Source organism: Sulfitobacter sp. 1A15258, from assembly GCF_043557045.1.
GTDB classification, from domain to species: Bacteria; Pseudomonadota; Alphaproteobacteria; order Rhodobacterales; family Rhodobacteraceae; genus Sulfitobacter; species Sulfitobacter faviae.
On record NZ_JBIFFK010000010.1, the window covers coordinates 1 to 55,595 of the forward strand.

Annotated in this window: 53 protein-coding genes and 5 pseudogenes (1 of these 58 running past the window's edge); 28 read left to right on the forward strand and 30 right to left on the reverse strand. The window is 59.7% G+C overall.

Annotation, left to right across the window (positions count from 1 at the left end):
* Positions 1-232: 232 nt before the first annotated feature.
* A complete protein-coding gene (gene galE / locus ACGYK9_RS16735) occupies positions 233-1,207 on the reverse strand; it encodes a UDP-glucose 4-epimerase GalE (RefSeq protein WP_394414016.1) in 975 nt (324 codons plus the stop codon).
* Positions 1,208-1,337: 130 nt separating this feature from the next.
* A complete protein-coding gene (locus ACGYK9_RS16740) occupies positions 1,338-2,258 on the reverse strand; it encodes a LysR family transcriptional regulator (protein ID WP_394414013.1) in 921 nt (306 codons plus the stop codon).
* Between the two features lie 121 nt (positions 2,259-2,379).
* On the opposite strand from ACGYK9_RS16740, the gene ACGYK9_RS16745 reads away from it, so the two are divergent.
* The 4 genes from ACGYK9_RS16745 to argE all read left to right on the forward strand — a co-directional run bounded on the left by ACGYK9_RS16745 (position 2,380) and on the right by argE (position 6,641).
* On the forward strand, positions 2,380-3,351 hold the full coding sequence (locus ACGYK9_RS16745) for a Bug family tripartite tricarboxylate transporter substrate binding protein (protein ID WP_394422612.1): 972 nt from the start codon (positions 2,380-2,382) through the stop codon (positions 3,349-3,351).
* A 102-nt stretch (positions 3,352-3,453) separates the two neighbouring features.
* Positions 3,454-3,948, forward strand: a complete 495-nt coding sequence (locus ACGYK9_RS16750) for a tripartite tricarboxylate transporter TctB family protein (protein ID WP_394414007.1) — start codon at positions 3,454-3,456, stop codon at positions 3,946-3,948.
* 12 nt (positions 3,949-3,960) lie between these two features.
* Positions 3,961-5,448 carry a tripartite tricarboxylate transporter permease gene (locus ACGYK9_RS16755; protein WP_394414004.1) on the forward strand — a complete coding sequence of 496 codons (1,488 nt, stop codon included), beginning with the start codon at positions 3,961-3,963 and terminating at the stop codon, positions 5,446-5,448.
* Positions 5,445-6,641: an acetylornithine deacetylase gene (gene argE, locus ACGYK9_RS16760; RefSeq protein WP_394414001.1), complete on the forward strand. Its 1,197-nt coding sequence runs from the start codon at positions 5,445-5,447 to the stop codon at positions 6,639-6,641. The genes ACGYK9_RS16755 and argE overlap by 4 nt, the downstream gene beginning before the upstream one ends.
* Positions 6,642-6,716: 75 nt before the next feature.
* On the opposite strand, the gene ACGYK9_RS16765 is transcribed toward argE, so the two are convergent.
* The 4 genes from ACGYK9_RS16765 to ACGYK9_RS16780 all read right to left on the reverse strand — a co-directional run bounded on the left by ACGYK9_RS16765 (position 6,717) and on the right by ACGYK9_RS16780 (position 11,077).
* On the reverse strand, positions 6,717-7,445 hold the full coding sequence (locus ACGYK9_RS16765) for a hypothetical protein (RefSeq protein WP_394422614.1): 729 nt from the start codon (positions 7,443-7,445) through the stop codon (positions 6,717-6,719).
* A 79-nt stretch (positions 7,446-7,524) separates the two neighbouring features.
* Positions 7,525-9,090 carry an acyl-CoA synthetase gene (locus tag ACGYK9_RS16770; RefSeq protein ID WP_394413995.1) on the reverse strand — a complete coding sequence of 522 codons (1,566 nt, stop codon included), beginning with the start codon at positions 9,088-9,090 and terminating at the stop codon, positions 7,525-7,527.
* On the reverse strand, positions 9,090-10,259 hold the full coding sequence (locus ACGYK9_RS16775; protein ID WP_394414069.1) for an acetyl-CoA acetyltransferase: 1,170 nt from the start codon (positions 10,257-10,259) through the stop codon (positions 9,090-9,092). Before ACGYK9_RS16775 ends, ACGYK9_RS16770 begins: the two co-directional genes overlap by 1 nt.
* Complete coding sequence (locus tag ACGYK9_RS16780) at positions 10,259-11,077, reverse strand: IclR family transcriptional regulator (protein WP_394413992.1); 819 nt, start codon at positions 11,075-11,077, stop codon at positions 10,259-10,261. The genes ACGYK9_RS16775 and ACGYK9_RS16780 overlap by 1 nt, the downstream gene beginning before the upstream one ends.
* A gap of 135 nt (positions 11,078-11,212) precedes the next feature.
* Between ACGYK9_RS16780 and ACGYK9_RS16785 the strand changes: the two genes are divergently transcribed.
* From ACGYK9_RS16785 to rfbA, 9 genes and pseudogenes are all read left to right on the forward strand, one after another.
* Positions 11,213-12,217, forward strand: coding sequence for a DctP family TRAP transporter solute-binding subunit (locus tag ACGYK9_RS16785; protein WP_394413989.1), 1,005 nt, complete (start codon positions 11,213-11,215; stop codon positions 12,215-12,217).
* Between the two features lie 53 nt (positions 12,218-12,270).
* Positions 12,271-12,750, forward strand: a complete 480-nt coding sequence (locus ACGYK9_RS16790) for a TRAP transporter small permease (protein ID WP_394413985.1) — start codon at positions 12,271-12,273, stop codon at positions 12,748-12,750.
* Between the two features lie 4 nt (positions 12,751-12,754).
* On the forward strand, positions 12,755-14,071 hold the full coding sequence (locus ACGYK9_RS16795; protein ID WP_394413982.1) for a TRAP transporter large permease: 1,317 nt from the start codon (positions 12,755-12,757) through the stop codon (positions 14,069-14,071).
* Positions 14,068-14,820, forward strand: a complete 753-nt coding sequence (locus ACGYK9_RS16800) for an SDR family NAD(P)-dependent oxidoreductase (protein WP_394413979.1) — start codon at positions 14,068-14,070, stop codon at positions 14,818-14,820. Before ACGYK9_RS16795 ends, ACGYK9_RS16800 begins: the two co-directional genes overlap by 4 nt.
* 58 nt (positions 14,821-14,878) lie before the next feature.
* Positions 14,879-15,880, forward strand: a pseudogene (locus ACGYK9_RS16805) (IS110 family transposase).
* Between the two features lie 358 nt (positions 15,881-16,238).
* Positions 16,239-16,805, forward strand: coding sequence for a dTDP-4-dehydrorhamnose 3,5-epimerase (rfbC, locus tag ACGYK9_RS16810; RefSeq protein WP_394413976.1), 567 nt, complete (start codon positions 16,239-16,241; stop codon positions 16,803-16,805).
* Positions 16,802-17,842, forward strand: coding sequence for a dTDP-glucose 4,6-dehydratase (gene rfbB, locus ACGYK9_RS16815; RefSeq protein WP_394413973.1), 1,041 nt, complete (start codon positions 16,802-16,804; stop codon positions 17,840-17,842). The genes rfbC and rfbB overlap by 4 nt, the downstream gene beginning before the upstream one ends.
* 4 nt (positions 17,843-17,846) lie before the next feature.
* Positions 17,847-18,698, forward strand: coding sequence for a dTDP-4-dehydrorhamnose reductase (gene rfbD / locus ACGYK9_RS16820; protein ID WP_394413970.1), 852 nt, complete (start codon positions 17,847-17,849; stop codon positions 18,696-18,698).
* Entirely contained in the window at positions 18,695-19,564 is an 870-nt protein-coding gene (rfbA, locus tag ACGYK9_RS16825; protein ID WP_394413967.1) for a glucose-1-phosphate thymidylyltransferase RfbA, read from the forward strand. Before rfbD ends, rfbA begins: the two co-directional genes overlap by 4 nt.
* Positions 19,565-19,876: 312 nt before the next feature.
* Here rfbA and ACGYK9_RS16830 read toward each other — a convergent pair whose 3' ends face one another.
* The 12 genes from ACGYK9_RS16830 to ACGYK9_RS16885 form a co-directional block, all read right to left on the reverse strand.
* Positions 19,877-20,647, reverse strand: a complete 771-nt coding sequence (locus ACGYK9_RS16830) for an SDR family oxidoreductase (protein WP_394413964.1) — start codon at positions 20,645-20,647, stop codon at positions 19,877-19,879.
* A complete protein-coding gene (locus ACGYK9_RS16835; protein WP_394413961.1) occupies positions 20,647-21,570 on the reverse strand; it encodes a dihydrodipicolinate synthase family protein in 924 nt (307 codons plus the stop codon). Before ACGYK9_RS16835 ends, ACGYK9_RS16830 begins: the two co-directional genes overlap by 1 nt.
* An 8-nt stretch (positions 21,571-21,578) precedes the next feature.
* Positions 21,579-22,238, reverse strand: coding sequence for an aspartate/glutamate racemase family protein (locus tag ACGYK9_RS16840; protein WP_394413958.1), 660 nt, complete (start codon positions 22,236-22,238; stop codon positions 21,579-21,581).
* Complete coding sequence (locus ACGYK9_RS16845; RefSeq protein ID WP_394413955.1) at positions 22,235-23,692, reverse strand: amidohydrolase family protein; 1,458 nt, start codon at positions 23,690-23,692, stop codon at positions 22,235-22,237. The genes ACGYK9_RS16840 and ACGYK9_RS16845 overlap by 4 nt, the downstream gene beginning before the upstream one ends.
* Positions 23,682-25,124 (reverse strand): ABC transporter substrate-binding protein, encoded by a 1,443-nt coding sequence (locus ACGYK9_RS16850; RefSeq protein WP_394413952.1) that lies wholly within the window; start codon positions 25,122-25,124, stop codon positions 23,682-23,684. The genes ACGYK9_RS16845 and ACGYK9_RS16850 overlap by 11 nt, the downstream gene beginning before the upstream one ends.
* Complete coding sequence (locus tag ACGYK9_RS16855; RefSeq protein ID WP_394413949.1) at positions 25,121-26,155, reverse strand: ABC transporter ATP-binding protein; 1,035 nt, start codon at positions 26,153-26,155, stop codon at positions 25,121-25,123. The genes ACGYK9_RS16850 and ACGYK9_RS16855 overlap by 4 nt, the downstream gene beginning before the upstream one ends.
* Positions 26,152-27,147 carry an ABC transporter ATP-binding protein gene (locus ACGYK9_RS16860; protein WP_394413946.1) on the reverse strand — a complete coding sequence of 332 codons (996 nt, stop codon included), beginning with the start codon at positions 27,145-27,147 and terminating at the stop codon, positions 26,152-26,154. The genes ACGYK9_RS16855 and ACGYK9_RS16860 overlap by 4 nt, the downstream gene beginning before the upstream one ends.
* Positions 27,147-28,019 carry an ABC transporter permease gene (locus tag ACGYK9_RS16865; RefSeq protein WP_168612353.1) on the reverse strand — a complete coding sequence of 291 codons (873 nt, stop codon included), beginning with the start codon at positions 28,017-28,019 and terminating at the stop codon, positions 27,147-27,149. Before ACGYK9_RS16865 ends, ACGYK9_RS16860 begins: the two co-directional genes overlap by 1 nt.
* 10 nt (positions 28,020-28,029) lie before the next feature.
* Positions 28,030-28,995 (reverse strand): ABC transporter permease, encoded by a 966-nt coding sequence (locus ACGYK9_RS16870; RefSeq protein WP_394413943.1) that lies wholly within the window; start codon positions 28,993-28,995, stop codon positions 28,030-28,032.
* A 70-nt stretch (positions 28,996-29,065) separates the two neighbouring features.
* Positions 29,066-30,625, reverse strand: coding sequence for an ABC transporter substrate-binding protein (locus ACGYK9_RS16875; protein WP_394413940.1), 1,560 nt, complete (start codon positions 30,623-30,625; stop codon positions 29,066-29,068).
* Between the two features lie 78 nt (positions 30,626-30,703).
* Positions 30,704-31,096, reverse strand: a complete 393-nt coding sequence (locus ACGYK9_RS16880; RefSeq protein WP_168612356.1) for a VOC family protein — start codon at positions 31,094-31,096, stop codon at positions 30,704-30,706.
* Positions 31,097-31,189: 93 nt separating this feature from the next.
* Positions 31,190-31,837 (reverse strand): GntR family transcriptional regulator, encoded by a 648-nt coding sequence (locus ACGYK9_RS16885; protein ID WP_394413937.1) that lies wholly within the window; start codon positions 31,835-31,837, stop codon positions 31,190-31,192.
* Between the two features lie 79 nt (positions 31,838-31,916).
* On the opposite strand from ACGYK9_RS16885, the gene hydA reads away from it, so the two are divergent.
* A complete protein-coding gene (hydA, locus tag ACGYK9_RS16890) occupies positions 31,917-33,353 on the forward strand; it encodes a dihydropyrimidinase (protein WP_394413934.1) in 1,437 nt (478 codons plus the stop codon).
* A 42-nt stretch (positions 33,354-33,395) separates the two neighbouring features.
* Here hydA and ACGYK9_RS16895 read toward each other — a convergent pair whose 3' ends face one another.
* From ACGYK9_RS16895 to ACGYK9_RS16905, 3 genes are read right to left on the reverse strand one after another with little or no spacing between them, the layout of a single operon-like run.
* The gene (locus ACGYK9_RS16895; protein WP_394413931.1) at positions 33,396-34,508 is read right to left on the reverse strand and encodes a C4-dicarboxylate TRAP transporter substrate-binding protein; all 1,113 of its coding nucleotides are present in this window, start codon (positions 34,506-34,508) and stop codon (positions 33,396-33,398) included.
* A gap of 28 nt (positions 34,509-34,536) precedes the next feature.
* Positions 34,537-35,847, reverse strand: a complete 1,311-nt coding sequence (locus ACGYK9_RS16900; protein ID WP_394393805.1) for a TRAP transporter large permease — start codon at positions 35,845-35,847, stop codon at positions 34,537-34,539.
* On the reverse strand, positions 35,844-36,356 hold the full coding sequence (locus ACGYK9_RS16905) for a TRAP transporter small permease subunit (RefSeq protein ID WP_394413928.1): 513 nt from the start codon (positions 36,354-36,356) through the stop codon (positions 35,844-35,846). Before ACGYK9_RS16905 ends, ACGYK9_RS16900 begins: the two co-directional genes overlap by 4 nt.
* Before the next feature lie 131 nt (positions 36,357-36,487).
* Between ACGYK9_RS16905 and ACGYK9_RS16910 the strand changes: the two genes are divergently transcribed.
* Together ACGYK9_RS16910 and ACGYK9_RS16915 are read left to right on the forward strand one after the other, a co-directional pair.
* Entirely contained in the window at positions 36,488-37,384 is an 897-nt protein-coding gene (locus ACGYK9_RS16910) for a LysR family transcriptional regulator (protein WP_394413925.1), read from the forward strand.
* A gap of 71 nt (positions 37,385-37,455) precedes the next feature.
* The gene (locus tag ACGYK9_RS16915) at positions 37,456-38,214 is read left to right on the forward strand and encodes an alpha/beta hydrolase (RefSeq protein WP_394413922.1); all 759 of its coding nucleotides are present in this window, start codon (positions 37,456-37,458) and stop codon (positions 38,212-38,214) included.
* Positions 38,215-38,261: 47 nt separating this feature from the next.
* On the opposite strand, the gene ACGYK9_RS16920 is transcribed toward ACGYK9_RS16915, so the two are convergent.
* From ACGYK9_RS16920 to ACGYK9_RS16940, 5 genes are all read right to left on the reverse strand, one after another.
* A complete protein-coding gene (locus ACGYK9_RS16920) occupies positions 38,262-38,558 on the reverse strand; it encodes a CcdB family protein (protein ID WP_394413919.1) in 297 nt (98 codons plus the stop codon).
* Positions 38,558-38,800, reverse strand: coding sequence for a type II toxin-antitoxin system CcdA family antitoxin (locus ACGYK9_RS16925; protein WP_209219515.1), 243 nt, complete (start codon positions 38,798-38,800; stop codon positions 38,558-38,560). Before ACGYK9_RS16925 ends, ACGYK9_RS16920 begins: the two co-directional genes overlap by 1 nt.
* Positions 38,801-40,043: 1,243 nt before the next feature.
* Positions 40,044-40,556: a hypothetical protein gene (locus ACGYK9_RS16930; protein WP_394413915.1), complete on the reverse strand. Its 513-nt coding sequence runs from the start codon at positions 40,554-40,556 to the stop codon at positions 40,044-40,046.
* Positions 40,549-41,079, reverse strand: a complete 531-nt coding sequence (locus ACGYK9_RS16935) for a hypothetical protein (RefSeq protein ID WP_394413912.1) — start codon at positions 41,077-41,079, stop codon at positions 40,549-40,551. Before ACGYK9_RS16935 ends, ACGYK9_RS16930 begins: the two co-directional genes overlap by 8 nt.
* A gap of 327 nt (positions 41,080-41,406) precedes the next feature.
* A complete protein-coding gene (locus ACGYK9_RS16940) occupies positions 41,407-41,655 on the reverse strand; it encodes a helix-turn-helix domain-containing protein (protein ID WP_271694085.1) in 249 nt (82 codons plus the stop codon).
* Positions 41,656-41,713: 58 nt separating this feature from the next.
* Between ACGYK9_RS16940 and ACGYK9_RS16945 the strand changes: the two genes are divergently transcribed.
* On the forward strand, positions 41,714-42,604 hold the full coding sequence (locus ACGYK9_RS16945) for a tyrosine-type recombinase/integrase (protein ID WP_394413908.1): 891 nt from the start codon (positions 41,714-41,716) through the stop codon (positions 42,602-42,604).
* 36 nt (positions 42,605-42,640) lie between these two features.
* On the opposite strand, the gene ACGYK9_RS16950 is transcribed toward ACGYK9_RS16945, so the two are convergent.
* Positions 42,641-43,231: a terminase small subunit gene (locus tag ACGYK9_RS16950; RefSeq protein WP_394413905.1), complete on the reverse strand. Its 591-nt coding sequence runs from the start codon at positions 43,229-43,231 to the stop codon at positions 42,641-42,643.
* A gap of 587 nt (positions 43,232-43,818) precedes the next feature.
* Between ACGYK9_RS16950 and ACGYK9_RS16955 the strand changes: the two genes are divergently transcribed.
* The 5 genes and pseudogenes from ACGYK9_RS16955 to tnpC (ACGYK9_RS16975) form a co-directional block, all read left to right on the forward strand.
* Entirely contained in the window at positions 43,819-44,004 is a 186-nt protein-coding gene (locus ACGYK9_RS16955; protein WP_394413902.1) for a hypothetical protein, read from the forward strand.
* 536 nt (positions 44,005-44,540) lie between these two features.
* Complete coding sequence (locus tag ACGYK9_RS16960) at positions 44,541-46,511, forward strand: polysaccharide biosynthesis protein (protein ID WP_394413899.1); 1,971 nt, start codon at positions 44,541-44,543, stop codon at positions 46,509-46,511.
* 23 nt (positions 46,512-46,534) lie between these two features.
* Positions 46,535-46,903 (forward strand): IS66-like element accessory protein TnpA, encoded by a 369-nt coding sequence (gene tnpA / locus ACGYK9_RS16965; protein WP_394413896.1) that lies wholly within the window; start codon positions 46,535-46,537, stop codon positions 46,901-46,903.
* Positions 46,900-47,247: an IS66 family insertion sequence element accessory protein TnpB gene (gene tnpB, locus ACGYK9_RS16970; RefSeq protein WP_394379688.1), complete on the forward strand. Its 348-nt coding sequence runs from the start codon at positions 46,900-46,902 to the stop codon at positions 47,245-47,247. Before tnpA ends, tnpB (ACGYK9_RS16970) begins: the two co-directional genes overlap by 4 nt.
* Before the next feature lie 62 nt (positions 47,248-47,309).
* A pseudogene (gene tnpC / locus ACGYK9_RS16975) lies at positions 47,310-48,737 on the forward strand (IS66 family transposase); the annotation flags it as partial.
* Positions 48,738-49,026: 289 nt separating this feature from the next.
* Here the strand turns inward: tnpC (ACGYK9_RS16975) and ACGYK9_RS16980 are convergent.
* Positions 49,027-50,148: an IS110 family transposase gene (locus tag ACGYK9_RS16980; protein ID WP_394413893.1), complete on the reverse strand. Its 1,122-nt coding sequence runs from the start codon at positions 50,146-50,148 to the stop codon at positions 49,027-49,029.
* Between the two features lie 51 nt (positions 50,149-50,199).
* On the opposite strand from ACGYK9_RS16980, the pseudogene ACGYK9_RS16985 reads away from it, so the two are divergent.
* A pseudogene (locus ACGYK9_RS16985) lies at positions 50,200-50,421 on the forward strand (transposase domain-containing protein); the annotation flags it as partial.
* Positions 50,422-50,608: 187 nt separating this feature from the next.
* Here the strand turns inward: ACGYK9_RS16985 and ACGYK9_RS16990 are convergent.
* Positions 50,609-50,995, reverse strand: a complete 387-nt coding sequence (locus ACGYK9_RS16990; protein ID WP_394413890.1) for a transposase — start codon at positions 50,993-50,995, stop codon at positions 50,609-50,611.
* Between the two features lie 79 nt (positions 50,996-51,074).
* Between ACGYK9_RS16990 and ACGYK9_RS16995 the strand changes: the two are divergent.
* From ACGYK9_RS16995 to ACGYK9_RS17015, 5 genes and pseudogenes are all read left to right on the forward strand, one after another.
* A pseudogene (locus ACGYK9_RS16995) lies at positions 51,075-51,203 on the forward strand (DDE-type integrase/transposase/recombinase); the annotation flags it as partial.
* A 47-nt stretch (positions 51,204-51,250) separates the two neighbouring features.
* Positions 51,251-51,646, forward strand: coding sequence for a transposase (locus ACGYK9_RS17000; RefSeq protein ID WP_243264857.1), 396 nt, complete (start codon positions 51,251-51,253; stop codon positions 51,644-51,646).
* Positions 51,643-51,996, forward strand: coding sequence for an IS66 family insertion sequence element accessory protein TnpB (tnpB, locus tag ACGYK9_RS17005; protein ID WP_394422617.1), 354 nt, complete (start codon positions 51,643-51,645; stop codon positions 51,994-51,996). The genes ACGYK9_RS17000 and tnpB (ACGYK9_RS17005) overlap by 4 nt, the downstream gene beginning before the upstream one ends.
* A gap of 54 nt (positions 51,997-52,050) precedes the next feature.
* The gene (gene tnpC, locus ACGYK9_RS17010) at positions 52,051-53,577 is read left to right on the forward strand and encodes an IS66 family transposase (RefSeq protein WP_394413884.1); all 1,527 of its coding nucleotides are present in this window, start codon (positions 52,051-52,053) and stop codon (positions 53,575-53,577) included.
* Between the two features lie 20 nt (positions 53,578-53,597).
* Positions 53,598-53,966 (forward strand): annotated as a pseudogene (locus tag ACGYK9_RS17015) (DDE-type integrase/transposase/recombinase); the annotation flags it as partial.
* 995 nt (positions 53,967-54,961) lie between these two features.
* Here the strand turns inward: ACGYK9_RS17015 and ACGYK9_RS17020 are convergent.
* Positions 54,962-55,595: the 3' portion of a DegT/DnrJ/EryC1/StrS family aminotransferase gene (locus ACGYK9_RS17020; RefSeq protein ID WP_394413881.1), read on the reverse strand. Its footprint extends 500 nt past the window's final position; 634 of the gene's 1,134 nt are visible here — the last part of the coding sequence; the start codon falls outside the window, past its right edge; it ends in the stop codon at positions 54,962-54,964.

Sequence of the window (55,595 nt, forward strand, 5' to 3'; positions counted from 1 at the left end):
CTCACGCACAACGCTTCCGCCAGCCGATCCGGCTCCACATTCAACGCCCGGCTCAGCCTTATAATGATAATTATGTATCATCAGCCCAGAACTTGTTTATCCTGAACTATCGAACACCCTAGTTTTAGCAAGCATCTTGCAGGAGAGCCCGACACGTAGGATACTTAAATCTGATATGGGCCCAAAACGACCATGACCAGCGCGCCAGATCGTTGCGCCAAAAGAAAAAATTTCAAAACCCGTCTGACGCATGCCAACGATGCGCATCCCGCAACATCTGCGGCATGGTGGAGCGCGATGGTGTCCAGCCCAATTGCGTTCTGGCCTTATCCGACCCGCAAATCAGTTTCACTGCATCCCCGGCGCGGCGCGGGCCTTCTTCCATCGGCACGGGTCCATTGGTGACAGCTGCAGCCGCAGCAACCACCTCGCGGACCGAGAACCCGTCGCCGGTGCCTAGGCAGAAGACTTCCGAAGGCTTGCCCGCTTCCAGCCATTTCAACCCCGCCACATGGGCGTCGACCAGATCGCTGACATGCACATAGTCGCGGATGCAGGTGCCGTCTTCGGTATCGTAGTCGGTGCCAAAAATGGTCAGCGCCCCGCGTGTTCCGGCCACCGCTTGGAGGATCAGCGGTACCAAATGGGTCTCCGGATCATGGGCCTCGCCTACCTCTGCTTCGGGGTCCGCGCCGGCCACGTTGAAGTAGCGGAAGATCACATGGTTCAATCCTTGGGGCGCGAAATCGCGCAGCATCTGTTCGATCGCCAGCTTCGAGCCACCATAGGCGTTGATCGGGCGCTGGTCGGTCTCTTCGTTCAACACCACCCCATCTTGATCGCCATAGGTGGCGCAGGTCGAAGAAAAGATGAACTTGTCGATCCCAGCTGCCCGCGTCGCCTCGATCAAGTTCAGTCCGCCCAACACGTTCTCACGCCAATAGCGGGCCGGGTCTTGCATGGACTCGCCGACTTGGCTCAACGCAGCAAAATGCATGACCGCAATGGGGGCATGTTCTGCCAGTGCCGCATCAATCGCCGCGCGGTCCAACAGATCACCTTCGACAAGCGGGCCAAACTTTACCGCCGCCCGATGGCCGGTGCTGAGATTGTCGAACACCACCGGCGTATATCCCGCCTGTGCCAGCGCCTTGCAGGCATGGGCCCCAATATATCCGGCCCCGCCGGTCACCAATACTTTCGCCATCGGTCGTCCTTTCGTTTGAGGTCATTTGTCACGGTTCCATCGGGCTGCGCAAGAGACGCGCGGTAGGCTGGCTTCGCGCGCGGCTCAAGACGTCGCGAGGCCGATAGCATCCGGGCCACCAGTGCCGAAACTACAGCGTTTCGCTCACCACCCCGGACCGTTTCAGACTCTCGATCTCATCCGCGACCACTGCCGCGAAAGCCTGCCCCACCGTGCTCAAGGGCCGCCCGTGGGGCACGAATTGCGCGATGTCCCATGTGATCGACGGGATCAGCCGGTGGACCGAGACCCGTTCCAAATCAAGCAGTTGATGCGCTACGGGGTCGATGATTGCGATGCCCTCCCCGCGCTCTACAAGGCGGACAATGCCGTGGATGGTCCGAAGCTCGGCGGCGATCGTGCGGTTGACCTGAATGGTCTCCATCATCAGGTCGATCCGCCGCCGCAGAGGGCTGCCTTGGGACAGGTCGATAAACATCTCCTTGCGTAGCCGTGGGAGGGGAATTTCCTCAATCTCCTCAAGCGGGTGCCCCTTCGGCAGAATGCATGTCGCCTCGCAATGCGCCAAGGACAGGGCCTCTCCGCCAAAGGCCTCGGCGTTGAGCGTGATGCCAAAGGCCAAATCGCAACGGTTCTCGCTGATCATCTGAAGCATTTCGGCCATGCCGACATCGGCGATTTGCACCGTCGCTTGGGGATGCTCTTTGCGAAATTGTGCAAGCGCGTCCAACAGAAAGGTGTCGCAAAAGACGGGCTGCGCTGCGATGACAAGATGCCCGACCTGACCGCTGGCCATCGCCTTGGCTTCCTGCTCAAGATTTCGCAGCCCCGAGAGATAGTGGACCACGTTCTGATGAAAGCTGAATGCTTCGGCCGTCGGCGCAAGGCGATTTCGCTTGCGCTGGAAAAGTTCGAAACCGGCTTTTTCTTCGAGCGAAGACAGCAATCGGCTCACCATCGGCTGGCTCAATTCCAAATGTTCCGCGGCAAGCTTCATGCCGCCCAACCGCATATAGGCGTCAAAGGCCTTTAGTTCTCGTGTCTTGAACATGCTGCCTCCCCTCAGTATGCAATTTATGCAACTATGGCGCATCTCTTGTCAAATTCAGCATACTGTGGATGGTGGCCGCCATCCAAAAGCTCCGGCTTGCCGGACAACATCTGAGGTACTCATGAAAAACATAATCGGAACGATTGCACTTTCGCTCATGGCAGTCGGTGGACCGGCGCTCGCCCAATCTTATCCAGAAAAATCCGTGACGCTGGTGGTCCCCTATGGCCCGGGCGGCGCTTCGGATCTGGCGGGCCGGGCTTTGGCGGAAACGGCACAGCCCTTTCTGGAACAGCCGGTCACGGTTATGAACAAACCCGGCGCAGGCGGCATGAACGGCGCGCGTTTCGTGTCCGAAGCCGATGCGGACGGCTATACGCTACTGCTCGCGCGGGTCGGCATGGCCCTGTCGCCTGCCGTGACACCGGGCGCAGCGGTGCCGTGGGATGCCTATACATTTGTCAGCGCGCTCGAAGCGACGCCGATGATCTTGGCCGTGCGCGGCGATGCGCCCTATGACAACGTCGACGAGTTGATCGCGGCGGTCAAAGACAGCAATGGCGCGATGACCTATGCGGCCTCGGGCGCGACGGCGATCGATGGCTTCACCACCCAAGCCCTGCTGGCCGACAATGACCTCGACCCGCTGACCACAGCGACCCTCGTGCCTTACAAAGGCGGCGGTGCGCTTGCGACAGCCCTGCTGGGCGGCCATGTCGATTTCGTCGCGATGGCTGCGGCATCCTTGATGCCTCATATTGAAAGCGGCGACATGAAGGCCCTGATGGTCTTTGCGCCCAAGCGGATGGAGAGCCTGCCCGAGGTCGCGACAGCGAGCGAATTGGGCTATGAGAAAGCGGGCCAAATCACCGGTTGGAGCGCGCTTTACGCTCCTAAAGACCTGCCCGAAAACGTGATCGCCAAATGGCAGGACGTGCTGGGCCAAGTCGCCACGGACGAGAAATGGCTCGAACTGGCCGACCGTCGCGGCTCGATCTCCACCATCGGCACGGTGGAGATGCCCGACTACGCGAAAAGCCAGCACGAGCTGTTCAACGGTCTTGCCAAAGACTTCGGCTATTTGCCCCAGTAAGCTATCGCGGGCGGGCGCACCCGCGCCCGCCTGCCCCTCCCCCAGCCGGCCCCTGCGGCCTGCCCGATCTCACTCGAGGTCCCTGTTTTCATGAGGATTGCCATGACGAAGCCCGTTTTGCGGGGGGTGCTGGTCGTCGCGTTTTTCGCACTCTGCGCCTTCTATCTTGTCCCTGTCTATGTGCCTCGCCCGGCCTTCATTCCCGGCTTCGCCCCGCCGCCTGACATGTGGCCGCGGACCGTGTCGCTGATCGGCATCCTGCTCGGCCTTCTTGTGTTGGCCCTTGCCTTCCGCGGCGGCGCACCGGCTGAGGAAACGATCCAGACCGACGGAAGCTCTCCCAAGCGGATGGCATTGCGTTTCGCAGGTGTGGTGATCGCGTTCGGCCTGTTCCTGCTGGCGCTTCCTTACGTCGGTTTCCTGATCGCGATCATACTGCTGACCTTCACCATGGTCCTGATGACTGGCGAACGGAGCTACCGGTTCTGGATCGCGCTGATCTCGGTCGGTGCGCCAGTGCTGCTTCTTTTGTTCTTCAATTCCGCCTTGGGCACGCAATTCCCCAAAGGCGCATTGCTCAAGACACTCGGCTTCTGATCGGAGATACTGATGCTAAACGACGTTCTCTCTGCACTCTCGGCAGTTGCCACCTTGCAGAACTTTCTGATCATGACCGCCGGTATCTGGGGCGGCGTGATCGTCGGGGCCATTCCCGGCATGACGGGCACCATGGCGGTAACCTTGGCGCTGCCTTTTACGTTTTACATGGCCCCGGTGCCGTCGATCCTGCTCCTCGTCGCGCTTTACAAAGGGTCGACCTATGGCGGCTCGGTCTCCGCGATCCTGATCAAGACCCCTGGCACCGCTTCGGCGGCCTGCACGGCGCTGGATGGCTACCCCCTGGCCCAACAAGGCAAAGGCGGCAAAGCGCTGAACATGGCGCTTTATTCTTCGGTGATCGGCGACTTTCTGTCTAATATCTCTCTGATCTTCTTTGCCGCCCCCCTCGCCCTGCTGGCACTTCACATCGGCCCGCCTGAGTTCTTCATGCTGATGGTATTTGCGCTGACCACCGTCGCGGGGGTCTCCGGCAACTCTCTTCTGCTGGGCATGGTCTCTGCCGCGCTTGGCTTGCTGCTGGCGACCGTGGGCGAAGACCTCTATGGCTCCTTCCGCTTTGCCTTCGTGCCGGATATGCAGGCTGGCCTGTCGATCGCGCCGGTCCTGATCGGCCTCTTTGCGCTGCCCGAACTGATCAAGCTGGTGGTCCTCCGCGCGGCCAACAAGGATGAGGCCGCCCCCTTGGGTGCCCAGCATGTGACCCGCGACGAGTTCATGGGATCGCTGCGCAGCATTTTCAAAGGCTCCGTCATCGGGTCCATCCTCGGCGCGATCCCCGGAATCGGCCCCTCCTCTGCCGCCTTCTTCTCTTATGGCGAAGCGCAGCGCAGCTCTAAGAACGGCGCGAACTTCGGCAAGGGGGAGCTTGAGGGCATCGCCGCCTCGGAATCCGCCAATAACGGGGCTTGCGGTGCCACCATGATCCCGCTGCTTGCCTTGGGCGTGCCCGGCGATGTGATCACGGGCGTGATGCTGGGGGCCTTTATGATCCAAGGTCTGACCCCCGGCCCGCTGCTGTTTCAGACGAACATGCATGAAATTTACATGCTCTTCATCGGCATGCTGGTCTCTTCGGTGCTGTTGTTCTTTGCGGGCAAGGTGACCATGCGGATGTTCACCAAAGTGGCGCTGATCCCGCAGACTCTGCTGACCCCCTTGGTGCTGCTGCTCTGCATCTTCGGGATCTACTCCATCGCCTCCAGCACCTTTGACGTGGCCGTGTTGCTTGTGATGGGGCTGGTGGGCTTTGGGATGTTCTTGCTGAACATCCCCGCGGCCCCCTTCCTGATCGCCTTCATCCTCGGCCCGATGATCGAAGAAAACCTGCGCCGCGCGCTGGCGATTTCGCGGGGCGATCCTGCGGTACTGCTGTCGTCGCCCATCACATGGGTCTTCGCGGTGCTGATCATTCTCGTGCTTGGCCTGACGGTCCGCCGCGAGTTCCTAAAATCCAAAGAAAGACGCGTTCAGCAATGATTGACCTCAGCGAAACACCATTTTCGTTTGACGACCTGACCGGTGACGCCGCCAAACATTTGGCGCGGCTGATCTCCTTCGATACGGTCTCCTGCAACTCCAACCGCGCGCTTATCGACCATATGGCGGAGTACTTTGGCGATCTGGGCGCGCGGATCACCATCCTGCCGGACGAGACCGGCGCCAAGGCCAATCTGATCGCAGCCTTCGGCCCCGAGGATAAGCCGGGCATCGTCTGGTCCGGGCATACGGATGTCGTTCCCGCGGATGAGCCGGAATGGGAAACCGACCCGTTTCAGGCCGAGATCAGGGGTGGCAAACTCTTCGGGCGCGGCGCTTGCGACATGAAGGGCTTCGCGGCCTGCGTCATGGCCGTTGCCCCGCAACTGGCTCAAGCCGCTTTAACGCGCCCCGTTTACCTCTGCTTTTCCTATGACGAAGAGGTCGGCTGTCTGGGCGCCCCCGCGATTGCGGAGCATCTCGCGCAGCTGCCCTTGTCGCCTGAGTTTGCAATCATCGGCGAGCCGTCGATGATGAAGCTGATCACCGGGCAGAAAGGCAAGATTGCCATGCGCGCCCATGCCACGGGCACCGCGGGCCATTCGTCTTTCGCGCCCGAGCATGTCAACGCGATCGAATTTGCCTCCAAAGCGGTGGCGCGGATTTCTGAACGCGGCAAACGCTATGAGCAAGACGGCCGCTTTGACCACGATTTCACCGTGCCGCATGCTACGATGTTGGTGACGATGATGCAGGGCGGTGTCGCCACGAATGTCACCCCGGACAGTTGCACACTGACCTTCGAGCTCCGCTCGATCAGCGGCATGGAGCCTGAGCGAGATATGCAACTGCTCTTGGATGAGATCTCGCGTGAGGTCACCTCACCCATGGAAGAGAAGATCCCCGGCACCGGTATCCGGTTTGAGACGATCTTCTCCTATCCCGCCATGGGTGACGCGCGCGAAACAGAAGGGTTTCAACGCTATGCCGAGCTTCTGCCCGCATGGGGCGGCAAGGTGTCTTATGGTTCCGAAGGCGGTGTATTCGAGCAGATCGGCGGGATCCCTTCGGTGATTGTCGGGCCGGGATCGATCGAACAGGCGCATAAACCCAATGAGTTCGTCGATCTCGACCAGCTTGAGAAATGTGTTCAGTTCCTCGGCAGCATCATCGATTTCCTCGCGCCGGAATAACCGCTTCGCACGATTGAGCTTTCCCTGCATGCCGCGACGACCACGCGGCATGCATTTTTGTTTCGGTGAGAGTGTTCATTCCCCCTGCGAAAGCAAAAGCACCTCGAAGGTCACACAGACATGGTTGGCCCGCGCCGCCAGTTCTCCACTCACCGGCGGCCCTTTAAGGCCCACGGAAATCGCGCTGCGTCCATCTTCCCCCACCAAAAGCACTTCGGTCGCAATATCCGTAAGCGCTGGCTGCCCCCGCAATTGCGTGCCGACGAAACTCCCCAGACCTTTCACTGCGCTGACTGACAAGTCGGAAACCGCCGCGCATTTCTCGATGCCGTCTTCGATCACCTCGTTGGGCCGGATCGTGGCAAGCACGGCGTTCGGGCTGTCCACCGGCCCCGTAGCGACGGGCCGGAACAGGGTGAACTCTGTCTCAGCATCTGGGGCGGTTTCGAGCATGGCCCCTTCGAGCAGCCAAACATCAACGGTATGATCTGCCGACAGGACCGTTTTCTCTGCCAAAAGATGCCCCGCATGACAGGCCCCGTCCTCCGCGCGCCACATCCCGTGAATATGCGCGAATGCCGCGCCATCCCGCCGCCCCAGATGCGCACCGGCCCGTTCGATCACGGCACCGCGCAACACGGTCTCTGCGCTGTACCACGCCACATGCCGATCATCCGGCGAAGCCGCAGGGCGCACGAAGGTGAGCTTATCGACAGGCAGGTCACTCAGCTCGAACCACGCGCCCGCGTCCTCAGCCGCCTCCGCCATCGCCTGCAAAAGCGTCGCCCCTGCGGCCAAGGTCACCCGGCGATGCGTCGCCCGACAGGGCAACGCGTTGACACGTGCCGCCGCTGCCGGTCCGGGATGTTGCGCTAATGGCGCCTTAGACATCCGCAAGCTCCCCCCGTTCGGCCAGCTCAGCCCGGATCAATTTCTTGGTGATCTTGCCGTAGCCCGACTTTGGCATCTCATCCCAAAAGACGACGGTTTTCGGCATCTTATAGCGCGGCACCTTGTCCCCCAGCCAATCGAGCAGCGCATCGGCCTCAGGCGCGGCCCCTTGGGCGACGCAGACGGCGATCCCGACCTCGCCCCATGTCGGATCCGGCATTCCCAACACGGCGCATTCGCTGATGGCCGGATGTTGCAGGATCTTCTCCTCGATCTCACGCGGATAGATGTTGGACCCGCCCGAGATATACATGTCCGACGCACGGTCGGTGAGGTAAAGAAACCCTTCGGCATCCATATGCCCAAGGTCGCCGGTCAGGAACCAGCCATCGCGGAACGCTTTGGCATTGGCCTCGGGGTTGTTGTGATATCCGGCGAAGACCGCCGGACCGATCACGGCGACCTCTCCCGTCTCGCCGGGGGGGACCTCTTTGCCATCGGCATCCTGCACCTGTACCTGCATCCCCGTCCGGGCAAAACCGCAGGTGCCGATCCGCATTACGGCATCATCGGCGGAGTGGTGCGCGGGCGGCAACACGGTGATATTGCCCGTCACCTCGCCAAGGCCGAAATACTGCACCAGCACAGGGCCCAAAACCTCGAGCGCGCGGATTTGGTCGGCCCGGTACATCGGCGCCCCGGCATAGATCATGTAGCGCAGGCTGGAGTGGTCGTGCTCATGAACCGAAGGATGTTCGACCAACATCTTCACGATCGTCGGCACGGTAAAGGCATTCGTCACGCCCCATTTGGCGACCAAGCGCCAAACCTCGGCAGGATCGAACTTTGCGCCACCGGGCAGGATGGTTTTCACCCCATGGGCCACCTGCGTCAATTGATGGATGCCCGCACCGTGCGACAGCGGAGCGACGACGATAGAGGCGTCATCCGGCCCCGTCCCCGGCATCAAGTCGCAAAGATGGTTGGTGATGACAAAGGCCAGCTGGCCATGGGTCAACACCGCCGCCTTGGGCTTGCCGGTCGTCCCGGAGGTAAAGAAGAACCACGCGGGATCGTCGCGATCTACCTCGGCCACGGTGACCGGCACCTCCGCGAACGCCGCGACGAGCGCGTCGTAATCGTCCTCCCCCTCACCGCCGATCGTGACGGCGAAATCGACATCTTTGCAGGCCGCGATATGCCCGGCAAATTCGGCCCCCGCCAAGAGCCCCTTGGCCCCCGATGACATGGCGAGCCATGCGACCTCCTCTGTCGTTTGGCGGAAATTGGCGGGCACCCAGACGCAGCCGAGTTTCCAGCAGGCAAAGGCCGCTTCGAACATCTGGTTGCAGTTCGCGGTTTGCACCAGCAAACGGTCGCCCTTGCGCATGCCATAACGGTCCCGCAGAGCCGCGGCAAAGGCGGTGGCACGCGCCTCCAACTCGGACCAAGCCCAAGTGTCTTCGCCCCAGACCAGCCCGATCTCCTCAGGCTGACGTCGCGCAGAGTCTGTCAAAAACTGCGAGAGGTTCATGACGCGGGTAGAGACGGGCTGCATCACGCCACCCGCTCAAGGATCGAGGCATAGGAGGCCACCGCCGCCCCGCCCATGTTAAACACCCCGGCAAGCTCGGCATCGGGGATCTGCATGCCGCCCGCCTCGCCCATCAACTGCATCGCCGCCATGACATGCATCGACACGCCCGTGGCCCCAATCGGATGGCCCTTTGACTTCAACCCGCCCGAGGGGTTCACCGGCAGCCGCCCGTCCTTGGCGGTCCAGCCCTCGCGAATGGCGCGGCAGCCTTGGCCCGGCTCGGTCAAACCCATCGCCTCGTATTCCAGCAGCTCCGCCACGGTGAAACAGTCGTGGGTTTCCACGAGGCTCAGATCGTCCAGCGTCAGGCCACTTGCCGCGAAGGCCTGCGCCCACGCTCGGCGCGCGCCGTCAAAACGGGTGATGTCCCGCCGCGACAGCGCAAGCGGTTCGTTGGTATGGCTGCGGGCGCGGAAACGGATGGCGCGCTGCAATTGGGCCGCCACCTCGGGTGCCGCCACGACCATCGCCGCCGCTCCGTCAGAGACCAACGAGCAATCTGTGCGCCGCAGGGGGCCAGCCACAAGGGGGTTCTTCTCGGACACCGTATTGCAAAAGGCCACGTCGAAATCCCGCTGCATATGGGCGAGGGGGTTCTGCATTCCGTTGTGGTGGTTCTTCGCGGCGATCATCGCCAGCGCTTCGGATTGATCGCCATAGCGCTGGAAATAGCTGCCCGCGATCTGCCCAAAAAGCCCGGCAAAGCCGCCGCCAAGGCCCGCTTCCTCCGCCCGGTAAGAGGCGCCGAGCAGGATGTCCCCCACCTCCGCGCCCGGGGTGGCGGTCATCTTCTCGGCCCCGACGACCAAGGCGATCTTGCCCCGCCCACTGGCGATGAAATCCATCGCCCCGTGCAAGGCGGCGGAGCCGGTCGCGCAAGCATTCTCATAGCGTGTGGCGGGGACGAGGGCCAAAGCCTCATTCCCCATGCCGACGAGCGCGCCCTGAAAATCCTGATCCGAGAAACCGTTATTGAAGACACCGGCAAAGATGCCATCCACGTCTTCGGCATCGACGCCCGCATGGGTCAAGGCCGGGCCGGTGACCTCGGCCATCAGTGCTTCGGTATCGGGCGCTTCGCTTTTGCCAAAGGCGCTATGGGCCCAGCCCACGATATAGGGGTCCGTCATCATTCATCCTCCTCCAGTACCGGCTGCGGCATCCTGCGCGCCAACCGGATTTCAATTTCCCGCGCTTCGCGCTTTAGCAATTTCGCCAGTTCGCCATCGCGCGGCGGCAGCATTCGGCTTTCAATCGCGGCGATCGACATGGCGCCCGCCACGGATCCGTCGGGGCGGCAAAGGGCCACGCCGATGCCCCAACTGCCCGGCACGATCCGCCCGGGGTTCAGGGCAAAACCCCGCGCCCGTGTTCGCGCCACATCACTGCGCAAAAGGTCGGCGTCATAATCCGGGTAGTCGCTGGCCATCCGTTCGGCATTGTCTTTGAGCACCATCTCGACCTCCGCATCCGGCAGTGCGCTCAGCATCGCGAGGGAGCCTGCGCCGATGCCCAAAGGGTGTTGCGCGCCGGTCTCAAGCGCATGGGTTCGGATCGGAAAAGCCCCGTCTTCGCGGTGCAGGCAAACCGCGGCCGAGCCGCGCCGCATGTTGACGAAAGCCGTGTCCCCGCTCATCTGCGCAAGCCGCACAGCCGCATCCGCGGCGATCTCTAACAGCCCATGACGCGGGGTCGCGAGCGTGCCGAGGACATAGCTTTCCTCCCCCAGAAAATAGAGCCGCGAGGCGCTGTCCTGCTCCACCAGACCGCGCCGGATCAGCGCAAGCATCAGCCGCCGCACCGTGGGCTTGCCCAGACCAGACGCCTCGATCAACTCCGACAAAGAGGCGCCCCGCCCCGCTGCGCGCCCGGTGATCTGCAAAAGCGCTAGAGCACGGTCCACCGCTTGACTGCCGCTGGCGGGGGTCGCCTGATCTCCGCCGCTCATAATATGGACCTCTTACATCGGGATTCCGGGGTTTCGTCACAAAGAACTGCGCATTCTTTCGTTGATTGCAAGAAATATCTTGCCCGATCCGACGAACTCTGTTCCACATTATGGCTCAATGAGGGAGGAACTATTATGAAAATGATTTCAAAGGCGGGTTTGGCCGCAATTTTCGCAACCGCCGTCTTTTCCGGCACGGTCAGCGCCGACACCCTGCGCCTGTCGCATAACACCGGCGACACCACGACTTGGCACAAGGGGGCCGAAAAATTCGGTGAGCTTCTGTCCGAAAAAACCGACGGCGCCTATGACGTGCGCGTCTTTCCCAATGCGCAGCTTTCCGGCGGCGACCAGATGAAACAGGCCGAGATGGTGGGCCGTGGGGCGCTGGACCTCGTTGTCACCTCAGCGATCAACGTGACCCCCTTGGTGCCCGAGATGGCCGTCTTCTCGCTGCCCTATCTCTATGCCAACTACGATCAGGTAGACGCGACCACCCAAGGCGAACCGGCGAAACTGCTCGAAGACATCCTGCGCGAGAAGGGCATCGAAGTGCTGGCTTGGGGCGAAAACGGCTTCCGTGAAGTCACCAACAATGTCCGCCCGATCAAGACCCCCGAGGATATGAAGGGTCTGAACATGCGCGTCGCCGGGCCGATGTATATCGACGTGATGAACGCGCTCGGCGCCAACCCGCAACAGATGCAATGGGGTGAAACGATGACCGCGCTTCAGCAGGGTGTGGTCGATGGCCAGGAAAACCCCATTGGGGCCGTGATCATTCCCCAGCAGGTCTTCGAGGTCCAAAAACACCTGACCGCTTGGCACTACTCCTATGACCCGATCTTCCTTGGCGTCTCGACCGAAGTCTGGGGCGATCTGGACGAGGCGGCCCAAGAGCAGATGCGCGCAGCGGCGACCGAAGCCATGGAATACCAGCGCGAAATCACCCGTGAAGGCACCGCCGAGGGCGTCGCATTCCTGCGTGACAAGGGGATGGAGGTGTACGAGCCCTCCGAAGAGGAACTGGCCGCTTTCCGCGAAGCGACCAAACCCGCCTTCGACACTTGGGCCGCCAAAGTGGGCACCGACATCGTCGGTAGCTTCCAAGACGCCATCGCCGCGACACCCGCGAACTAAAGCCCCGGCGCGGCCCTGCACCGGGGCCGCGCTGATCCGGGAGGGTCAGAGCCGTGCGATTTCTGCTGAACGAGTTTGAAAAGATCGTCTGTGCCGTGCTGTTTCTTGGCATGACGCTGATCGGTTTCATCAATGTGGTGGTCCGCTATGCCACGCATTATTCCTTCGCCGCCTCGGAAGAGCTGCTGACCAACGGCTTTTTGTTGTTGACCGTCTTTGGCGCCGCGATTGCCGCGCGGCGGGGGCAGCATTTGGCGGTCACGATCGTTCAAGATTTTCTGCCCCGCCCTGCAGCCCGGGCCGTATTCTTGCTGTCGGTGATCCTTTCGGTCCTGCTTCTGGCGGCTTCGGCTTGGTTCTCTTGGGCCACCTTAATGAACCAGATCGGCAGCGGCATCCGCAGCTATGCGCTCGGCGTGCCTGCGTGGTGGTATCAGATCGGCCTGCCGTTCGGCTTTGCCCTGATCATCCTCCGTTACCTGCAACATGCCGCAGAAATGTGGCGCGCGACGCGCCAAGAACCGCGAGCATAATCCAATGTTTGATATCTTTAGCATGGGCGCCGGCACCCAGATGATCGTCGCCTTCTTTTTGCTGATGGCCCTGCGCGTGCCCGTGGCCTTCGCGCTCGGCCTCTCGGCCATGTACGCCATGTGGCAAATCGGCTTTGGCTTTGACCTTGCGGGCGATTTGATCGCCACCGGCATTGCGAAATACGCCCTGCTCGCCATCCCCTTCTTCATTCTCGCGGGGACATTGATGGGCACCCTCGGCATCGCCGAGCGGATGATCCGCTTTTTTCGCATCCTGATCGGCAACCTCCCCGGCGGCATGGGTGTCGTCGGCACCGTGGTCTGCCTCTTCTGGGGCGCGGTGTCGGGCTCGGGCCCCGCTTCCGTCGCGGCCATCGGCCCGATGATCATCAAAGGCATGCAAGAAGACGGCTACCCTCGCGCTGCCGCCGCCGCTTTGGTCTGCACGGGCGCGGCCTTCTCCATCGTCATCCCGCCCTCCATCGGCCTCGTGATCTATGGCGTTATTGCCGAGACATCGATCTCCGCACTCTTTATCGCAGCGATCATCCCGGGCCTCTTCATGGGCGTGCTGATGCTAATCATCCTGCCCTTCATCAAATCGACCAACCGGGCGGAGTTGGACAAGCTCTCCCCTGCGTCGCCCAGCAAAGGCTATTGGCGCGATCTTGGGCAGAGCTTCCGCGAGTCCTTCTGGGGCCTGATGACCCCGGTCGTCATCCTCGGCGGCATCTACTCCGGCATCTTCACCCCGACCGAAGCCGCCCTCGTGGCCACCGTCTATGCCATCGCCGTGGGCGCCTTTGCCTATGGCTCGCTCTCTATCCGCGCCCTTTACGACGCTCTGACCGAGGCCGCTTCCTCTTCCGCCGTCGTCATGTTGGTTGTCGCCTATGCCAGCCTGTTCGGTTGGGTCGTGACGGTCGAAGACCTCGTTGGCCAATACTCTGGCCAATTGCTCGGCCTGTCGGACAATGGCGGGGTGATCTTGATGGTGATCATGCTGATCCTCCTAATCGCGGGCATGTTCATGGACCCGGTCACCGTGATGTTCATCTCTCTGCCGATCTTCCTGCCCGTTGTGCGGGAACTTGGCTGGGATCCGGTCTGGTTCGGCGTGCTGGTGATGGTGAACCTCGCCATCGGCCTCATCACCCCGCCCGTCGGGATCAACCTCTACGTCGCCGCGAACATCACACGTCAACCCTTGGAGCATATCGCCCGCGCCGCATTTCCATTCCTCGCGATCAGCGTCATCGGCCTTGCCATCGTTGCGGCGGTGCCTGCCATCTCCCTCTTCCTGCCCGAGGTGCTGAAATGAACGATACCGTTGCCCTGATCACCGGTGCCGCCCGCGGTATCGGCCTTGCCACTGCCGCGCTTTTCCACGCCGAAGGCCGCCGCGTCGTAATGCTCGACCGCGATGCGGAAGAACTGGCGGAAACCGCGGCCACCCTCCCCGGCGTGCTCGCCATCACTTGTAATGTTTCGATCCCCCAGCAAGTCGCGCAAGCCGTTGCAGAGGTGGAGCAAACCTTCGGGCGCCTCGATATTCTGGTCAACAACGCAGGCGTTGCCGATTTCGGCCCTTTGGCCGAGACTGATTTTGCCCGCTGGCGGCGCGTGATGGAGACCAACCTCGACGGCGTGTTTCTGATGTCCCAAGCCTGTCTCGCGCTCCTCTCCGCCCGGGGTGGGGCCATCGTGAACATCGCCTCGATCTCCGGGTTGCGAGCCTCGACGTTGCGTATCGCCTATGGGACTTCAAAAGCGGCAGTGATCCATCTGACCAAACAGCAGGCGGCGGAGCTTGGCGAAGTCGGGATCCGCGCGAATTGCGTCTGCCCTGGACCGGTGGACACGAAACTCGCGCTGGCCGTCCACTCGCCGGAGATACGCGCGGCCTATCATGACGCGATCCCCCTCAACCGATACGGCTCTGAGCGTGAAATCGCGGATGTCATATGTTTTCTTGCGAGCGAACGGGCGAGCTATGTGACCGGGCAGATCGTCGCATCCGACGGCGGGTTCGACGCTACGGGCGTAGGTCTTCCTGCGTTGAGGGGCTAACTAAGAACTGATGCTGTAACCGCCCCCCCCCGACGTCACTCTTGTGTCAAGGTGGGTCATGTTTAATCCAATTAGGAGGACGGTTATATCAACACTTGTTATTGTTGGTCTCGATCTCGCAAAGAATATGGTCCAAGTTCACGGTGCCGATGCATCTGGCAAGGTATTGTTTCGCAAAAAGCTGCGACGCGGTCAGGTTTTGGAGTTCTTCAATGAGTTACCAGCTTGTGTGATTGCAATGGAGGCTCGTGGGGTGCCCACTTTTGGGGCCGCGAAATCGGCAAGTTGCGGCACGAGGTGCGGCTGATCCCGCCCTCCTATGTTAAGCTGTTCGTGAAGAGGCAAAAGAACGATGCTGCTGATGCCGAGGCGATTTGTGAGGCTGCGGTGCGCCCGACAATGCGGTTTGTTTCCGTGAAGAGTGCAGCGGACCCAAACCATCAATGCCTTGCGAGGGCACTTGAATGAATTTGGGCAAATCGTACCCCAAGGCGCAGCAAATGCTTCGAAGCTCGTGGCACTCGTTGAGTGTTCAGAGTGTGAACTGCCAATGGAAGCCATTGCAACGTTTCAAGCCCTCATTGCAACACTCGGGCATTTTGAAACTGAAATTGCCAAGCTTAATGCCGAGATCACCCGCCGGGCCAAAGAAGACAAGCTTGCGCGGCGCCTGATGACAGTACCAGGTATCGGCCCGCTGATTGCCACTGCAATTGCTACTCTTGCTCCGCCACCAGAAAACTTCCGGAGGGCGCGTGATTTTGCGGCCTGGCTTGGGCTGGTGCCGCGTCAACATTCGACGGGCGGCAAGCAAAGGCTTGGGGCAACGACTAAGATGGGAGAGCGATCTCTGAGACGATTGCTAATTATTGGTGCGAACAGCGTCATAATCAAACGACACATCCATCAAGAGGTTCAGCCAGGAACGTGGTTGGGTAATCTGCTGCTACGCAAGCCACCGATGTTAGTTCGGCTGGCACTCGCAAACAAAATGGCGCGCATCGTCTGGACCTTGATGGCCCGTGGTGGTGTCTACCAGTCTCCGGTAGCGGCAGCATAAGGCTGCCGTGGCTGCGAGAACGTTGGAGCGTAGGAGGGCAAGGAGTAGTTTGGCGCAATAGTCGTGAGACAGGTTCAACAAGTCAGTATGCAACATGTGCCAATGAGCACGCGGGACTAATCTGACCTTGAACTTCGAACACCATACGGGCCCGCAGCATGTAGTGCGTTGCATCAGAGGCCGGATACATGTCAGCACCCGATAACGCGTCACTATCAGCTCCGAAATTACCTCTTGCGGAAGGGGCGGTTATACATGTTGCATTAACAGATGCTACTTGGCGCCGATTATGATTATGTCATCTAACAACTCTGGTGTTTGCTAGAGAAAACGAGAAATCGTTAAGGAGAACGCTATTGTGGAAGTTACCCAAACCGCCGTGCCAGGAGTCCTCTTGATAAAACCCATGAGGTTCGACGATGAGCGAGGGTTCTTTTCAGAAAGCTGGAACCGCAAGACACTGGCGGAACATGGAATCGCTTTAGATTTCGTGCAGGATAATCATTCGCTCTCTGCCGCCACGGGAATCGTACGCGGATTGCATTTTCAGGCCCCGCCCCATGCGCAGGACAAGCTGGTGCGCTGTGGGCGAGGCGCGCTGTTCGATGTGGCGGTGGATATCCGCAAGGGCAGCCCGACCTATGGCCAATGGGTCGGCTATGACTTGACCGCTGAGAATGGATTGCAACTGCTGATCCCCAAGGGCTTTTTGCATGGCTTTGCGACGCGCGCGCCTAATACGGAGATCATTTATAAATGCACCGATTACTATGCGCCTGAATGCGATGGAGCTGTGCGTTATGACGACCCTGATATTGGCATCGATTGGGGCATAGCCGGGGAGGCAATCCTCTCTGACAAAGACGCCAAGGCCGCGCATTGGGCGGCTTTCGACAGCCCATTTACCTATGGGGAAACGACATGAAGATTCTGGTGACGGGCGGCGCGGGCTTTATCGGCTCTGCAGTGGTGCGGCTGGCGGTGGCGCGGGGGCTTGCGGTAGTCAACTTGGATGCGCTGACCTATGCGGGTTGTCTCGAAAATCTTGCCAGCGTGACGGATGATCCGCTCTATTCCTTTGAGCATGCCGACATTCGCGACCGGGCGGCGCTGGATCGTATTCTCGCGGCACACCAGCCAGACGCGGTGATGCATCTGGCCGCAGAAAGCCATGTGGACCGCTCAATCGACGGACCCGGGAATTTCATTGAGACCAATATCACCGGCACCTACAACATGCTCGAAGCCGCGCGCAGCTATTGGGTGACCCAGGGCAAGCCGGAAGGGTTCCGCTTTCACCACATCTCGACGGATGAGGTCTATGGCTCGCTTGGTACAGATGGAATGTTCACCGAAGACACGCCTTATGACCCGCGCTCGCCCTACTCCGCGTCCAAAGCCTCCAGCGACCATTTGGTCCGCGCATGGCATGAGACCTATGGCCTGCCGATCGTGTTGACCAATTGCTCCAACAACTACGGGCCCTTCCACTTTCCCGAAAAATTGGTGCCGGTGGTGATCCTGAACGCTTTGGCAGGCAAGCCGATCCCGGTTTACGGTCAAGGGCTGAACGTGCGCGACTGGCTCTATGTAGAAGACCACGCCGACGCGCTGCTGCTGGTGCTGGAAAAAGGCGCCTTGGGGCGCAGCTACAACATCGGCGGCGAGAACGAGGCGCGTAACATCGACCTTGTGAAAACCATATGCAGCATTCTCGATCAAAAGCGCCCCAAAGATGCGCCCTACGCCGATCAGATCACCTTTGTGCAGGATCGAGCGGGCCATGACCTGCGCTATGCCATTGACCCCAGCCGTATCCGTGTTGAACTGGGCTGGCGCCCGTCGGTAACGGTCGAAGAAGGGCTGGAGCGGACCGTACAATGGTATCTCGATAATGAGGACTGGTGGCGCGCGCTGCAGAACCGCGATGGCGTGGGCCAACGGCTTGGCACCAAGGGGTGAGCACATGACCATCCTCGTCTTCGGCAAAACGGGTCAGGTCGCGCGCGAACTCGCCGCCTTGGAGGGAACGGAATGTTACGGCCGTGACGCCGCCGATCTCGAAAACTCAGAGGCCTGCGCCGCCCTGATCCACAGAAAGCGTCCCCAAGCGGTGATCAATGCCGCGGCCTATACGGCTGTCGACAAGGCGGAAGAGGAAGATCGGCGCGCCACCACAATCAACGGTGCGGCCCCCGGCGCGATGGCCCGTGCTTGCGCTGACCTTGGCATTCCCTTTGTGCAGATCTCGACCGATTATGTCTTTAAGGGGCATGGCACCTCGCCGTGGCAACCGAATGATTTAACCGCTCCTCTTAGCGTTTATGGCCGCAGCAAACTGGCCGGAGAGCAGGCGGTATGGGCGGCGGGTGGCACCCATGCCATCCTGCGCACCTCTTGGGTGGTTTCGCCCCATGGGTCGAACTTCGTCAAAACCATGCTGCGTCTCGGGGCAGAGCATAACGCCCTCAACATTGTCGCCGACCAGATCGGCGGCCCTACCGGCGCTGCCGAGATCGCAGCGGCTTGTCATGCCATTGCGCGGCAGTTGATAGACGATCCGACCAAAAGCGGCACATATCATTTCTCCGGCGCGCCGGATGTCAGCTGGGCCGATTTCGCGCGCGAAATTTTCGCTCAGGCGGGGTCGGATTGCACGGTAACGAACATCCCCTCTTCCGAGTATCCGACACCGGCCCAAAGGCCGCTGAATTCCCGTCTAGATTGTCGCGCCACCGAGACCGTTTTTGGCATCCCGCGGCCCGACTGGCGTGAGACGCTCACAAATATACTTAAAGACCTTGGAGCCCGATCATGAGCAAACGCAAAGGCATCATTCTGGCCGGTGGCTCTGGCACGCGGCTCTACCCGATCACCATGGGGATTTCGAAGCAACTGCTGCCGATCTACGACAAGCCGATGATCTACTATCCGCTATCGGTTCTCATGCTCGGGGGCATCCGTGACATCGCCATGATCACTACGCCACAGGATCAAGAACAATTCATCCGGACATTGGGCGACGGCAGCCAATGGGGGATCAACCTGACCTACATCGTGCAGGAAAATCCCGATGGTCTTGCCCAAGCCTATCTGCTGGCCGAAGACTTTCTTTCCGGTGCGCCATCGGCCATGGTGCTCGGCGACAACATATTTTTCGGCCACGGGTTGCCTGACATGCTGGCCGCCGCAGATGCGCGCATCGAAGGGGGGACGGTGTTTGGCTATCACGTCTCTGACCCAAAACGTTACGGGGTCGTCGGCTTTGATCCGGATGGCATAGCCCAGGAAATCATCGAAAAACCCGATGTGCCTCCCTCGAACTACGCTGTGACGGGCCTCTACTTCCTTGACGGTGATGCGCCGAAGCATGCCGCAGAGGTTCAGCCATCGGCGCGCGGCGAATTGGAGATCACTTCACTGCTCGAAATGTATTTACAGGCGGGCAAACTGCAGGTCGAACGCATGGGGCGCGGTTATGCTTGGCTAGATACCGGCACCCATGGCAGCCTGTTGGACGCGGGAAATTTTGTCCGTACGTTGACCGAACGACAGGGTTTGCAAACCGGTTGTCTGGAAGAGATCGCCTTTAGAAAAGGTTGGATCAGCGAAGAGACCCTCTTAGAGCGCGCCGAGATTTTCACTAAGAATGACTATGGCAGCTATCTTGCCACGTTGAAGTAAGCCTGAGCTTCTTAATCCCGCGCCGCGGTTGATTTGCAGGTGTGTTTCTTCGTTGGTCCGCTTCGGTCAACATGACGGATTGAAGTCCAGACCGGGTCCTACCTGGGTGAGGATGACAGCATTCGCTACGAGAACGTTTACGCGCGCAAGTAGTGAGATCTTGACGGCGGCCTATCTAGCGCGAAGGCGTACCGCTGCGCGCGCTAGACAGGCCCCTCTTAGTGCGAATAAGGCTCGGGTGGTCACCCTTTATGTAGCAACCATTGCACCCAAGCACCCTCTTGGCGCTTTGCTGCCGTTGATCGATTCCGATCAAATCCCCTTGATTGCGCCGCCGTCAATGCGGATGCGCGATCCGGTGACGTAGCCTGCCCGCGCCGAGGCGAGGAAGGTGACCACATCGGCAAATTCTTCTGGTTTGCCGTAGCGGCCCGCCGGGATCGTGGCGCGGGACTTGGCGGCCACCTCGGCCACGTCGCTGTCGGTGCGCTTGGCCGCGGCGGCGTCAAGCTCATCAACCCGCTGCGTGTGGATGCGCCCGGGCATGACCACATTGACGGTGATGCCGTCGCCCGCGACCTCGTTTGCCAGAGTCTTCGACCAGCCCACCACCGCCGAGCGGATGCCGTTGCTGAGCGCGAGGTTCGGAATGGGCTGCTCCACGCCCGAGGAGGTGATCGAGATGATCCGACCCCAGCGACGTGCCTTCATTTCTGGCAGGAGACGCGTGTTGAGGTGGAACAGGTTGGCCGCCATCGCCTCGAAATGCGCCAGCCACTGGCCGCGTTCTGCTCCTTGCGCAGTGCCCGGGGGCGGGCCGCCGCCGTTGTTGACGATGATGTCCGCGCCGCCGTCCGAGAGCAGTTGGTCGGCCAGCGCGTCGACCTGGGCGAGGTCCGACAGGTCGCATTCAACGGGGTGGACGTTCTCCATGCCTTCCGCCCAATCGGCGATCTTGTCGCGGCTGCGCGCTGCGGCGAAGACGGTCGCGCCCTCGGCGGCCAAGGACTTGGCGATTGCCATGCCGAGGCCCCGGCTGGCCCCCAGTACAAGCGCGCGTTTGCCGTTCAGTTCGAGATCCATTAGTTCAGTTCCTTCAATCGTTTTTCCTGTCGCGAGATCAGCCGGTCGACCTCGGCGCGGGCGGCTTCGCTCAGCGCGGCACCGGGGCGGCGCTGCGCGTCATGGGCGATGATGCCGCGTTTCGCGAGCGTGTATTTGCGGATCGCCAGACCCAGGGCCGGCTGCTGCTCGAAGCGCGCCAGCGGCAGGTAGGCATCGAAGATGTCCTGCGCGCGGGTCAGCTCGCCGCGGCTGCACAGATCGACCACCTGCACCATCATCTCCGGATAGGCGAACCCGGTCATCGCGCCATCGGCACCGCGGCCCATCTCCTCGGGCAGGAACAGCCCGCCGTTGCCGCAAAGGATCGACAGCGGGCGCTCCAGCATGCCCTCGGCCCGCAGGGCGGAGATTTTCTCGAGCCCCGGCCAATCCTCATGTTTCAGGCAGACGCAGGTGGGCAGTTCGTTGACGATCCGCGCGATCACCTTGGGCGCGATCTGCACGCCGGTCACGAGCGGGAAATCCTGCAGCACGAAGGGAACGTCGCCCAGCACCTCGGCCACCTGTCGGTAATAATTCACGATCTGGTCGTCGGTACACAGGCTTCCCGGCGGGGCAACCATGACACCGGCAGCGCCAAGCTCCATCACTGCGCGGGTGAGTGTGTCGATCTGCGCAAACCCAGGGGCGGAGACGCCCACGACCACCGGCACCCGGCCATCGACGCGTTCCAGGATACGGGCGACGACCTCTTGCGATTCCTCGACCGCGAGCTTCGGGGCCTCGCCCATCATGCCCAGGACCGTCAGGCCCGTGGCCCCCACGTCGAGATAGAAGTCGACCATGCGGTCGCAGCTTTCCATGTCGATGCGGCCATCGGGGTGAAAAGGGGTCACGGCGATGACGAAGACGCCTTTCGCCTCTGCTGTGAGTGCGGACATGTTCTCTCCTATCTTGTCTGTTGCAAGGCGACCCGGCCGATCGCCATGGCGGTGGCCGCCTGACAGGGCTCGATGACGGGCACGCCGAGGGTTGTTTCAAGCTCACCGCGAAAGGCGGTCATCCCGGCGCAGCCGAGGATCAACACATCCGCCCCCGCGCCATCGCGCAGCGAGGTACCGACGGTCTTCAGCCGCTCGAAGGTGCGGGTCTCATCGGCCAGTTCCAGCACGCCAAGCTCCAGCGGTTCGTCGCCCGCGAGCCGATCCATCACCCCCATGGCGCCGAGGTAGCGCATGTGCCGCGGGATCGAGCGGCGCAGGATCGAGATGATGCCGAAACGCTGGCCCAGCGTCATCGCCGTTAGCACCGCCGCCTCCGCGATGCCCAGCACCGGGCGGTCCGATTGTTCGCGCAGCGCCGCCAGACCGGGGTCCGAAAAACAGGCGACGACAAAGGCGCCGGCCTGATCTTCGAGCGCCGTGCAATGCGCCAGCATCGGGCCGACGACACCGTCGACATGGGCCTGCGTCTCGATCCCCGGGGGGCCTTCGGCCAGGGTCCGCGCCACGATCGGTACCGGGGAGGCCGCGCGCATCGGATCGACGGCGCGGTCGATGCCGTCGGTCACATGCTGGCTGCTGTTGGGGTTTATGATGTAGATGGTCATGGCTGGCCTTCCGTGCCGTGGGGGGTGCTGCCCCAGAAATTCGCGGGCAGATCGAGGTCCGCCCCGCCGCCGAGGCGGTCGATCATCCGCTCGGCCTGCGTGGCCGCTTCGCGCAAAGCCGCGCCTTCGTCGAGCCGCGTCGCACGGGCGTCGCGCAGCACCATCTCGCCGGCCACCATCACGTTGCTCACGTCGTTGCCGTTGGCAAAGCAGACCAGCCGGTGCACCGCCATGTTGCCGGGCTGCAGATGCGGTCGGGCGAGGTCCATGGTCACGATGTCGGCCTGCTTGCCGACCTCAAGCGAGCCGATGCGGTCTTCCATCCCGAGCGCGCGCGCTCCGTCGATGGTGCACATGGCCAGCACCTTGCCGATCGGCAGCACGTCGGCGTCGAGGAAGTGGCGGCGGTGGTAGTGCATCGCCTGCTGCATGTGCCGGAACATGTCGCCGGAGCGGTCGGGCGCGGTGGCGTCCGAGCCGAGACCGACGCAGACGCCCATGTCCATCATCTCGACCGCCGGGCAGCGGCCCGAGATCGAGGCATTGGCCGAGGGGTTGTGCGCGATCTTAGTGCCTGTTTCGGCGACCGCGGCCATCTCGTCGTCATGCAAGTCGATGCAATGCGACAGCAGGGCGTTCGGTCCCAGTACCCCGAGTTCCTTGGCCCGCCGGATCGAGCCGCGCCAGTGGCCGTCCTGGGTAAACACCAGTCCCTTGTCGCGGGCATGGGCCTGCACCGCTTGGGTCTGCGCGCAGGCGGCGGCGTAATCTTCCGGGGCCATGTCGCGTTCGTGTTCGTCGCGCAGGACGGGGTAGAGCATGGCGATGTTGATCCGGCCCGCGTGGGTGTCATGCCAGTCTTCGGCCACGGCTTTCGCGGTGTCGAACTGCCGCTCGAAGCTCACCGGATAGGGGCGCCGCTCGCCGGTCTCCCAATCGGCGTAAGTCAGCGGGTGTGGTGCGCGGGTGGGGCCCACGGCCACGACGCTGCGGGTGCCGACCTCCAGCACGCCTTCGCAATGCGCCGCGGCATAGGCGGGATCGTCGCTGCGCATGATCGTGTCGCCGCCGCCCAAGAGCGACACGCCGGTGGTCACGCCGAAGCGCAGCCGCTCGAGGGCGGCAAGCCGCGCTTCCGCACGCCAGAAATCGGGGGGCGAGATCTGTGTATAGACCTCGCCGCAGATCGCCTCCCAACGATCTCCCCCGTGCATGCCCATGGTCTTGATCAGACCATGGCCGGCGTGGGCATGCACATCCACGAGCCCCGGAAAGACGACATGGCCGGTGCAGTCGATGACCTCGGCGGCCTCGACCTGTTCGGCGAGTTCGGTGGCCCGGCCGATGGCCACGATCCTGCCGTCTTGGACGGCCACCGCACCGGTCTCGATCACCCGGCGAGCGGGGTCCATGGTGATGACGATGCCGCCAGTCAGAAGCGTGTCAGCCTGCATGGGCCACCTCCGGCAGATGCGGCAAGGCGGACACGTCGATCACCCCGTCGGCGGGCATGGCGAAATCGGGATGCTCCCCCGCGATGCCGATCACCCGCAGCGGGTTGTAGAGCGTGAGCCAGGCCGGGTCTTCCTGCAGCAGCGCGTAAGCTTTCTGCCAGACCCGCGCACGCGCATCGCGGTCGGGCATCACACGGCCCTTGTCGATCAGCGCCTCGATCTTGGAGTTGGCATAGCCCTGCCACCAGGAGCCGGCCACGCGGCTGTCGATCTTCTCGTACAGCACGCGGTAGGTGCTCATCGGGCTCGAGTCGAAAACGCAGAGATCGCGGATTTCCTTACGGCGGACCATGTGGGCGTAGTCTTCGCGCTCGGGGTGGATGTGCACGTTGAGTGTGATCCCCACCTCCTTCAGCTGTTCCCCAAGGGCGGCGGTCAGTCGCTCGGCCTCATCCGGCAGGCGCGTCGGGCAATCGACGTCGAGCGTCATTCCATCGCCGTGCCCCGCCTCGGCCAGCAAAGCGCGGGCGGTGTTACGATCCATCAGCGCACCCTGCCCCGTCCCGGCGCCGAAATGGTTCGGGCTGACGAAACCGCGCAAGGGACACGCGGCGCCCTGCAACACTGTTTGGATGATGGCCTCGCGGTCGACAGCGAGGCTGAGCGCCCGGCGGACGCGGGCATCAGCCAGCGGGCCGCTTGCGGCATTCAACAGGTAGATAATCGCGACGGGCGACAGGAATTCATGCCGCATGGTGCCAAGGCTGCGCGAGGCCGCGAAGTCGAGGCCATTGGCGACCTGCACCCTGCCGTCCGCCAGCATCGCCTGACGCTTGGTGGCGTCGGGCTCGAGCAGCCATGTGACCGTCTCATTCGCCGGGGTGCCGGAAAAATGCCCCGCTACCCGTTCGGCATTGATCCGCTCGGGCGTGATCTCGGTGATCTGGTAAGGCCCGCTCCCAATCTGAACACTGTAATCCCCCGCATCGAGCGCCGCGAAAGCCGAAGGTGCGACGATGAAGCCCTGCTCCAACACGTCGAGCAAATCCGCCATCGGCGCGGTCAGGGTAACGCGCATCCGCGTCGGTGCCAGAACCTCTAGCTTGGCTCCGCCCAGAAACTGCCGCCAGACTGCAGGCGCGCCCACGGTATAGCCTTTGTCCTCCCGCGCCATGCGATTGAGCGAGGCGGCCACCGCCTTCGCGTCGCAGGGGGTGCCGTCGTGGAAAGTCACGTCTGGCTGAAGCGTGAAGGTCCAGACGCGCGCGTCCTCCGACACCTCCCAATTCTGCGCCAGTGCGGGGACGAACCCCTGCCCGTTTCGTTTCGCCAGCGTGTCGTAGACCGCATGCAGCACCGTCAACTCGTCATTGGCGTCGGTACAGTCATGCGGGTCGTGAAGGCCCAGCCGGGCCTGTGCTATCAGGGTCATGAGACATCCCTTTCCGGCTCATCAATCAAGTGGCAGGCAACGGTCTGGCCGTCGCCGACATCGCGCAGGGCGGGCCGTTCAGCCGCGCAGCGGTCCCAGGCGAAGGGGCAGCGGGTACGGAAACAGCATCCCGAGGGCAGCGACAACGCCGAAGGCACCTCGCCCGTAAGCTCGATTTCCTCTTTATCCCGCTTTTCCTTGATGCTGGGTGCGGCCGAGAGAAGGGCGCGTGTGTAGGGATGACGTGGACGCGAGAACAGCACGTCGCGCGGGGCGTTCTCGACCATGAAACCGAGGTACATCACGCCGATCTTGTCGGCGATATGATGCACGACCGAGAGGTCATGGCTGATGAAGAGATAGGCGAGGCCGAACTCGTCGCGTAGGTCCTTCATCAGGTTGAGGATCTGCGCCTGGATTGAAACATCGAGCGCCGAGACCGGCTCGTCCGCGACGATCAGCCCCGGGGTGACCGAAAGCGCCCGCGCGATCCCGATGCGCTGACGCTGGCCGCCGGAGAACTGGTGTGGGTAGCGCCCGGCGTGTTCGGCGTTGAGGCCGACCTTCGCCAGAAGCGCTTCGATCCTCTTTGGCACCTCGCGCCGTTCAGCGGCGGTCTTGGTCTGCTGCAGCAGCGGTTCCGCCACGATATCGCGCACTTTCTGGCGCGGGTTGAGCGAGGCATAGGGGTCCTGGAAGATCATCTGCATCTTGGCGCGCACGGGCAACATCTGCGCAAAGTCGTGCTCGGCGACGTCCTCACCATCAATGCGCAATTCGCCGCCCGTGGGTTTGTAGATGCGCGCGATGGTCTTGGCGACGGTGGACTTGCCACAGCCGCTTTCGCCCACCAGCGCCATGATCTCACCGCGTGCGATGCTGAAGTTCACCCCGTTGACCGCGCGGACCACAGGCTTGTCGATCCGAGGGCCCTTCTTGCCAAAACGCAGTCGGTCGAGGACGGAGCCGCCTAAGGAGAAATGCATCTCGAGGTCGCGCACGTCGAGCATGGGTGCAGGGGCGTCGGTCATGCGGAGTCTCCGGGGCTGAGAGGAAAGTGACAGGCCGCCGATAGCGAGCCGCGCTGCGGCATCAGATCGGGTTCGATTTTCGCGCAAAGGGCCTGCGCGCGCGGGCAGCGGTCGCGGAAGTTGCAACCCCGGGGCAGGTTTCGAATATCCGGTACGGTGCCGGGGATCTGTTTCAGCCGTTCGTGCCGGTTGCCGAGGTCCGGGATGCTGTCGATCAGCCCGCGCGTGTAGGGATGCGCCGGGGCCTCGATCAACTCGCGGGTGCGGCCACGCTCGACCACATTGCCGCAATAGAGCACGGTGATGTGGTCTGCCATCTCGGAGACCACGGCGAGGTCGTGGGTGACGAGGATCATCGAGGCCCCCTTCTCGGCGATCTGGCGGCGCATCAGTTTCAGGATCTGGCTCTGGATCGTTACATCGAGCGCCGTCGTCGGCTCATCGGCGATGATCAACCGGGGCCGCGCCAGAAGCGCGATGGCGATCACCACGCGCTGGCGCATCCCGCCCGAGAACTGGTGCGGATAGGCCTTGAGCCGCTCCGCCGCGCGGCTGATGCCGACGCTTTCCAGCATCTCGACGCAGGCCGCGTGACGCGCCTCGGCGTCCAGGTCGCTGTGCAGGCGCAGGACCTCGTCCATCTGCCGGCCCACCGTATGCAGCGGGTTGAGCGAGGTCATCGGGTCTTGGAACACCATCGAGATGTCACGCCCCCGGATCTCGCGCAGCCGGGTCTCCCCGGCCTTCACGAGGTCTTCCCCGTCGAGCAGGATCTCACCGCTCTCGATCTTGCCAGGGCTGTCGATCAGCCCGAGGATCGAGAAGCCGACAACCGACTTGCCGCCGCCGCTTTCGCCCACGAGGCCCATGACCTCGCCCGCCGCGATGTCGAAGCTGACGCCGTTCACGGCTTTCACCGTGCCCGCGAAGGTGTGGAAATGGGTTCTGAGGTTCCGGACCTCGAGCAGTTTCTGCTGTGCCGTGTCGCGCATCATTTCAGCCTCGGGTTCAGTTCGTCGCGCAGGAAATCGCCAAAGAGGTTGATGCCGAAGACCAGCATCATGATTGCCACGCCGGGAAAGACGCTGGTCCACCACAGGCCGGAGAACAGCACGTCGAAACCGTTCTTGATCAGCAGCCCCAGCGACGGCTGGGTGATCGGCACGCCGACCCCGAGGAAGGACAGCGACGCCTCGATCAGCACGAAGGTGCCCACTTGGATCGTCGCGATGACGATGAGTGGCGTCAGCACGTTGGGCAGCACGTGTTTGCGGATGATCTTGTGGTTCGGCAGGCCGGCGACTTTAGCCGCCTGCACATATTCCTTCTCGATCTCCGACAGGGTCGAGCCGCGCACGGTCCGGGCATAGACCACCCATCCGACGGCCGTCAGCGCGATCAGCACCTTGTCGATCCCGGTGCCCACGGCAGACATCAGAAACAGCGCGATCAGGATTGAGGGGAAGGAAAGCTGGATGTCGGCGATGCGCATGATGACGCTGTCGACGATGCCGCCGTAGAACCCGGCGATCAGGCCCAGAAGCGTGCCGATAAAACAGGAGGCCGCCATCGCCACCAGCCCGATGAACAGCGAGATCCGCGCGCCGTAGAGGATTGAGGCCCAGACGTCGCGCCCCTGCCCGTCGGTGCCGAGCCAGAACTGCGGGTCGCCCCCTTCAAGCCAGAAGGGCGGCTTGTAGCTGTCCATCAGGTTCAGTGCCGCGATGTCGTAGGGGTCCTGCGCCACGAGGAAGGGGCCAAGCAGCACCGCGAGGGCAAAGAACGCCATCAGCGCGCTGCCGATCATCGCCGAGGAACTGCGGCGGTAATTGTAGAAAAACTCGGATTGGAAGAATGCCGTCATGTCACCGCCCTCATTTCAACGTGATGCGCGGGTCGATCAGCGTGTAGACGATGTCGACGAGGAAATTAATGATGACGAAGATCAGCGCCACCAGCATCAGGTAGACGACGATCACCGGGCGGTCGGCGCGGTAGATGCTGTCGATCAAAAGCTTGCCCATGCCGGGCCAGGAAAAGATCGTTTCGGTGATCGTGGCGAATGCAATGAGATCGCCCAGTTGCAGGCCGAATATGGTTATGACCGGAATGAGCGCGTTCTTCAGCCCATGTTTGTAGAGCACGTCGCGGCGGGTGGCGCCCTTGGCGCGGGCGAACTTCATGAAGTCCTGCCGCCCCACTTCCATCATGCCCGCGCGGGTCATGCGCAAGAGGATTGCCATGGTGGCGAGCGAGAGGGTCACTGCCGGGAGAATGATGTGGTGCCAGCCGTCGGCGGTCAGCAGGCTAATGCGCAGCCCGAAGATCTCGGCCGTGTCGCCGCGCCCCGAGGAGGGGAAGATCCCCCAATGCACGGCGAAGAGGAAGATCAGCACCATGCCGACCCAGAAGCCCGGCAGCGAGATGCCCAGAAGGGAGCCCGCCATGATCGTGCGGCTTATGCGGGAATTCGGGTTGGCCCCGGCATAGACGCCAAGCGGAATGGCCACCGCAAGCGCCAGCGCCATGGCGACCAGGACCATCTCGACGGTGGCGGGGAGACGCTCCAAGATCAGCGTCATCGCGGGCTGGCGGAAGACGTAGGAATTGCCGAAATCGCCCTGCACGAGGCTCGTGATGAAGCGCCCGTATTGCACCAACAGCGACTGGTCGAGCCCGAGGATGCGGCGCGCCTGTGCGATCTCGGCATCGGTGGCGTCGATCGGCACGACCATGAACACCGGATCGCCGGTGAAACTCATCATCAAGAAGACGATCACGGAGACGATCCAGAGGACAAGCGTCATCTGGATCAGACGTTTGAGCAGATATCCGAACATCGGGGGCGGTCTTTCGGCAAGGAAAAGAAAGACCCCGGCAGCGCAGGCCGCCGGGGTCGGAGGCTGCGGCTTACTCCGCCACGTCCATGTCATAGGCCCAGATGAACTTGTCCACACGCGGCTCCAGCATCACGCCGTCACGCTTGGCGTAGATGTCCTGCTCGTAATGCACGGGGATCATCGGGATGTCGTTCAACAAGAGCTTGGAGGCTTCCTGCAGGTACTGGTCACGCTCCTCGATGCTGGGGGTGGCGTCGGCCTTGTCGACCAGCGCGTCGAGCTCGGGGTTGGAGTAGGAACCGCGGTTGACCTGCCCGTAGCCTTCCTTTTTGTCGCGGGTGTAGAACAGCGCGCCATACATGGAGCCCGCATCCCCCGCCGGCACGTCCCAGCCCGACATGATGAAGCTGGAGTTCTCCGTGGGCACGCGGATGTAGCCCCAGAAGTTTGACTTCGGCATGATGTTCAGCTGCAGGTCGATGTTGATCTTGGCCAGCATCGAGGCCAGCGCCTGCGCGATCTGCGCGTCGTTGACGTAGCGATTGTTGGTGGCGTCCAGCGTCATGGTGAAGCCGTCGGCATAGCCCGCCTCGGCCATAAGCTCTTTCGCCTTCTCGATGTCCACCGGGTACATCTCGCGGAAGCTCATGCCGTCGGCATAGCCGATGTGGCTTTCGGGGACATATTGGTCGCTCGGGGTGGCCAGACCGTTCATAACGATCTTGTTGATCGCGTCGGTGTCTATGGCCCGCGCGATGGCCTCGCGCACTCGCTGGTCGGTCATCGGGTTGTCGCCCTCGATGGTCGGGGATTTCTCCCGGGTATCCATGGCCAGCACGACATTCAGTAGGCTCGGGCGGGTGACGACCTCAAAACCCTCTTCGCGTTTGACCCGATCCACATCCCGCACCGCGAGGTCTTGGATCACATCCACCTCGCCGGTCAGCAGCGCGGCTGTGCGGGTCGCAGGGTTGCTGATCGGGCGGAAGGTGACCGTGTCGATCTTCGGCTCGCCGGCCCAGTAGTCATCGAAGGCCGAGAGCACCAGCTTCTCTTCCTTGATCCAGCTTTCCAGCTTGTAGGGGCCGGTCCCCATCGGCTCGAGGTCCATCTTCTCGTCGCCGGTGGCTTGGGTGTATTCGCTGTCGAGGATCAGCAGCTCCGCCAGATCGTTGGGCAGTACCGCGTAGGGCTTGGGTGTCTTGATCTCGACGGTGTAATCGTCGACCGCCGTGATCGAGGCGATATTGGCCACAAGGTCCGGGCGGATCGACTCGCGCGCCTTCTCGACGGTGAAGACCACGTCCTCGGCGGTGAAGTCGTTGCCGTTGTGGAACTTCACGCCCTCGCGCAGCTTGAAGCGCCATGTGGTGTCATCGACATTCTCCCAGCTTTCGGCGAGGCCGGGCCCGAAGGACAGATCGGCGCTGCGCTTCACCAGCGGATCATAGAGGTGGTAATACATGATGTTGGACGACAACTCCTCGCCCGCCAGCGGGTAGAGGTGGCTCGGGTCCGCGGTAAGGCCGATGGTGACCGATTTCTCGGCCAGCGCCGCGCCCGCCGTCGTGGCCATCAGGGCCAGACCGAGGGCGCTGGCACGCAGCGCGGTTTCACTGAGATATTTCATGGGTAGCTTCTCCACTGTTGGATGGGTGACGGGGCCACTTGGCGGGCCCTCATTCATTATGGCGACGGATGATCGGCGTCAGTGGCCCGGGCGGGCAGTCTGCACCTCGATCTGATAGCCCTCGGGATCGTTCATAGCGAAGGCGCGGATGCCCAGCTCATCACTGTCAAACATCTTGGTTAGCCCTGCGACCTTGTTGGCCTCGGCCCAAGCATACCAAGCGTCGACATCCGGCACGCGCAGGCAAAGCTGAACGGTCTTCTTCTCCTGCCATTTCTGCATGCCGCGTGTCTCATCCACGAGACCGACATGGGCCTGGCCGTCGATCCGGTAGATCTTGGACCACCCCTGATCGATGGCGAGCGTCAGGCCCAGCACGTCCTCGTAGAAGCGCATCGCTGTCGGCAAATCGCGGTAATACTGAAAGGTGATCGCGAGAACGATACCGCCCTCGGGTCGTTGCGCCTGCATGGAATCCCCACTGCGCTCCTAATTGGTATCCATACGGTATACACTCGGAATGCTGAGTCAACCACCTTTGCGCCGGCGCTGCACCACGGGGGATCAGAACGGATGATAAATGTGCGAAATGATCGATTCTCGAACATTGCTGAGATGCAGCTTCATTGCAGCGCTGGCAGCTTCCGGCTCCCCGGCGATGACCGCGTCGATCAAAGCGATATGTTCCTCGCACCCCGGCACCAGACGATCGGGGATCGAACCTTGATCATACATACCGGTTTTGACCTTAAGGCTTTCGATCAACTCAATCAAAAGATTGGAGCCTGCCATCTCGGCAAGGATGAAATGAAGCCGCATATCCAGAGCCGAATGCTCTGCCGCTGTGGGGCGCGGTCCGTCTATAAATCCTTGCATTCTAATGCGAATATCATTCAGTTCGGCAGTGGGTCTACCCGAGGACGCGGCTTTGCGCGCCGCCTCACATTCCAGCAGGCTACGCACATGCAGGATCTCCATGATCTCATTTAGGGACACGCTTGAGACCACCGGCGCGCTACCTGCGCTGCGCTTTGCAAGACCTTCGCTGACCAGCTGACCGATTGCCTCTCGCACTGGTGTGCGCGATACGCCCAAACGGTCGGCGAACTTCTTTTCGCTCAGCCGCGTGCCCGGCTCAAGCGTGCCGTCCAAGATCATCGCCCTCAGCCGTTTGAAGGTGGCATCCCCGAGCGTTTCGATTTTATCGGTCATGTTACCTCCTCCCGGGGCTAAGAGCCCGCCTCCGCCGCGATATATCTTTTATCGGTATACCATATGGTATACGCATGGTATGATTATTTTCACCACCCAGATACTGCATATCGTCGAGGTTGCCATGCAAAGCAAACAGATTGACACCGTCATTCGTGGCGGGACCGTTGTAACGCCCATAGGCGCTGCGGTTCAGGACATCGCCATCGCGGATGGTAAAATCAGTGAGTTGAGCAGCACCATCACATCCTCTGCCCCGACAGAAATCGACGCGCGCGGCCTCTTGGTATTGCCCGGTGGTGTAGATACCCACTGCCATATCGAACAGATGTCCGGCGCGGGGTTGATGAATGCCGATACGTTCCGCACCGCCACACGCTCTGCCGCGATGGGCGGAACCACGACCACCGTTTCATTCGCCGCGCAGCACGCGGGCCAGAAGATGCGGAAGGTCGTGGGGAACTATGCCGCGCTTGCCAAGAAGGGCGCGGTGATCGATCACGCATTTCACATGATCGTCGCCGACACGGGCAATGGCAATCTGGCCGAAGACATCCCGGCGCTGATCGCCGAAGGGCACCGTTCGATCAAGATATTCACCACCTACGCCAAGGTTCGTCAGAACGATAAATCTATCCTCGATATCCTTGCTTTGGCGCGGGATGCAGGCGCGCTCGTCTGTTTTCACGCCGAGAATGACGGGATGATCGGCCATATGACCGAAAAGCTGCTGGCCGAGGGCAAGACCGCCCCGAAATACCACGCCGCCTCTCACCCACGCGAGGCAGAGATTGAGGCGATTGAACGGATGTGCCGTTTTGCCGAATTCACCGGGGCGCGGGTGATGATCTTTCACGTCTCGACCCGCGAAGGAGCTGAGATCATCCGGCAGGCCCGCGCGCGTGGGGTGATGGTGCAGGCGGAGACCTGTCCGCATTACCTTTTCATGACCGAGGATATTCTGGACAGCGAGCATCCGGCCCGCTTTATGTGCTCCCCTCCGCAGCGCAGTACTGAGGACCAGGCCGCTCTTTGGGAGGCAATGGCCGATGGCACGATTGAGCTGATCACCTCAGACCATGCGCCCTACCGGATGGACGCAAGCGGCAAGTTCGCCCATGGGGAAAACGCGCCATTCAATCAAATCGCCAATGGGATGCCGGGGCTGGAGACGCGCTTGCCGCTGATGTTCAGCGCGATGGTGAGCAAGGGACGCATGGATGTCGAAGCATTCGCCAAAGTGACCGCCACCGCGCCTGCGCGAGCCTTTGGTCTGGATGGCAAAGGCGCGATTGGCGAAGGCTTCGATGCTGATCTGGCGATTTGGGATCCTGAGGCTTCTTACACCTACGGCGCCGATGATCTGCATGACAACACCGGGTACAATCCCTTCGAAGGCACTACCGTCAAAGGCATGCCGCGCCATGTGCTTTCTCGGGGTGAGCTATTGGTCAGGGACCGGGCGCTGGTCACCGAAGCGCCGCGCGGTCGATGGTTGCCAATGCGGGCGGGCTAAGGGGCGCCATTGCGGCGCCCCTACCCTTCTGCGCTCTAAAGCTTAGTTCATGCCGTAGTTTGCACGGTCTAGCTTGTCATAGATCTCGCTTTTTGCCAGAGCCGCGAGCGCCTCGGTATCGGTGTGATCCACATCGGCCAGCAGTTCGGCCCAGCGGTCCACAATGCGCTTATAGTCTTCCAGCAGAGACTCGGGGTTCTCGATCCCGCGGCTTTTGGCGTTTTCGATCAGCACGGCTTCGTCCGCTTTGACGAATTCCGCCAGCGCGTCTTTAAGAGCTTGGTCGGGCTCGAAAACTTCCATACCGCCTTCTTTCGCAGCAGAGACCGCTTTGTCGACGTCCTTGTCGAACTCAACCCGGTGCTGCGCCAAATAATAGGCCATTTGGTCAAACAAAACGTCGCGCGATTCTTGCGACAGACCCTGCCAAAACGTCGGATTATAGCCCCACTCGAAACCGGCGTAGTAGTTGCCGACGGCCAGCATGTTCAGATGCGTGACTACATCGGAAAGCGAAAAGGAATCGAGCGCGTCAGCGGCCGCCACGGCGCAATCGAGCGAGCCTGTATCGAGGCCTGTGTACATCTCGCTGGAGGGGATCGACACGGGCACGGCGCCCACATGTTCGGCAAAACGCGACCAGGCGCCCCCGGCCATGCGCAGGCGTTTGCCTTGAATGTCATCATAGGTAGCAACGGGCGTGTTGCACATCATATAATATTCAGAGGTCGAGTAGCCGCCGCCGAATACCACGCCATTCTCTTTCCACTCGGCCAAGGCGGCTTCGTTGGTGAGGCCAAACTCGGTCGAGGCGAAGGCCATGACCATCGGGTCAGTATTGTAAAAGGCGAAGTTGCCGATCAGGTTCGCGACAGGCAGTTCGGACGGTGTATAAGTGCCCGCGTGATAGGTCACCTGTGCCACGCCATCGCGCACGCCTTGCAGTGAAGCTGCAGGCGGCAGCAGGGAGCCGCCAGCGAAGACGGTGAAATTCACCTCCCCATTGGTTTCTTCGGCCACACGTTCGGCAAATTCCACGTAAGGACCGCGCACCATCGAATGGCGTTCCGCAAAGAAGTGGTTGGCGTTCTGGGCTGCGGCGGCGGTGCCGAGGCCACAGACCGCGAGGGCCAGTATGGATGTGTTGAGTTTCATGTTGTCGTCTCCTCCGGTTAAAAAAGCGTTACTGCGCCATGAGCGAGGGCAGGAACAGGCTGATCGCGGGAAAGGCGATCAGGATAAAAAGCGTCACGATGTCCATGGCGATGAACCATGTCGTGCCCGAGATGATGTCGCGCAGCTTGACCTCGCCCGAGAGCGCGCTGTGCAGGACATAAAGGTTCAAGCCGACAGGCGGTGTCACCAGCCCGATCTCCAAAAGCTTGATGCAAATGATGCCGAACCAAATGAGGTTGATGTCTGCGGCCTCAAGCACCGGGAGCAGGATCGGTAGCGTCAGCAGAATGAGACCGATGGAGTCGATCACCATTCCCAAGATGACGAAAAGCGCGGCAATCATCAGGATGATCACGATCTGATTGTCCGACACCGACAGCATCATATCCGTTAGGGCGCGCGGTACGCCCGACAGCCCCATGAAGCGGGTGAACATCACTGCGCCGATGGAAAGGAAAAAGATCGAAGAGGTCGCGAGCGTTGTCTGGCGGATCGCCTCGGCCAGCGCTTTGCGGGTCAGCGAGCGGCGCAGCAATGCAACCGTCGCGGCAAGGAATGCACCCACGGCACCGGCCTCCGTTGGGGTGAAGAAACCACCAAAGATGCCACCCAAGACGCCGAGCACCAGCACAGGAAATGGCCAAACGGACCAAAGCAGGCCCAGCACTTGCGCCCGGTCGATCCGTTCGACCACGGGCGGAGCCAGCTGGGGTGTGACCGTGGCGCGCACGGTGATCATCGCCATATATACGAAGGCTGAGAGTACACCGGGAATGACGCCCGCGATGAAGAGCTGGCCGATCGATTGCTCGGTGAAAATGCCGTAGAGCACCATGAGGATCGACGGCGGGATGAGAGAGCCTAGCGTGCCTGAGGCCGCGACCACACCGGTGGCCAGCGAGGGGTGATATTTCGCCTTCAGCATCTCCGGCACGGCGATCTTCGACATGGCGGCGGTGGTCGCGATGGAAGAGCCGGAAGCAGCCGCGAAAAGCCCGCAAGCGCCGACACTGGCCGAGGCCAGACCGCCAGGCACCCGCGCCAGCAGCACCCGCAAAAGGTCAAACGCGCCTGCGGTAAGTCCGGTATTGGCGGCGATGAAGCCCATGAAGAGGAACATCGGGATTGCCGTCAGCGACCAGTCTCCGATCAAATTGAATGGCATGGCGCTGACGATGCCAAAAGCGGCTTGCAGGTTGAACATCACCGTGATGCCCACAAAGGACACCGCCATAAGCGCCGTCCCGATGGACATCCGAAAGGCCAGCAGACCGAACAACGTGCCCACACCGATCCAGCCGATAACGAGATTACTCATGACATGCCCCCATCAAGGTCGGACTGGGTGACAGGCTGCCCGCGCAGCACCAGCAGACCCCGCAGCAACGCGGCGAGACTGGCAAGGCCGAAGCCGAGCGGCAGAACCAAACGTGAGGGCCAGACGATGACCTCACGCCCGCCCATCACGACTTCGCCCACACGCAAGGCGCGTATCGCGTCCAGCCCGGTGCGCCATGTCATTACGGCCAAGATGGCGGCGGCGGCCAGGCAGCTAAAGAGCAACGCGAGTTTCTGAAGCCAGGCGGGGAAGTGATTGAACAACAGATCGACGGAGATTTGCTGGTCCTGCATCTCGACAAAGGCCATCGGCAGCATGACCAGCGCGACCATATAGTAGTAGGACGACATCTCGACCGTGCCTTGGATCGGCGCGTTCCACACCAGTTTAGCGACGACATCCGCCACGATGTTCAGCATCATCGCGATGACGCCAAAGCCGCCGATAAACATCAGCCAAGAGCATAATCTGTTGAACAGCGTCAGCATCGGGCCTCCTCCCCATACCAAGACGGGAACCCGGCCCGTAATTCCGATTCAACCTCTCCGCTGAAGGGTCAGTTGACAAATAGCGATGGTTGATCGAGTGATAACGAAACGCGATCAACACGGAAACATTAATGAACGACGGCAGGAAACCCACAAGGCTCGACCTCCGACATCTGCGATACGCTTTGGCCGTGGCCGATGCCCAGGGCTTCCGCGCCGCAGCCGAGATGCTCAATATCGCGCAGCCGGCCATTTCGAAAGCCGTGAAAGACACTGAGGTGGATTTGGGGTTTCGGATATTCGATCGCAGCGGGCCGCGCGTGATCCCCACACCGGAAGGCGTCGTTTTCCTCGACGATGCGCGCCAGACGGTCGCGCAGTTCGAGCGGACAATCCGCGCTTCACGCCAGAATGCTGCCGGGGCCCGTGGGCATATCATCGTGGGCTATTCCGCCCTCGCCACCTCACGGCAAATCTCGGAAGCGCTGGATGCCTTCCACCGCAGCGTCCCCGGCGTGCAGGTCGAGATGCATGTCATGTCCACGGATAACATGCTAAAAAATCTGAAGTCCGGCGTGATCGACCTCGGCTTTTTGTTGTCTCATCCCACCGTGGGTGCTCCGGGGATCGACCAAATGCCCGTCTGGAGTTCGCGCATTGGCGTGGTCGCCCCCGCAGGCGAAGCCCCCGCGCGCGTGGCTGATTTGTCGAAGATGCCTTTCGTTATGGGGCTGCGGGAAAATTGGCGCTCATGGCGCGCGCTGCTCGACAGCGCTTGCGATCGCGCGGGCCTTACCCCCATGGTGGCAGATGAGGCTTGGGACGTGCAGGTGATCTTGCAGCGCGTGGCCGAACACCGCGGCGTCACGCTTTTCCCCATGAGCATGGCCGAGAGCCTGCCCGCCGCGCTGGAGATGGTGCCGATAGCAGGGCTGGATGCAGAGGCGACGATCTCGATGGCATGGAGCATCAAAGCAGATACCGGGCTGTTGCGTCAGTTCCGCAACCACTTCCCGCCGCTTGATTGATCGCGTTCGGTTATCGCACGATACCACAAGTCTATTTGCGTAACACAGCGATAGCGCGATCTTATGCGCCTATGAAACAAACCCCGATCGCCCCCTTCGACCTGCCCGAGGCGCAGCCTTTTCTTCTCGAAGGCAGCGATACCGGATTTCTCTTTTTCCACGGCTTCACCAGCACGCCGCAGAGCGTGCGCGAAGTCGCAGAAAAAGTACATGAGATCAGCGGCGCGACGGTGTATTGCCCGCGTCTTGCGGGCCATGGCGAAACCCCTGCCGCCTTGGCAAAAACCGGTCAAGCGGATTGGGTCGCCTCTGCTGAGACCGCTCTCGTCACACTCTCGACACGCTGCTCGCGGGTGATCGTCGGCGGGCTTTCCTTGGGCGCGACGCTATCGCTCAACCTCGCCGCCAGAATGCCCGATAAGATACAGGGCGTGGTCAGCATCAACGGCTCAACAGGCCTCTACCGCCCCGAAGTTGTAACACCGCTCTACGACGCTGATGGGCCCGCGTTCATTGACGGCATCGGCTCCGACATCGCCGAACCCGGGAGGACCGAAATCTGCTATGATCGGATCCCACGCGATACGCTTAAAGAGCGGTTTCTGCTGACCAATGCGACCGGCGCCTTGCTGCCGCTGATACGGCAGCCGATCCAGATTATGCAGTCGCGATGCGACAATGTCGTCGACCCACAAAACGCGCTGCGGATCGCGACCTCAGTGGGGTCAAGTGAGATACAATTAAACTGGCTAGAGCGGTCTTACCATGTGGCGACGCTGGATTATGATCGAGGCGAGATTGCGCGGCGGATTGCTGGGTTCTTAGCGTAACCGGATCCGAAAACGCGCGGAGGAGAAGGCTGGTCAAATTGGCCTGTTCAAAACCCCAAAAAGACCATGTCGAGCGCACCGCGGATTTCATAGTCTGATGCGGAAAGGTCGGCGATGGGAGGACCTTTCAGCAACGCAGAGGGGATCGCCGCCATCTCTGCAGTATGCAGGACATATGCATCGCCGTTAATCTCGAACACTGGCTCGAGGCGTCCTATGACCCCCGGCCCGCCTGCAATTGGGATCAAAGGTGCGACGACGCGGGAGCCGGTGTCGATGAGATCCGTTTGGAGGTCGAGGACAAACCGCCCGCCAGATACTTGGTAGACGTGGAACTGCGCCATCAGCCGAGCCGCAGCACCTGCAAGTCTGCCAATGGCATCCGATGGGCGTCAATCCAAGCGCGGCGCTCTGAGATTGCCGCCGCGTTATCTGACGCCCAAGCTGCGGCCCGTGCTGCACGCACCGCTTCTCCGACAGCAGCATCGCTGATCGCGGAGACGTTCAGGCCCAACTCCCGGGCGGCCGTGAGGTTCTCTGCCGTCAGGGTGATATTGGTGCGCTGTTTTTCGGCTGTGGTCTGCATGCCATCCTCCTATATCACATAGTAAATACACATGAATGGTGTGTAATGCAATGGATCACAGATTGCTTCCCTAGTCGCGCGAATGCCCTGGCGGGTTGCAGGAGGCGCGTTTTTCACCCGATCTCTGAGCCTCGTTAGGCGGATCGACCCGCGCGCCGCTGGTGTTGCAAGTTATCGGAGCTTTGGTGGGGCAACTGCTGTGTCACTTGATCGAGCTGCGAACGGGCACACTGAGGCCCGTTGAGTTTGAGAACATCAAACATAGAACCACCGGGATGCAACCATATGGCGTGCTTAAAGCCGTTTCGGGAAAATAGGTTCCCACGTTGGGCTTGAGCCACGTATGGGACGAAAGCTTCTCTAGGAGCAAGTTCCGCAAGGGAGCAACGGCTTCAGCTCCGTATGCAGCGCTTAAAGGTGGATGCGCGGGACACCGATAATTTCGTTAGGCTCTGCTTTTCCTGCGATTGCGGTGTCATTCTCGCGGAACCAGCGGCAACGGGCTCCAAAAACGTCCCGTTGCCATACCTGCAGACCTGGGAGTTCGCGCACCAGGGCGGCTATCTGCGATTTAGCTTCACAGTTGAGCGCACTCACCTAGGACTATCTTATCGTCCAATTAGTTGATGCTTTCCGGCGCCGCAGCCCGGCAAACTGCTGCAGGTACCAGACCTGTATGTAAGTTGTCCGCATTGCACATCGACAGTCAACCAGCGCCCTGCCCTACAGGCCCTTTTCGAGCATGGCGGGTTCTCTCCAACACCACCTAAAGGAGTAAAATAGTTCGTTTCGGGAAACGGCATTCGACGAGAAATGCGCAAATCATTGAACCACGAGTGCGCAAGCCAACTATATACCTCGAAGACAAGGCGACCTCTCGAAAAACTATAAACTCTGAACGCCCCGCGCGAGCCTTGCTTCACGATACGAACGCTCCGTGTCGCGTTCTAACAGCTGGAACTACAGCGCCGGCTTGCCCAGACAAACACTGGGATGGGAAACGATTGAGATATGACTTCAACCCCTTTCCCCAGATGAGAAGAGACGCCGGCTCACAGCGAAGGAGGCGGTTCCAGTTGCTGTTGACAAACTGTGTATGGCAAAGAGCATTTCGGGGCGAAGACCGGCTTCGCCCCGAAAATGAATGATCCATAATGTCAAATAGCGTGCCGCGAAAAGCAATGACCGCTTTGTGACGGCAAATCCGTTACTTCCTTATGCCCGCCTCAAAGCGCGATCCGCGCTACTTGCCGGGTGGATAAGGATCGTCTTTGACAAGCGCCTTGATATAGGCAGCTTGCGCTTTCTTCCTGCTGGTCTCGGCTTCGCGGCGATAGCGCTTCAGGAGATCAGCCTTTTTCCAGTAGGCTTTCCAGAATGCTGCCTCCTGCGCAGCTGCGACTGCCGCGGCGACATCCACAGTTTGCGATAAGACGATTTCCCGCATTGCTGGGACGTCAAGCACCACTTGCCGGAAGTCGTCAATCGTAACAGCATCTGCTCTCGCACCGCCAAAAAGGTGCTCGCGCTCGGCTGCGCTGGCGCGCTCAACTCGCGCCTCAGCTTCCGCCAACGCCCATGCCAACCGGGTCACTTCATGAGTCACGTAGCTTGCCGCACATTGTCCGGGGTTGTTTAGAATCTCGCGGTAAATCTTGAGCGTTTGCTCGCTCGGCACGGGAGCAGTTAGCCCGTGCCGTCTGGCATTTTGCGATGGGTCAGAGCGCGCACCGCCGATTTCATCGCGCTTATCCATTTTGCCGCATCCTTGGGGCAATGACACGGAGAGCGTCGAAATCATCCAGAAGGTCGCGGCGACGCTTTTCCAAGCTTTCGATGCGCTTTTCATGATGGCTCAAACCCTCCGCGAGTGTTTGATAGGCACGCGCGTAAAGCTCATCGAGCGTTGTGCCCGCGGCCTGCAACTTTTCCTCCGCTTTCACCTGGCGCGTCGGGTCCTCCCCCACCAGATCTCGCGCGAGTTTCAAATGTCTTTGCTCAACATCTGGCCGGATTACAAAACGGCCAGATGAGAAATAGCCTGCCGCGAAATCGCGAACAGCTGCCATAAGACGCGTATCGCGCAGCCGTCGATGCTGCTCCAGCTCCATTTCCAGAATAGCGATTTCACTAGCACGGCGGCGCTCCAGCGCGCTGCGGGCTTGGAGGGTGTCATGAACCTCACGAACAATCTTTTGATGGTTTTCTCGACTTCCCCCAAGCGCGACGGGGAGGCGTTTGTGTTGCACAGCAACGGGATCTTTGGGCTTATTTGTCATTTCTGGGTTCCTTGCGACGGGATAAATTTTCTCAGATGCTACCTTTGCCGGTGGCGGCAAAGAGCCGAATTGAGACGCAAGGCGGCGCACGCGCAGGTGCTATGACGCCAAAAATTGATGTGGGAAAACCGGAATTGCGCATTGGTGCGTCCCTGCAAACAGCAGAGGGATTGGCATCATGCACATCACCCCTACTGAGCGGAAATCGAACCTAGCACATCATGCGCACGGTATGTGTCTCACACACTACATATGGAGACTGCAGCGCGCAAGCTCTTTGGCAGTAAGCTCTGAAACGCGTGCCATGCTGCCGCATTAAAGGCGGCTTCAGGAAACAGTTGTGTAAAACCGCAGGCCGGGCGCGTCGTCAGGGGCGCCGATAAACTCAATCCCGGCAGCCTCAAAACAGGTACGGAGTATTTCGAGGTTGTTTTTGCGCGATTTGGGCACCGTAGCTTCGGCCATTTCATAGCGCACAATCGTCGCAGTACCGATACCTGTGGCATCGGAGAGGTCCTTAACTGACCAATTCAGCGCGGCGCGCGCTGTCCTTATTTGCTGACCCGTGATTGACATAGTGTTAGTTATGATCTATTTTTTATCATAACTGAACTATTCTTACCGGAGACCGGGCATGTTGGATTGGAGCAAAGCATTAGAAACTCTCGATGGGGCATATTCCGATGCAACGATGCGCGCATATCATTGTGATGTGCAAGCCTATGTCACTTGGTGTGCGCAAGAGCGGCTTGATCCCTTTCCTGCAAGTGTTGCGCAGGTCTGCTCATTTTTGGAAGCCGAAGGCAGGCAAATGGCGCCCTCGAGTGTAAGGCGCCGCCTATATGCGATCCGCAAGATTCACAGGCTCTTGGGTCTTGCTGACCCGACACATGACGAAGCGATAAATCTAGCCTACCGCCGGGTGCGCCGCGCTAGACCAGTCCGCCCTCAGCAGGCCCGGGGATTGACTGCTCTGCACCTTGAACGTTTTCTGGCTGTCCAGCCAAAGACACCTTGGGGAATGCGCAACACAGCCATGCTGTCTTTAGGTTATGAACTGATGACCCGCAGATCAGAGCTCGTTGCATTGCGCGACGACGATATCACGCTGCGGAGCGATGGCACTCTTCGAGTACTGATCAGGCGCAGCAAAGCGGATCAAGAAGGTCAAGGGCGCATCGCCTTTACTTCGGCCGATACGGCTTGTCGCGTTTTGGATTGGCAGGCTTGGCGCGGTCCACGCACTGAATGGCTCTTCTGCCCAATCTATCAAGAACGCCCGGTAGATCGCAGCCTCAGCGACACAACCGTCAAGACGGTTGTCAAAACAGCCGCGAAAAAGGCAGGCTATTCTCCTGAAGAAGTTCGGGCGTTCAGCGGACACTCTATGCGTGTAGGCGCAGCCCAAGACCTTCTGCGCAAAGGCTTCGATACCGCTGCCATTATGAGGGCCGGAGGCTGGAAGTCCGTGAATGTGCTTGCACGCTACCTAGCGTATGCTGAGCAGAACGTTTGGGAAGCCTGAGCCCCCGCCGACAATACCTCAGATATCGTCGCGGGACTATTTATAAAGCTTCCGTAACGCCACTTGGTCAGCGCTCATTTGCGCCACCCGCGCTGCAGCCAAAAGCTTCCTATCCTCGTTGCGTTTGATGCGAGGGCCGAGCATACCCAGATGTCGCATCAGAAGCTCTAGGAAGTTTAGGCGATCCGTCAGTGAAAGTTTGACCCTATTGCGCCCGCTGTTGTCGGCCCCCGCGTCCACTTTGAGAGACCGCACGAGGCCCTTCCGCCAAACCTCGGGCCACTCAGCGACAGGCTTGAGTTGATTACTTTCATCATAGATATCGTCAAGATCTGCCTCGAGCAAGTCTCGGGTCCATTTCAAAACTGCCTCTCGCATTTCTTCAGCGCGGCAATGAAGCTCTTCGTTGCGGGCTTTGAGAGCGGCTTGAATGTTGCGCTGGTTAAGCAACTTCATGGCGAGCGCTTTTCCATTCCGTCCCGCAAAGCCAGCAATGCGAAGCGCCTTCACTGGGTCAAAGTCATGGCGGTAGGCTTCGACGAAAATCGCTTGTTCGAGTGTCAGGCGGTACCGCATCGCCCAAAGCGCAACATCGGCGACAACAAGATCACTTGGCTGCATGCTCATGCCGAAAGCCCTCCCATCCCACCATCGTAAAGCAGAGCCTCATACCCCCCGGCCTTCCAGCCAAACCTCGCCACAGCCTCACGAACACTGTTCAATGGGATGCCCGGGTAGGCGCTTGTTGGGTAGGACGGATCAGAAACCAGTTCCATATCGGTTCCTAAGCTTCGAAAATGGATCATCATGGGGCTCCATAGCAAAGGGGCACCCCACGGATGTGTCGGCGCCCAGTTTACAGGCGACCGAAGCACATCATGCGCTAACGATCTACTTAAACCCTATATGATGTGCCCATCAGGAGCAAGAAGCGGTTTGTCGGATTGTAGAGCCTATACAGATTGCCCGAAAGCTCAACAAGCATTCTTGAGCTGCGGCCCGGCGGCTGTCGTTACGGTGCTTCACAGCTTGCCGCTACGCCTATGTTAAACATAGCGCCCTACTGACGCAGCATACAGCCTGTCTAGCCTGGCCAACGGCGGCCTATCTCGTAATGTCGCCAGCAGACCCTGCGTAAACTTTAATCGCTATGCTTGTAGTCTAACCAAAGGACGGTTTAAAGAACGGAGAGACTATTTTAGGGATCTATAGCTATGCTTCGCACCGTTATCGTTAGTGATTACATCCATGTTCAGGGAACCTTTGTGCGTGCTTTGGACGATGGTGATATCATCATCTGCACTGGCAATCGTAAATTCCTCGGCAAACCGATCAATCCTCCGAGCCCTTCTGAGGTGACTCCGGCAACCCATACCTGCGAAAAAAATACCGCCGTTTAGTTTCATCGAAAAAATGGCTATTTGGAGAAATCTTGAGAACTCTTTTCGGCATGAGTGCGCGATCTTGGGCGGGAGAGAGTGTTTTGCTTGATATTCTTACAGGTATTCAGATCACCATCGCCGAACCCCATGAAACAAGGACTCCATTTGAGTTTATTAGCGCCTAGTGAAGAACATTACAGTAGTTGTACGATTCGCTCGGGGCCAAGACCTAGTCAGGATAGGGTCCAACCAAGGTCTCAGCGGTTCACAACTATAAGCTGAGAAGGCTTAAAAAGAGGCGGACCAGGTCTGAAAAACCTGTGAAATTTTTCCGATCTGATGTAAAATCGCGCAGCCGCGGAATCGCCGGGGAAGCTCCGGCCCGGCTGGCAGGCCGACGATCAGACCTAAAGGCAACGCTACATTCTTGTTATTACGGCCTACCTCGAGCTGTTTCTAGCTACGGCGGTCGGCAAGTTTATTATTTGGAAGTTGTTTTAATGCAGAATCACGTATCGTACCTTTCTAGCTTGAGCAGGCGAACGAAAATAGTCTTGCAGTTAGCAGTTGACGCTTGTCTGATCGTCCTATCGTTTGTTTCCGCGATGGTGCTACGCCTCGAAAGCACAGCCTTCCTTTCTCAAATAGACCTGTGGTGGTCGCTCGCCGTGGCCACCGTAGCGGCGCTGATTGCCTTTCGCCACCTTGGCCTTTACCGCGCACTCGTCCGATTTATCGCAGAAAAGACCCTTCTTAAGATCGGCAAAGGTGCCGTGATCTCTGCAGTCGCTTTGTATGCAGCTAGCGTTGGGTTTGACGCATTAGTGCCTCGCTCTGTCCCATTCATCTTTGCGATATTCATATTCTTGTCTGTCGGAGGATTGCGACTATTTACCCGTAATCTATTTCGGAATCCCAAACAGTTACGCAAACAGCCTGTCATTATCTACGGTGCTGGCGACGCAGGGTTGCAACTGGTGAGTTCCCTCTCCCACGGCCAAGAATATGCTCCTATGGCTTTCGTAGACGATGACCCAAAACTACAAAACATGACCGTTGGCGGACTTAACGTCTACGCACCCGATCGCGTGCCGTACCTCATTGAAAAAACCCACGCAAATGTCGTCTTGTTGGCAATTCCGAGCATCAGCAGAGCGCGGCGCCGAACTATTGTAAAGAATCTTGAAGACCATCAGGTCGAGATCAAAACAATACCAGGAATACCTGACATCATCACTGGCAAAGCCAAAATTTCTGAACTACGCACTGTGTCGGCTGAAGATCTACTCGGGCGTGATCCTGTTGTACCGGACCCCAATCTGTTTCGAAAGAACATCACTGGAAAGGTGGTGATGGTTTCCGGAGCAGGTGGATCGATTGGTAGCGAACTCTGCCGTCAAATCTTGAACCAGACGCCATCGACCTTAGTCCTCTTTGAAGTTTCCGAGTTTGCCCTTTACACCATTGAGGCCGAGGTATCCGCAACTGCTAAGCGTCTCAAGATTCCTTCGAGGGTAATACCTATTCTTGGCTCAGTTCAAAACAGCCAACGTTTGGAAGCAGCAATCAAAGCTTTTAGGGTCGAGACGATCTACCATGCAGCGGCATACAAGCATGTCCCCTTGGTGGAAGAAAACATCGTGGAGGGCGTTCGGAACAACGTATTCGGCACACTCACGATCGCCCTCGCAGCAAAGAAGTACGACGTCGAGAATTTTATTCTGATTTCCACTGATAAGGCTGTGCGTCCGACTAACGTCATGGGGGCGACCAAACGCATTGCAGAGTTAATCTGTCAGGCTCAGGCAGCGGAAGGATCAAATACAGTCTTTTCGATGGTGCGTTTTGGAAATGTTCTAGGCTCATCGGGATCGGTCATCCCCAAGTTTAGATCTCAGATCGAGAACGGGGGGCCTATCACGGTTACGCACAAAGACATAACCCGTTACTTCATGACGATCCCCGAAGCGGCTCAGCTGGTAATTCAAGCTGGCGCCATGGGCCGCGGAGGAGACGTCTTTGTTTTGGATATGGGCGAGCCAGTCAAAATTCTGGATCTCGCATTTAGCATGGTAAAGCTGCACGGATTAACGGCCTACATGGTCGATCAACCCGATCAGGTTTTGCCCGAAAAGGGTGATATTCCAATTTATATCGCGGGCCTGCGCAAGGGCGAGAAACTCTATGAAGAGCTACTCATCGGCAACAATCCAGCTCTGACCGATCACCCCCGTATTATGACAGCCTCAGAAGTATCTCTTCCTATGGATCAACTGATGAAAGTCTTGGATCGCCTATTTCATTCATGCACAGATTTCAATATACCGGAATTAATTTCCATCTTGCATGAGTTGCCGTTAGAGTACTCACCGCAAGAAGATAAAATATCAGATCTAATATCTTTGTCAGAGCAGAGCAATTATTTGAAGCGCGATGGATCGGTTCAGCGTAAGCGCCCGATTGTTACCGCCTGCCGCGTGAACCCATACTCACTTAACTACTGTCGTTATTGTCGTCGTTACTGACGTCGTATGAGATGGGATGAGATATGCGTCATGAAGTGATTGTCGACGTTGAGCGAAGGCGCCGTTGGCGCGAAGAGGAGAAATTATCGATCCTCGAAAAGGTTGGCTTAAATGGCGCAACAGTCAGTGATGTTGCGAGATGTCATGACATTACACGCCAGCATATCTACCAGTGGCGCCAGGAACTTCGGCGTAAAGGGGTTTTACCGCGGACTTCGGAGACGGTTTTTCTGCCGCTGCCTTCGCCTTCTCGCGAGGAGCCGGGGCAGTCAAGAGATCGGCAACACTTGGAGATCGAAGTCGTGCTTGGAAATGGTCGCAAGCTGCGCTGTGCCAGTGATCTGCCATTAGAGCGCGTCCAGCAGCTCATTCGGGCAGTTGAGGCAGCATGATCGGGCCCGGAACCGGCGTCCGTGTGTATCTGGCGTGCGGTGTGACGGACATGCGCAAAGGGATCGCAGGTTTGTCCGCGATGGCTCAAGATGTATTGCGCCAGAAGCCCACGGGCGGTGCTGTGTTTGCCTTCCGGGGTCGGCGCGGGGACCGGGTGAAGCTTCTGTACTGGGACGGTCAGGGGTTTTGCCTCTATTATAAAGTTCTCGAACGCGGCCGCTTTCCTTGGCCGAGTGCGGAAGACGGAGCCTTGCGGTTGACCTCTGCGCAGCTTGCAATGCTCTGGAAAGGCATTGACTGGCGACGCCCCGCTTGGGGCGCTCCGCCTGCGCGCGTGGGGTGATTTTAGCTTCTAATCTGCTATATTTATATGGTGTTTGCGGCTAATTTTTGGTAGTCAGGCGCATGTCGCACTCAGCCAAAAAACTGCCAAATGATCCCGCCGAATTGAAGGCGATGATTGCGGCATTGCAGGCTGAAAATGCTCAGATTGCGGCGGAGAACGCCAAGATGTCAGCCACGCTGCGGGCCCATGATCAATTAGTTCAGGCGCTTCGCCTGCGGATCGCCAACTTGCAAAAGCTGGCGTTTGGCAAATCGTCGGAGAAGGTTGAGCGCGAGATTGAGCAACTGGAACTGGCTTTGGAATACCTGCTGGTTGCAGTGGCTGAGAAGGATGAAAGTCCTATCGACGAAGGACTGGACGAGCCAGCTTCAGAGGAGGCGTCAGCTCCTGTTTTGCGCCGCCGCCCCCGTGTCTCGGATGCGACCCCGCGGGAACGCCGCGAGCTTGACCCAGGTGCGTGCTGTCCAGACTGTGGGGGCGATCTGCGCGTGGTGGGCGAGGATGTCAGCGAACTGCTCGACATGATCGCCGCCCAGATGAAGGTGATCCAGATCGCTCGGATCAAGAAATCCTGTCGGCGCTGCGAACGGATGGTGCAAGAACCTGCGCCCAGCCGTCCGATCCCCGTCAGCATGGCCGGGCCGAACCTCTTGGCGCATGTGTTGGTCTCGAAGTTCGACGACCATCTTCCTCTTTACCGTCAGCATGAAATCTTCGAGCGTATGGGGGCCGACATCCCCGAAAGCACACTTGTGGGCTGGTGCGGCCGCGCCATGAAGACACTATCGCCACTGATCGAGCGGATCGATGCGGACATCCTGAGCAGCGACCTTCTGCATGCGGACGATACCCCGATCCGGGTATTAAACCGCTCCAGAAGAGACAAAGGATTGGGGAAAGGCGTGAAACAAGGCCGAGTCTGGGCCTACGTGCGTGACCAGCGCCCGTGGGCGGGAGCCGCGCCACCTGGCGCTGTCTACCGGTTTGCGCCCAACTGGAAAGAAGAGCACGTTCTAAGCCATCTGGCCGATGCCCGCGGCATTCTGCAAGCAGACGGCTACAAGGGCTATGCCAAGCTCTACGCGCCTCAATCCGATGGCCCGCCGCGTTTGCGCGAGGCGGCCTGTTGGGCGCACCTACGACGAGACTTCCACGACTTTTGGACCTCAACCAAGTCCGAGATCGCGCGCGAGGCGCTCGACCGGATCGGTGAGTTCTATGATATCGAGCGTGACATTAACGGCCAGTCCGCAGAGGCTCGCCTTGCGGCCCGTCAAAGGCTGAGCCGACCAAGGGTGGCGGCCTTCTTTGATTGGTCCGAACAGCAACTCCTGCGCATTCCCGGTAAGAGCGATCTGGCCAAAGCATTCCGCTATGGCCTCAGTCGACGGGATGCCTTCAGCCTGTTCCTGTCCGATGGTCGGGTCGCAATCGACAACAACCCAGCAGAGCGGGCTCTGCGCCCTATTGGTATTGGGCGAAAGAACTCTCATGACCGTTGTCAAGATTTTAGGCGCATTTTACCGATCGCCGGTACGACGTTTGTGGACTTCTGGCTGATGGGCTGGTGCAGAGCGCTGAGTTCAACGCGACGGTTGCTCAAACTCTCATTCGGGGATCCTGTTCGGCCCCATATTGATGGTACGGCGTAAAGGGCTGCCTTAATCTAGCTGCGGAGATCCGGTTTGCCGGCTCCAAATTCTTGCCCAAGGATTCCCTTAACCGGTCTCAACGTTCTGCATACAGACCACCAGATTTGTTCGGCCCGGGATTGCTCTATCGTACGGCCATTTCGCCTTCTGCGTTGCGAGCAATCGCCCAGATAAATCCAACCAGTTCACGCGCGACAGCTGTCACAGCCACCTGACTGCGTTTGTGGCGTATCTGCGTGAGACGTTGATATCGGCCATACAATCGCAACTGCGCTTTCCAGGCGATATCCTTCGCCGCCTGAGACAGGTCTTTTTGTCGAACCAGCGACCATTGACCCACCTTTGGCTTCAGCCGGTAGAGCCAGGCAGCCTCGAACAAGAGCGCGCGAACGTCCGAGGATCCTGCCTTAGTGATCCCGCGCGGGCGTATGCTGGACCCACTTGAGAATTCCCCCGGCACCAGGCCAAAGTAGCTCATCAGACGACGTGGGTTTTCAAACCGAGCAAAATCGCCGACTTCGGCGACAACCGCTGCGGCTATCACTATGTCAAGACCGCGAAGGGCTGTGAGTTCTCGCACGATCGGGGCCAAAACCCAGTCTGACATCAGGTTTTCAATCTGTCCGTCAATCTGGGCCCGTCGATCAACAGCTTGCTCTTCTTCATTGAGATAGCTCTGCAAAGCGAATTGCGTTGCAACATGGCCGAATTGAAGATCCGCCAGCCAGACCCGATGTCGATGTCCCCATTTCTTCCGTTCATAGCGCCGGCCGTGCTTCAGCAAGAAGCAGCTGATGCGCTGGCGTGCCTTGCGAACTTGATGAGAGGATATGCGCCGCGCCTTGACCAGGTCCTGCATCGCCTCGTGGGTCGCATCCGGTGTCCAGATATAGGTGAGTTCACCGGCCCGGTGCAATCGGGCCAGATTCAGCGCGTCGATCGTATCGTTCTTCATGCGCCGCTTTCCCGGCTGAACAGGGGTTCTGGAGGGTGCAACGACGTCGCAGACATGTCCGAGTCCGATAAGATGGCGGTGCAGGCCATAGCCGCACGGACCTGCTTCATAGGCAAAAGATATCGCTTCAAACCTGACCGCCAATTTCTTGACCATTCGATTGATGGCGGTCGTCTCGTTCGGGATTGAACCCAAAGAGCAAACCTCGCCGGATCGTTCACCTTCAGCAAAAGCCACAGCGATTGTATCCTTGTGTATATCGAGACCCACATAGGCATCAAAATTATCCATAACAGTTCTCCTTTCCTCGCCGCACGATTATGCACTGCAGTCACGGAAAACGGTCATCTCATCTGGCTCTTTGCAGGCGCCGACACAGGTGCGGAAACCTTGGCTCGCGCCATGACCATTATCGAAACAGCCAAGCTAAACGGCATCGATCCCCAGGCCTATCTCGCGGACGTTCTCGACCGCATCCACGACCACAAGATCAACAAGCTGGATGAGCTCCTGCCGTGGAACTGGAAGGCATTGGGACAAGCAGCCGACAGTCAGGCCGCGTAAACTGCGGTATCAATGGCGCCGTTACGGTTCAGCAAGCGTTTTCGGCGTAATATTACGTCCTTGCCTGTGCCTTGCTCGCCCTGCTTTAAAATGAAGGCATTCTGCGGCTCCATGAACTTTGCTGCTTTTATGCGTCGGGCCGACACCGCGGGCACGCGATGTTTGAACCAATCTTCGCGCTGCTTCCTTACCTTTGCCCGAAGGCGTTCGGCAGCGACCAGCGACTTTTTTTGTATGTGAATCCAAGCTTGCGCAGAAACCGCCCGATCGCATCGGGATGCGCGCGGACACCGGTTGCGTCGAACAAAGCCGAGGCCAGTTCGGGCATGGTAATGTCGCCGTCTTGGCTGACAACTTCGGCGAAGAAGGCGCGGTGAGGGTCCAGTTTTCCTTTGCCCTTCGGCCGACCTTGCGGAGCTGCTCCTGCCCTGCCGGTGCGCCGGATCGCAAGTCCCCATCGCGCGCCCGTTGCAGGCGAAAGCTGCAACCGCAACGCCGCCGCGCGACCGCTAAACCCTTCCTCAATCAATCTCTGAAACCGCGCTCGCAGCGCTTCTGGCAATGGTGCTGACATGATCCATCCTCCCAAATAGGATGAATCACAAAATCAGCCCCGCGGGAATCCCAGCGATTCAGGTTTTCGGCAGGACGCTTTAGACGAAGTCGTCGTTCCGATCAACGGCGTGAAGCAGTGGCAGTGGCGAGCGGTGGATGCAAACGGGGACGTGCTGGATATCCTTGTGCGTCAGCGATGTGCCGCCCCCACCTTCCTTGTGAGCCTCTGATCTGAGATTCAGCCCTGACGGATGGATTATCAGGGAGTTTCTCCATGGAGCGCTCAACGGAGTTTCTCAGTAACATTGATTTGGTTGTGGGCCCGCGTGGTCACCGCCGGTGGCCGGATGCGGTGAAGGCGCAAATTGTGGCCGAGACGCTGGTGGAGGGTGCCTCGGTGGACGCAGTTGCGCGGCGGTATGACATGCGGGCCAATCATTTGTCGGAATGGCGGCGCATGGCCCGGGAGGGCAAGCTGGTTCTGCCTGCTTTGGCTGAAGAACCGAGCTTTGCAGCGCTGATTGTGCGCGAGGATGTCGATGTGGCACCTGAACCTGCGCAGCTGTCGCCGTTGGATCTGATATGTGGTGCTGTCACCGTGCGATTGGATGCAAGAACATCAGCGGCGCGCATTGCCGAGATTGCTCGCGCCTTGAATGCGCCCTCATGATGTTCCCTTCAAACCGGGTGCGGATCGTTGTGGCGACCAAGCCGGTAGACTTCCGCAAAGGTCATGACGGTCTGGCAGCGCTTGTCAAAAACGAGTTACGCAAAGACACCTTTACGGGGACCGTATTTGTGTTCCGCTCGAAACGGGCAGATCGGCTGAAGCTGTTGTATTGGGACGGCACCGGGCTGGTCATGGCTTACAAGAGGCTGGAGGAGCATATCTTCACCTGGCCTGCCATCAAAGATGGCTTGATGGCGCTGAACCACGCCCAGTTTGAAGCGCTATTCTCAGGATTGGACTGGCGGAAAGTAAGGGCTTTGTCCGCGCGTCCGCCGACTGCGGCAGAATGAATCAGGCCGTCTTTTGCAGAGGTATTGAGGTGCAGGAAATGGTAGTCATTCCCCATGTCAAAACCTGCCGATCTCCCTAATGATATTGAGGCCCTGAAGGCGCTGCTTGCCGCCTCAGAGGACCGCAATCTGCGCAAGCAGGATCGTATCGATCAGTTGGAGAAACTGGTTGCTGACTTCAAGCGTGCGCTGTTTGGCGCACGCTCTGAGAAGGCCGATCCCGAGCAGTTTGAGCTGGCGCTGGAAGACATCGAAACGGCGATGGCGGCGGTCCACGCTGAAGATGACGCGGTGGATCCACCTGCATCGCGCCCGACAAAACCGCGCAATACCAACCGTGGCTCATTCCCCAAACATTTACTGCGTATTGAAGAAGTGATTACGCCCGATAGCATGACCTGCGGCTGCGGTGCTGAACGCCATATGATTGGTGAGGATACGTCTGAACGATTGGACATCATCCCCGCCCAGTTCCGTGTGATCGTTACCCGCCGCCCAAAGTATGCAAGTCGGTCCTGCACCAATGGGGTTGTTCAGGCACCCGCACCGGCCCGGCTTATCCCTGGTGGTATGCCGACAGAGGCAACGGTGGCGCATGTTCTTGTCAGCAAATACGCGGATCACTTGCCGTTGTATCGCCAAGCACAGATTTACAGCCGCCAAGGCATCGATCTGGATCGCTCCACCCTTGCAGGATGGGTCGGCAAGGCAGCCTATGAACTCCGTCCTGTCTTCGACGCGCTTATGGCTGATCTGAAAAGCTCAACCAAATTGTTCATGGATGAAACAAGAGCACCAGTGCTTGATCCTGGCAAACGTAAAACCAAAACTGGTTACTTCTGGGCACTGGCCCACGATGACAGGGCTTGGTGTGGAGCGGCTCCACCGGGCGTTGCCTTTACATATGCGCCCGGGCGTTCCGGCCAATATGCAGATGACATTTTGAAAGGCTTCTCTGGCATCCTCCAAGTGGACGGATATGCCGGGTATAACCGCTTACTCAAACGCGCCGATGACAATGTCGTCTTGGCCTACTGCTGGGCCCACGCACGTCGCAAACTGCACGAAGTTGCACAATCTGGCACTGCCCCCATCGCCGAAGACGGGCTGAAACAGATCGCTGCGCTCTACCTGATCGAAAAGGATATCCGGGGTCTGGCACCCGAGGTGCGATTGGCAGCACGGCAAGACCAATCGGCACCGTTGATCGTCGCGTTTGAGGAGTGGCTCACGACCAACCGCGCGCGGCTGTATGCTAAAGCCCCTTTGGGTGAAGCGCTCAAATACATCGCAAAATACTGGGACGGGCTGTGCCTGTTTTTGACCGACGGCCGCATCGAAATAGACAGCAACGCAGTGGACCGCACGATCCGTCCCATAGCTCTGAACCGCAAAAACGCACTCTTCGCTGGCCACCACGACGGGGCCACAAACTGGGGCGTCATCGCTTCCTTGATCGAGACCTGCAAATTGAACAGTGTCGATCCGCATGCCTATCTAACAGATACGGTCACTGCCATCGTCGCAGGCCACAAACAAAGCCAGATCAACGATCTGCTACCATGGAATTACGCTAAATAGGTGGGATCGGCGCACCGCTTATCCTTGTGCAGCCGCGCCGAAATGCCAACGCCGCCAGGCGTTTCGTTGCCCAGTTTGGCAAGCCTCGTATCGTTATGACTGACAAATTGCGCAGTTACATCAAACCGATCCGGGCTCTTGCGCCTGAAGCTGATCATCGGGCACACAAAGGGCTCAACAATCGCATCGAGGGGTCGCATCGGCCGACCCGCAAACGGGAGAGGGTCATGGGCCGGTTCAAATCGATCCGACAGGCGCAAAGGTTCCTCGCGGCCCACGATCAAATCAACACAATATTCAGAGCCCGCCTCTCAACCATCTCATACCGCCACGCAAGGTCCGATGCCTTCAACCTGTGGCACGGATATGCGCTTGAAATGACCACCTGAGAAATCACCCCTAGGGACCGATAAAGGTCGGTGCCGTTAAGTTGGCAATGCCCTGGGGGAAGGGCACTCTTCTTCCCGCTTCATCGTGGCAGGAGCCTCCGGGCCAAGAACCTGAGTTTTCCAAGCATAGAGCGTTGCCCGACTAACTCCGAACTTTCCCGCCAGGGCCTGGGCACTTTCTTGACGGCTATATAGCCCGACCCCAGCAGCCTGTTTCACGGCATCAGAGTGATTGCCGGGGCCATATGCCGTGTTTGGAGGCCGGCTTCAGTTAGGAAAGGCCACGCGCACCCAAGCCGTCATTGTAGTTCGGCGTGGATAGCCTAAAGCACGCAACGGCCATGGGTTGCATAATATTCTAACACCATCTGCTTTTGCGCCAACGAGAATTTAGGCGGCCGCGGCGCCGATCGTATCGGCAAGTCCTGCAGACGTTGTTATTCTCTATGCCACACTTTAAGGGCGTTCTTCGTTCGATACCCCAACTCACGGATGGTGGCCTGCACGCGCTTGCCGAGCTTGATACAAAGCTTAACCGCGCGCAGTCGTTCTTCGTAACTGTACATGGCCTATCTCCAAGATAGTCCAACTTTTCGTCCGCACCCCCAAGGGTCAGGATTGACACTGCAACCGCAACGCCGCCGCGCGACCGCTAAACCCTTCCTCAATCAATCTCTGAAACCGCGCCCGCAGCGCTTCTGGCAATGGTGCTGACATGATCCATCCTCCCAAACAAGATGAATCACAAAATCAGCCCGCGGGAATCCTAGCGATTCAGGTTTTCGGCAAGCTTTAATGACCGTTTGGTTTCGGTCGGTGAGGTCGAACGGCTGGTGGGCCAGAATTATGGAAGGGTCCGGCAAGTCTGCCTCAAAAAGCCATTGTAGCCGGGATGAACGCGATCTTTCTTGCCAACGAAGCCAAGGAGCAGACCTATCTCGGGCTGCTACCCTCATAAGCCGATCTGGCCTATTCGCGAGAGGCGGTCCGGGGTATTAGCGAGCTGAATCAAGCAGTGCGTTGACCCGCTCGATCACCTCGTCCTGCTGCGCATCAGTCTTGTCGCTGCTCGAGGGAAGGCACAGACCATTGGTGAAGAGGCGCTCGTCAACGCCCGCGCCGTGGTAGGGTCTGCCCGCATAAAGCGGCTGCATATGCATCGGTTTCCATAGCGGGCGGGATTCGATCTCGTGTTCCAGCAGCATCAGGCGGATGTCCTCGCGTGTGATGCCGGTTTCGATCGGGTCGACCGCCAGGGCAGTGAGCCAGCGGGTTGATTGAAGACCTTTCGGCTCCGGCATGAAAGCGATGCCGGGGCGGGAGAGAGCGGTTTCGTAGCGTGAGAAAATCTCGCGCCGACGAGCGACGCGTGCTTCCAGTACCTCCATCTGGCCCAGCCCTATTGCCGCACAGATGTTGGACAGGCGGTAGTTGTAGCCGTAGGTTGAATGTTCGTAATGGGGGGCGGGGTCGCGGGCCTGGGTAGCAAGAAAGCGGGCCTCGTCAGCCCATTCCTTGTGGCGGGTGACCAGCATGCCGCCGCCGGAGGTGGTGATGATCTTGTTGCCGTTGAAGGAGAGGATCGCGGCATCTCCGCCGGTGCCGGCCTTGCGGCCATTCTTGTAGGAG

Excerpts from the sequence above, each read along its gene's own strand:
- galE (WP_394414016.1), bottom strand. The coding sequence starts at position 1,207 with ATGGCGAAAGTATTGGTGACCGGCGGGGCCGGATATATTGGGGCCCAT.
- ACGYK9_RS16740 (WP_394414013.1), bottom strand. The coding sequence starts at position 2,258 with ATGTTCAAGACACGAGAACTAAAGGCCTTTGACGCCTATATGCGGTTG.
- ACGYK9_RS16745 (WP_394422612.1), top strand. The coding sequence starts at position 2,380 with ATGAAAAACATAATCGGAACGATTGCACTTTCGCTCATGGCAGTCGGT.
- ACGYK9_RS16750 (WP_394414007.1), top strand. The coding sequence starts at position 3,454 with ATGACGAAGCCCGTTTTGCGGGGGGTGCTGGTCGTCGCGTTTTTCGCA.
- ACGYK9_RS16755 (WP_394414004.1), top strand. The coding sequence starts at position 3,961 with ATGCTAAACGACGTTCTCTCTGCACTCTCGGCAGTTGCCACCTTGCAG.
- argE (WP_394414001.1), top strand. The coding sequence starts at position 5,445 with ATGATTGACCTCAGCGAAACACCATTTTCGTTTGACGACCTGACCGGT.
- ACGYK9_RS16770 (WP_394413995.1), bottom strand. The coding sequence starts at position 9,090 with ATGCAGCCCGTCTCTACCCGCGTCATGAACCTCTCGCAGTTTTTGACA.
- ACGYK9_RS16775 (WP_394414069.1), bottom strand. The coding sequence starts at position 10,259 with ATGACGGACCCCTATATCGTGGGCTGGGCCCATAGCGCCTTTGGCAAA.
- ACGYK9_RS16780 (WP_394413992.1), bottom strand. The coding sequence starts at position 11,077 with ATGAGCGGCGGAGATCAGGCGACCCCCGCCAGCGGCAGTCAAGCGGTG.
- ACGYK9_RS16785 (WP_394413989.1), top strand. The coding sequence starts at position 11,213 with ATGAAAATGATTTCAAAGGCGGGTTTGGCCGCAATTTTCGCAACCGCC.
- ACGYK9_RS16795 (WP_394413982.1), top strand. The coding sequence starts at position 12,755 with ATGTTTGATATCTTTAGCATGGGCGCCGGCACCCAGATGATCGTCGCC.
- ACGYK9_RS16800 (WP_394413979.1), top strand. The coding sequence starts at position 14,068 with ATGAACGATACCGTTGCCCTGATCACCGGTGCCGCCCGCGGTATCGGC.
- rfbB (WP_394413973.1), top strand. The coding sequence starts at position 16,802 with ATGAAGATTCTGGTGACGGGCGGCGCGGGCTTTATCGGCTCTGCAGTG.
- rfbD (WP_394413970.1), top strand. The coding sequence starts at position 17,847 with ATGACCATCCTCGTCTTCGGCAAAACGGGTCAGGTCGCGCGCGAACTC.
- rfbA (WP_394413967.1), top strand. The coding sequence starts at position 18,695 with ATGAGCAAACGCAAAGGCATCATTCTGGCCGGTGGCTCTGGCACGCGG.
- ACGYK9_RS16830 (WP_394413964.1), bottom strand. The coding sequence starts at position 20,647 with ATGGATCTCGAACTGAACGGCAAACGCGCGCTTGTACTGGGGGCCAGC.
- ACGYK9_RS16835 (WP_394413961.1), bottom strand. The coding sequence starts at position 21,570 with ATGTCCGCACTCACAGCAGAGGCGAAAGGCGTCTTCGTCATCGCCGTG.
- ACGYK9_RS16840 (WP_394413958.1), bottom strand. The coding sequence starts at position 22,238 with ATGACCATCTACATCATAAACCCCAACAGCAGCCAGCATGTGACCGAC.
- ACGYK9_RS16845 (WP_394413955.1), bottom strand. The coding sequence starts at position 23,692 with ATGCAGGCTGACACGCTTCTGACTGGCGGCATCGTCATCACCATGGAC.
- ACGYK9_RS16850 (WP_394413952.1), bottom strand. The coding sequence starts at position 25,124 with ATGACCCTGATAGCACAGGCCCGGCTGGGCCTTCACGACCCGCATGAC.
- ACGYK9_RS16855 (WP_394413949.1), bottom strand. The coding sequence starts at position 26,155 with ATGACCGACGCCCCTGCACCCATGCTCGACGTGCGCGACCTCGAGATG.
- ACGYK9_RS16860 (WP_394413946.1), bottom strand. The coding sequence starts at position 27,147 with ATGCGCGACACGGCACAGCAGAAACTGCTCGAGGTCCGGAACCTCAGA.
- ACGYK9_RS16865 (WP_168612353.1), bottom strand. The coding sequence starts at position 28,019 with ATGACGGCATTCTTCCAATCCGAGTTTTTCTACAATTACCGCCGCAGT.
- ACGYK9_RS16870 (WP_394413943.1), bottom strand. The coding sequence starts at position 28,995 with ATGTTCGGATATCTGCTCAAACGTCTGATCCAGATGACGCTTGTCCTC.
- ACGYK9_RS16875 (WP_394413940.1), bottom strand. The coding sequence starts at position 30,625 with ATGAAATATCTCAGTGAAACCGCGCTGCGTGCCAGCGCCCTCGGTCTG.
- ACGYK9_RS16880 (WP_168612356.1), bottom strand. The coding sequence starts at position 31,096 with ATGCAGGCGCAACGACCCGAGGGCGGTATCGTTCTCGCGATCACCTTT.
- ACGYK9_RS16885 (WP_394413937.1), bottom strand. The coding sequence starts at position 31,837 with ATGACCGATAAAATCGAAACGCTCGGGGATGCCACCTTCAAACGGCTG.
- hydA (WP_394413934.1), top strand. The coding sequence starts at position 31,917 with ATGATTATTTTCACCACCCAGATACTGCATATCGTCGAGGTTGCCATG.
- ACGYK9_RS16895 (WP_394413931.1), bottom strand. The coding sequence starts at position 34,508 with ATGAAACTCAACACATCCATACTGGCCCTCGCGGTCTGTGGCCTCGGC.
- ACGYK9_RS16900 (WP_394393805.1), bottom strand. The coding sequence starts at position 35,847 with ATGAGTAATCTCGTTATCGGCTGGATCGGTGTGGGCACGTTGTTCGGT.
- ACGYK9_RS16905 (WP_394413928.1), bottom strand. The coding sequence starts at position 36,356 with ATGCTGACGCTGTTCAACAGATTATGCTCTTGGCTGATGTTTATCGGC.
- ACGYK9_RS16910 (WP_394413925.1), top strand. The coding sequence starts at position 36,488 with ATGAACGACGGCAGGAAACCCACAAGGCTCGACCTCCGACATCTGCGA.
- ACGYK9_RS16915 (WP_394413922.1), top strand. The coding sequence starts at position 37,456 with ATGAAACAAACCCCGATCGCCCCCTTCGACCTGCCCGAGGCGCAGCCT.
- ACGYK9_RS16920 (WP_394413919.1), bottom strand. The coding sequence starts at position 38,558 with ATGGCGCAGTTCCACGTCTACCAAGTATCTGGCGGGCGGTTTGTCCTC.
- ACGYK9_RS16925 (WP_209219515.1), bottom strand. The coding sequence starts at position 38,800 with ATGCAGACCACAGCCGAAAAACAGCGCACCAATATCACCCTGACGGCA.
- ACGYK9_RS16930 (WP_394413915.1), bottom strand. The coding sequence starts at position 40,556 with ATGGATAAGCGCGATGAAATCGGCGGTGCGCGCTCTGACCCATCGCAA.
- ACGYK9_RS16935 (WP_394413912.1), bottom strand. The coding sequence starts at position 41,079 with ATGACAAATAAGCCCAAAGATCCCGTTGCTGTGCAACACAAACGCCTC.
- ACGYK9_RS16940 (WP_271694085.1), bottom strand. The coding sequence starts at position 41,655 with ATGTCAATCACGGGTCAGCAAATAAGGACAGCGCGCGCCGCGCTGAAT.
- ACGYK9_RS16945 (WP_394413908.1), top strand. The coding sequence starts at position 41,714 with ATGTTGGATTGGAGCAAAGCATTAGAAACTCTCGATGGGGCATATTCC.
- ACGYK9_RS16950 (WP_394413905.1), bottom strand. The coding sequence starts at position 43,231 with ATGAGCATGCAGCCAAGTGATCTTGTTGTCGCCGATGTTGCGCTTTGG.
- ACGYK9_RS16955 (WP_394413902.1), top strand. The coding sequence starts at position 43,819 with ATGCTTCGCACCGTTATCGTTAGTGATTACATCCATGTTCAGGGAACC.
- tnpA (WP_394413896.1), top strand. The coding sequence starts at position 46,535 with ATGCGTCATGAAGTGATTGTCGACGTTGAGCGAAGGCGCCGTTGGCGC.
- tnpB (WP_394379688.1), top strand. The coding sequence starts at position 46,900 with ATGATCGGGCCCGGAACCGGCGTCCGTGTGTATCTGGCGTGCGGTGTG.
- ACGYK9_RS16980 (WP_394413893.1), bottom strand. The coding sequence starts at position 50,148 with ATGGATAATTTTGATGCCTATGTGGGTCTCGATATACACAAGGATACA.
- ACGYK9_RS16990 (WP_394413890.1), bottom strand. The coding sequence starts at position 50,995 with ATGTCAGCACCATTGCCAGAAGCGCTGCGAGCGCGGTTTCAGAGATTG.
- ACGYK9_RS17000 (WP_243264857.1), top strand. The coding sequence starts at position 51,251 with ATGGAGCGCTCAACGGAGTTTCTCAGTAACATTGATTTGGTTGTGGGC.
- tnpB (WP_394422617.1), top strand. The coding sequence starts at position 51,643 with ATGATGTTCCCTTCAAACCGGGTGCGGATCGTTGTGGCGACCAAGCCG.
- tnpC (WP_394413884.1), top strand. The coding sequence starts at position 52,051 with ATGTCAAAACCTGCCGATCTCCCTAATGATATTGAGGCCCTGAAGGCG.